The organism is Psychrobacter sp. Sarcosine-02u-2 (assembly GCF_002836335.1).
In the GTDB taxonomy this organism is placed as follows: Bacteria; Pseudomonadota; Gammaproteobacteria; order Pseudomonadales; family Moraxellaceae; genus Psychrobacter; species Psychrobacter faecalis.
Genome location: NZ_PJBX01000172.1, coordinates 1 through 57,671 on the forward strand (window position 1 = coordinate 1; position 57,671 = coordinate 57,671).

The following is a 57,671-nucleotide window of genomic DNA, read 5'->3' on the forward strand; positions in this document are numbered from 1 at the left end:
GAGGTTTATATAAAAAAATATCGCTTGCCTACTCTAATCAATGCTTACTTTACTTATCTGAAGTTGTAATCAATTCTTTCTAGCCCTTTCATATACCGTTATGAAAGGGTTTTTCTTTATTTAAAAATACTCCTTACTCCCTCTGTTTTTCACATCTATAGATTTCAAACCTATCTTTAAAAATTATTTTATTCCAAATAATTTCTCAATTTTCTTCTAATTAATCGCTTAAATAGTAGATTTTTAGTGTATTTCTTATAGCTAAATGATTGATTTAGATATGGTTACTGAGCAGTATTTAAATTAAATATCCCACATATTGTGTTATTCGTAAGGTGTATATACTATATATAGGTCTCCACGATTTGGTTTAAGGAGTAGTGATGTTGAATATTGTTGAATATGACATTGTTTTTCAAGAAGTACCAACAGAGGTTAGCTTAGCGTTGACCGTTGCTGGCTGCCCTTTGATGTGCCGAGGTTGTAGTCGTGCTGACACGTGGAAAAAAGAGAAAGGTACGCCTTTAACTGATGACTTTTTAGCAGGGTTATTGGAAAGCTATAAGGGTCTCGTCAGCTGTGTGCTGTTTATGGGTGGTGAATGGCAACCGTCCGCCTTGTTGTCTGCGCTCAAGCAGGTTCGACACTCCGGATTGAAAACGGCACTGTACACAGGCTTGGATGCCATACCGTCCAGTTTGCAAGCAGAGCTAACTTATCTAAAAACAGGACCATGGATTATGGAGCTTGGAGGTTTAGACACTCCAACCACTAATCAAAGGTTTATCGATTGTACTAACAGTGAAGTATTAAATCATTTGTTTTGGAGGAATTATGAGTAAGTTGAATTCAGAGCAGTTGGGCGATAAATTGTTTTTTATCAAAGATTATATGCAAGCGAATAATGCGGCAGATGGCTCTTATGTAGACGCCAATGCCAACGTGACGGTCAAGAATATCGCCACTTTAGAAAGCGAAATTATGAAAGATTATTTTATTCAGGTTAATCGCAGTCAAGTACAACAGCAGATTCGCGCATGTTTTGATAGTCATTTGGCAGATGAGTATTTGCGCCAAATTGAAGCTCATGAAATTTATGTACATGACGAAACCAGCCTAAAACCTTACTGCGTCTCAGTATCGTTATATCCATTTTTGCTCGATGGCCTAAAGAAGTTGGGAGGTGAGGCAGGTCCGCCGCAGCACTTAGCGTCGTTTTGTGGCTCTTTCATTAACTTGATATTTGCCATTAGCTCACAGTTTGCGGGCGCAGTGGCGACGGTTGAGTTTCTTGCCTATTTCGATTACTTCGCTCGTAAAGACCATGGTAGTGATTATTTAACCACTCATAAATCATTGATTGAAAACTGTTTCCAGCAAGTGGTTTATTCCATTAATCAACCTGCTGCTGCGCGTGGTTATCAAAGCGCGTTTTGGAATATCTCTTTATACGACGAACATTATTTTGATGCCATGTTTGCCAACTTTGTGTTTCCTGATGGTGAAAGACCGTGCTGGGAAACGATTAAACAATTACAAACATATTTTTTAACCTGGTTTAATGAAGAGCGTAAACGTGCAATCTTAACTTTCCCAGTCGTTACCTGCGCCATGCTAACCGAAAACGGTAAATGTAAAGATGAAGAATATGCCGATATGCTAGCGACCGAGTTGGCAGAAAAAAACAGCTTCTTTATTTATCAAAGTGATAATCCGGATTCTTTAGCCTCTTGTTGTCGTCTGCGCAATGAAATCACTGATCACAGTTTCTCTTATACTTTGGGCGCAGGTGGCGTGGCTACCGGCTCAATCAATGTCATTACCCTTAATCTAAATCGTATGATTCAAAATGGACAAGATTTGGCTGCAGAGGTACAAAAAATTCATAAGTATCAGGTCAGTTATCGTAAGCTGATGGAACAATATCAAGCATCTGGTATGTTACCTGTTTATGATGCAGGGTTTATTCAACTAGATAAGCAGTTTTTGACGCTCGGTATCAACGGGATGGCAGAAGCTGCGGAGAGTCAAGGCATAGTAGTCGGTAATAATCAGCAATATCATACTTTCGTTAACGACATCCTAAAAACCATTTATGATGAAAATCGAAAAGCCAGTATTCAGTATGGTTTGAAGTTTAATACTGAGTTTGTACCAGCGGAAAACTTAGGCGTTAAAAATGCCAAATGGGACAAACGAGATGGCTATGAGGTGCAGCGAGAGTGCTATAACTCTTATTTGTATCTGGTAGAGGATGAAACAACCAATACCTTGGATAAGTTTATGCTGCATGGGCGTGAGCTCACGCAGTGGCTCGATGGTGGCTCGGCCTTACATTTGAATTTGGATGAAACTCTCGATAAGCAGCAGTATCGTAAATTATTAGATATTGCCGCAACCACAGGGTGCCAATACTTTTGTATTAACGTGCGTATCACCATTTGCAATGAGTGTCAGCATATTGATAAGCGCACCCTTTATCACTGTGAGGCTTGTGGCTCAAACGATGTCGATCATGCCACGCGTATCATTGGCTATTTAAAGCGGGTATCCGCTTTTAGTGAGGGTCGGCGCTTAGAACATCAATTGCGCCACTATCGCCGTGAACGCCAAAGTGATGTGGCTTAAATCTGCCAATGAGTGATTCTAGGTGATGTGGGCTGTTACTCCGTGCGACTAGATAGCTGGTTAAAGCAGTAGATTTGCTTTTCTTATGATTAAAAAGCCCGTATTAGCGAACTAATACGGGCTTTAACATTCAAGAGAGTATTTAAATAAACAGCGCTAATGCTTAGCTAATAGCTAAACTTTAAGCACCTTCACCAAACTTACCGCTTTGGAAATCAGCAACCGCTTGCATGATTTCTTGCTGACTGTTCATGACAAAAGGACCATATTGCACAATCGGTTCGCCTAGTGGGCGACCAGTGATTAAAATCACTTTGGTATCCTCACTACTATCGGCTGTAATGGTAACGCCATCTGCACTTTCATCATTCTCAAGGATAGCCATAGTCTTAGTTGGCACCGTTTCGCTTGCAATCTCTATGGTACCGCGATAGACAAAAGCAAAAGCATTATGGTCAGCCGGAATCGCCTGACTAAAACTCGTTCCTGCTGGTAGATGGATATCCAAATAAGTCGGCTCAGTGATGTCGCGTGTGACCGCGCCTTCAATACCATGCGATTGACCCGCAATTACCGTGACGTCTACGCCATCTTCCGTGCTATATTTTGGCAAATCGTCACTTTGGAAATCTTTATACCAAGGGTCATTCATTTTATCTTTAGCAGGTAGGTTAAGCCAAAGCTGAAAACCTTCCATTGCGCCGTTTTCTTGTTCAGGCAATTCTGAATGAATCACACCGCTCGCCGCCGTCATCCATTGGACGCCGCCATTTTGTAATAGCCCTTCGTTACCGGTGCTGTCGCGGTGGCGCATACGGCCAGTAATCATATAGGTAATGGTTTCAAAACCACGATGCGGATGATTCGGGAAACCGGCGACATAGTCGTCTGGATTATCGCTTTTAAAGTTGTCTAACATCAAATACGGGTCAAGACGCTCTTGTAGCTGCTGGGTCAGTACCCGTGTCAGCTTAACCCCAGCACCATCTTGGGTATCGACGCCAGCGTAAAGATGTTCAATTTGGCGCGAGTTTTTCACTGTGTCTTTCATATCAGGCGTGACAGTATGATTCATTACCTTATCCTTAAAACTACTTGATTTATCAATATTCATTTAATTATATATAATGATAAACAAATAAATTACAACAGGTAATGTGTAAATATTTTAAACTAAGATACGATATTATTAAATAAATATTAACTTAACCTTCACTAAAACAATCTTCCTGTCTCTATTTCCTCGTCAAAGTCAAAGCCCAGTTGCTCGTCTTTACGCTGTCGCAGCTGCTCGATACGTTGCCGACGCCCTGCTATAAGCCTTAGTACTTCGCGGCGCTGTTCGGTAGTCATCTCATGCCATAGCTGGCGCTCAGGACGGCTACGCAGGCAGCCAAAGCAGTAGCCTTTTTTATTGCTTTGGCAAACACCAATGCATGGATTGGCAATCTCGAACAGTTCAAACTGCTGATTCATGGCGGCTCCATCGCTATTACGTTATTCCTTTAACTTGCCCGATTGCTTGTCTCGTCTCACCGTAAATACTATTATGGCGCAAATAGCGAATAATACTGTGCCATTTTATCGTTACTGTTTTTGTGGCGTCAGTGCTATGCTAAGTTTTGCACCGCCCTATATAGCAATCATAACAAAACCAATCAGTGAGATTCTACGTGAATATTATTTATATCCATGGCTTAGACAGTGATGCCAACTCTACAAAAGGCAAATTATTGGAGGATTATTGCCAAAAGTATCATCCCGATATCAAGGTATTACGACCAGATTTGAACAAGACCCCTGAGCAAGTTTTTAAGCAAATACTCTCGTTAATTGAACGTTTAGACGGTCAAAATAAAAAGGCGCAAGATAAGCCAAATAAATTTTTTCCTACCGTACTGGTCGGTAGCTCCTTAGGCGGTTATTTTTCTACGGTGGTTAGCAATCATACCGGTTGCCCAGCGCTATTATTAAATCCCAGCATCCAGCCCCATATTACTTTGCAGCGGTTTGCCAAAGATTTTGCGCTAAAAAACAATGTTAAAGACGAGGATTTGGGTAAGCAGGTTATTCATTCGACAGCGGGCGGTTGGGATATTACTCAAACAGATTTGCAATGGTTTGCAGCGCACCAACTATCAACCGTTAATTATCCTAATAAAATTGCTGTCCTCATTAAGGAAGGAGATGAGCTGCTTAATCCTGAAATGTCTAAACAGTTTTATCAAACGCAAGGAGCAAGCGTAACGATGCAAACGGGCGGCGATCATCGCTTTAGTGATTTTATTGAGCAATTACCTACGGTGATTGAGATGCTGCAGAGTCTCACACGGATTTAACTAAACGACATTATCTGACGTAAGCAAATGAGTATTGACCTTAAGGCCACTGTTTTTCGTTATAATGGGTTAATAGAATTAATCGCACATGAATAATTAAGGATGCATTTGTGAGTCAATATAATGCGCAATCGTTAGAAGTTTTAGAAGGGCTGGAGCCTGTCCGTCGTCGCCCTGGAATGTACACTGACACCACGCGACCCAATCATTTAGCCCAAGAGGTCATTGATAACTCAGTCGACGAAGCGTTGGCGGGCTATGCAAAGACCATCAAGGTGCAGTTGCATAGTGACGGCTCGCTATCGGTCGAAGATGATGGTCGCGGTATGCCAACCGATATCCACCCTGAATTTGGTCAATCAGGTATTGAGCTGATTTTGACCCGTTTGCATGCGGGTGGTAAGTTTTCGACCTCCAATTATGAGGTGTCGGGCGGTCTGCATGGTGTGGGTATCTCTGTCGTCAACGCACTCTCAACGCGAGTTGAAGTAACGGTTTGGCGCGATAGTACGCAGTTCGAGATGGCGTTTGAGAATGGTGCAGCGGTCACCTCTTTAACCGAAACAGTGAGCCCCAATAAACGTAAGCGTGGCACTAGAGTTAAGTTTTGGGCCGATGGTAGTTTTTTTGATACGCCAAAGTTTAACGTTAAACAGCTAAAACACAATCTGAAAGCCAAAGCGGTATTAGCCGCTGGTCTGACGATTGAGTTTGTCGATGATATCAACAATGAAAAAGTGGTTTGGCAATTTACCGACGGGGTGGTTGAGTATTTAAACGAGCAGCTAGATGGTTTAGAAACCTTACCAGAAGCACCATTTTATTATAATCATGAAGCCAAAGCTGGCGAGCGCGCTGCTATCACCTTTGCCTTGTCTTGGTTGCCGGATGGTGGCACGCCGATTCAAGAAAGCTATGTCAATCTTATCCCAACCGCGCAGGGCGGTACGCATGTTAATGGCTTACGTACCGGTATTTTAGAGGCATTACGTGAGTTTTGCGATATTCATAATTTACTGCCTCGTAATGTTAAATTAACGGCCGAAGATGTCTGGGACGGCGTCAATTATATCTTGTCGCTCAAGTTTTCTGAACCGCAGTTTTCTGGTCAAACCAAAGAGCGGCTTTCTAGTCGTGAAGCGGCAGGCGCGGTGCAAACACTAGCAAAAGATGCTTTTAGCTTGTGGCTCAATCAGCATGCCGAAATGGGCACACAGATTGCAGAATTGGCGATTAATAAAGCGGGTCGCCGCCTAAAATCAGCCAAAAAAGTGGCGCGTAAAAAAATCACTCAAGGGCCAGCATTACCTGGTAAATTAGCGGACTGTCGCGGTGATTTACGGGATGGCGCTGAGCTATTTTTGGTTGAAGGGGATTCGGCAGGTGGTAGTGCCAAGCAAGCACGCGACCGTCACTATCAAGCGATATTGCCATTGCGCGGTAAGATTTTAAATACGTGGGAAGTGTCGTCAGATACGGTATTATCAAGCCAAGAGATTCATGATATTGCCATTGCAATTGGGGTTGATCCGGCGTCAGATGATTTATCTGAGCTGCGCTATGACAAAATATGTATATTGGCTGATGCTGACTCTGATGGTCTCCATATTGCCACGCTTATCTGTGCCTTGTTTGTTAAGCACTTTCCCGCTTTAGTCGATGCCGGTCATTTATTTGTCGCGATGCCGCCGCTGTACCGCGTTGATGTTGGTAAAGAAGTACATTATGCGTTAGACGAATCTGAGCTTGAGCACATATTGGCCAATGTACCAGGCAATAAAAAAGCCCAAATTACGCGCTTTAAAGGGTTAGGTGAAATGAGTGCCGAACAGCTACGCGAGACCACCATGAACCGCGATACCCGCCGTTTGGTACAGTTAGATATGGACGATATGATATTAACCAATAGTGTCATGGATATGCTACTCGCCAAAAAACGCGCGTCTGATCGTAAGTCATGGCTTGAGCATAAAGGTAATTTAGCAGTTATCTGATATCAGCAGTGCGTGATGTATCGATATTACTTTATATAAGTAGATAAAAAACTAAGCTGTCAGATAATAAAAATCTATAAAATTCAATCTAGTAGCAGACGCTTAATGGTATTATAGAGGTATCTTTTACTATCTGGTGCCGTCATGACATCAAAATTTTTTAAGCGTTCTAAAGCGGCTGCTTCTAATCCTACGCGCTCAAAAGTACTACCAAGTTTGAGCAAAAAGCAGTTAGGTGATTTAGTACCAAAACGTGGTAATAAGTTTGCGCCAAAGATTGGCTCGGCATTATTAAAAGCAGCAGGTTGGCGTACCGTTGGCGAGATTCCAAATATCCCGCAGGCGGTGGTTTTGGCGCTGCCGCATACCTCCAACGTTGATGGTATTTATGCCATACCAAGCTTATTTGCTCTAGATTTAAAAATTAGCATCATGGGCAAACATACGCTATTTAAAGTGCCGTTATTTGCACAGCTGTTAAAGTGGATTGGCGTCATCCCTATTGACCGTGGTAATAAAGGCTCAGTACTGCAGGCGAGTATCGATAAATTTAAGACTGGCAAACCGCTATTTTTAGGCTTAGCGCCAGAAGGTACGCGCCAATATACTAAAGACTGGAAGACTGGCTTTTATTATTTGGCATTAGGTGCAGGCGTGCCGATTTTACCCGTAGTGATGGACTATAAAACCAAAGAAATACGCTTTATGTCGCCCGTCTATCCGACCGGTAATATCGACGTCGATTTGCCAAAAATATATGCGCAGTATCGCGGCGTTGTACCGCGATATCCTGAGCGATTATCGCAGCCACTACAGGATATCAATCATTTAGCTGAGTAACGCTTTTATGATTTTTAATAACGATTGCAATCAAAAAGCCTCTGATACTTGAGCTATCAGAGGCTTTTTAATGTTAAACATTTAAGTTTGCTATTAAGTGGTTCTGGTCGGTGATTGGCTACTAAAAATGCGGTTGTCCATTAGAGGCACTGACTCCGCCATCAACGGGCAAATTAACACCGGTAATCATAGCGGCGTCGTCACTGGCTAAAAAAGTAATGGTAGCGGCAATATCTTCTGGTTTCGCCATACGCTTAAGTGGGCAGCGGTCCAAAAACTTATCAGTTTTGCTGTCGTTGTCTTGAATAGCAGGGGTCATCTCGGTTGCTGTCACGCTTGGATTGACAGCGTTGACGCGCACGCCATCGGCGCCGTGGTCTAGCGCGAGAGTACGCGTTAGGTTGCTGATACCGGCTTTGGCCGCATTATAAGCCGCCATATTCCAGTCGCCACCGACGCCAGACAGCGACGAGACATTGATAATATTGCCTTTACTCGCAATCAAATGCGGCATGGCAGCCTGACAGACATAAAAAGTGCCATTTAAATTGACATCAATCGCCAATTTCCAATCTGCAGAAGACAGCTCAGTGATTTTCCCTTGCATGGCTTTGCCGGCATTGTTCACCAAGACATCAATTTTGCCAAATTTATCGACGACTCTTTTCATCATTTCTTGTACTTGAGCCTCTACACTGATATCACAGACGACGGTCAAAAAATTATCAGTATGAATCCAAGTGCGATCTTGTGGGAACGCTTTTGCCGTTTCCTCTAGGGTGGCAGCGGTGCGTCCGACTAACACCACGTTAGCGCCTTCTTGAGCAAAACGAATGGCGGTTGCGCGGCCGATACCTGAACCTGCGCCTGTGACGATGACGGTTTTTTCTTTAAAGCGTTTCATGATGTTCAGTCCTTGTTATCATACGAGTGTTATTATATAAATGAAAATATTAAGCAAGCCAAATGCGATGGCAATTTATAGCCCAGTAAACGCAGTGCAAAGCTGCTAGCTTTTATGTCATCATAACAACTCACTGCGATGAATACGACTAAGTATAATGGCGTTTATGTTGTTCAATTTATCGCTAAAAGTTATGACAAGGTATAAATTGCTATATTTATTTAATAAGAAAAGGTTGCGGCTGTGTCCAATTTGACTACGGTGATATCTGATAAAGGCTATCTTGGCGATGAGTTAGCCTGTTACCGGCAATCTGAAGTATTAGAGATTGAATTGCCTACTGTTCAAGCGCTTGTTATTAGTTATAACGGCCAATATAAGGCGCAAAAATATGACTATCAATTGCCCCCAGGGCAATTGCTGCTATTAAATCTAAGCATTTATTTACCTGAGGATATAGGTGCAGGATATATTGAAAACGTACGTAAAACGGCTATTGAATCGATTTCGGCATGGCGCAACGGCTATTTAACTAGGTACAAAGATAAGATAGATGCGACGACCTATGTTGTGGTTTTTGATATTCAATTTAGAAACATTTATCAGAACACAAGTAAACGTGTAAAAAATAACCTTACTGGCAATGGGTTTATAGACGATTTAAGTTCAGAAATCAATGCAAGCGAACCGCCATTACAGGTGTTTGTCTGGCATGATTGGCAATTGATATTAAGGACGCTGCATACGCCATGCGAGCTATGGCGATTTTTACAATACCGTTTAGAGCAGTGGCAACATACTGATAATAGCCGTATAGATAGTCTTAAGTCTGAAGAGGGGATGATTGCTGATTTCCTAAATGACCCTGCCGTATTTGCGCAAGCTATCGCTATAGACAACGCGCTGATTAAATATAAGATGCAAGATAAACCAAATTCCGCCTTGATTGCGATGGCGCTAGCGCAAAAAAGTCAGAGTACCACCAGCCAAATGTATCAGCAGCATATGGCGCAAGCGGCTATGTTATGGTCGCAAATGATTAGCCAAATGTTAAAGCGGTATAGCGATAATGGGCAAAAAAAGAATAAGCAAGATTTCTCGGCAATAAATCTTGCATATTGGCAGCAGCAAATACTCGATGAGTCTTTATTTTCACGGCATGAGCTGATTCGTACCTTGTATCGCCATCCCAAACAACAACAACCATTACGAGAACAAGGTTATGTCGTCCATCAACATTCCTATGAGTCTTTAGGTCGGCACTATGTGCTGATATTTTATGGACAAGATGCCAAAGGGCAACATAGTAAACAGGCTATTCAACCAAATCTTGCGAAAATCGCTTTGGATGCGGCCACGCGCTTACCGATAGCGGAGCTGCATCACGTGATTGTATTGGGTATAGATTTCGTTAAGGAGGCAAATGACACCTTCATTGATATCGATTTATGGATACAACCAGTTGCTGCCATGAGCCAACGCGAGCGCCAGCTGACCAAACAAATACAGCAGCTGCAACAGCAAAATCTAAACCGATAGTGGGAGCAGAACCAAACATAAAATCCGCTTTGTTCTAGCTATAGTCAAAATATCCTAAAAACGCTAAGGTATTGCTGATATCAATTTTTTGTAGCCTCTGTCTGCGTAGGCACAGCAAGCAAGAAAAATTGATATCAGCAGTGCGTGATGTATCGATATTGCTTATCACTCACTATACCTCGTTAGAAATATTTATAAACGCGTATAAAAAAAGACAGCCTAGGCTGTCTTTTTTGTCTTTAAAATATAATTACTGCTTATTTATTATTGGTATCGTCGTATAAACCGCTACCAGGCAAGATGTTATTGTTAGCAATATCATCATCAGTGATACTACCGTCATTAACGTTGTTGTTTACGTTAGTGTTGGCAGTATTGTTGATGTCAGAAGTATTGATCGTGTCCGTATTCACCCGTGTTGTATCAACGATATCGGTATGAATATCAGGAGTTGACGTTGTCGCAGGCTTAGCCGTTGGCGTATTCTCACGCACTGACGCGGCAACTTTATCTTGCGTAGATGAGTTTGGTGTTAGAGCAGATTTCGCTTTTGCTTCGTCACGTTCTCTGTCCATCTTATCTTGCATTTTACGGAGGAAGCGAGCAGCTGCTTCTTGACCGCCAAGACCAAATGATAGGGCAAATGCAACCGCAACCGCACCTAAAGTTAGACCGAATGCTAAGTTAACGATAGAATCAGCGATACCCATCGCTTTTAGACCCATCGCCAATACTAGGCCCATGATTAAGACACGTACAATGTTTGCTAAGAACTGTGAACCTTGTTCAGAGCGCTCAACGACACCAGCGATGATGTTGGCAAGCCAAAAACCAATGAACAGAATGATTGCGCCTAAAATAATATTGGCACCAAAAGCAATAAACATAGCGATGATGGCTGAGATAGGTTCGAAACCTAATAGATCAGCGGCAGCGATAGCAGCAAATAGCATGGCAAAGAAGATAATCGCATAACTGACAAGATCAGAAACCTTCTTGTCACCCATGGTTTCTTGCAGACCAACTTTCGCAGGCAACTGATTGATTTGAGTATTTTCGATCAAACCTTTGATGATGTTAGCGACCATACGTACCACATAGAAGGTCACGATTAAAATCGCTGCTGCCATAAAGATATTTGGCAACGCTTCCATGATTTTGTTCAGCATGTTAGTTGCAGGGCGCGCAATCACATCGATTTTTAGCGCATTTAAAGCAGCAATAATCGTTGGGATGATAACCACTAAAAACGCTAATGAACCTGCGATATTAGGCAAGCTGTTTTGTTCGCTTAGACCTGCTTTTGATGCAAGCTTCTGTACATCGAAAGTAGAAACTAAGTTGGTGACAATGCCGCGTACGACTTTGGCGATGATATAACCCACCACAAAGACCACACCAGCAATAAGAATATTAGGAATAAAGCTAAAGATTTTATCAACCATATTGGTCAATGGCGCAAATAAACCATCAAGCTCTAACTGACCAAGTACCATGGTCAATACAACCAAAAGGATGAACCAGTAAACCATATCAGCAATGGTGCTGCTCATTGGTTTTACGCCTGCCTTGGCACTTAAACGCTCATCCATCGAGGTTTTTGCTAATGCTGCGTTAATGGCAGTACGCGCAACGGTCGCAATGACCCAACCAATCACACCAACAGCAATCGCGGCGATAAGGTTTGGAATAAAGGTCAAGACTTGATTGACCATATTAGCGAATGGCGCTGAGATAGAATTTAGATTCAGCTGACTTAACGCGCCTGAAATCGCAATGATGAAAATAAACCAAAAGACGATTTTTGAGATAATGCCTTCTAAATCGTAGCTTTTACCGGTTGAAGAATTCATGCGTTGGTTAAGATTTACTTTTGACAACACACCACGTACAAGGGCAGCGATACCCAGTGCCACAAGCCAACCAATGATAAAAATTAAAATAGCGCCGATGATGGAACCAATAGGGCCACCCAGATAACCGTTGAACGATGTATACATTGGATTCATCCTGTCCTCCTTTAATGATCATGCATTCCTTATCAAATAATCTTTGCTCTACAATATAAGCCTGATTATTGGTAACGAACCCATACCTAATTATTAATATTTTTAATTGATATTATTCAAGAAGTGTTTTTTATAAGACTCTAGCCAACATTCTGTGCAGATTGTTAACAAAATCTACGTTCTGTTACTTCTTACCTTAACCAATTTAGCTTAGCTGATGTAATGAGGTATTTAAAGACAGAAAGCTTAACGGCTTACTATAGTTGTGTGATAAGTTGTTAATTTGGCGGCAGATATTAACACAGACTGTACATTTGACCGATAATTTCAAGGGAATCGTAGCTCCTAAAACTAAGATTTGCTATGATAGAAGAATGTGACATCTCGCCACTATCCTTACAATTTGAGAGTATTCTATGAAAAAAATTACTACCTTAAGCATTAGTGCCCTTGCTAGTGCGATGTTATTAGTTACCGGCTGTAATGCTAGTAATGGCAATAAAGAAAGCGCCAGCAAAAGCGTTTCAGTGACTGAAAAAAGCCCAGCCAATGAAAAAGTGGGTTACAGCTTGGGTTATATGATGGCAGAAGGTAATAAAGAAGCGGTCGGCGATCTGAACCTTGATACCTTTGAAAAAGGCTTCCGCGATGGCTATGAAGGTAAAGACTCAGCATTGACCCAAGAGCAAATGCAAGAAGTGTTGATGACTTATCAAAAAGAACAAGAAGAAAAGTTCGTTAAAGAGATGGAAGGCAAAGCTGAAGATAACAAAACCAAAGGTGCGGCATTCTTAGCAGAAAATGGTAAAAAAGAAGGCGTGAAAACCACCGCTTCTGGTTTGCAATATAAAGTATTGACCGCTGGTACTGGCAAATCACCAAAAGCGACTGACGTGGTCGAAGTCAACTACGAAGGTAAATTGATTGATGGTACGGTATTTGACAGCTCTTATGAGCGCGGTGAGCCGATTGAGTTTCCATTAAACCAAGTCATCGCTGGCTGGACAGAAGGCCTACAGTTGATGAAAGAGGGTGGCAAATACGAATTTTATATTCCATCTGATATCGCTTATGGCGAAGCAGGTAATGCTGGTATCGAGCCTAACAGCACGCTTATCTTTACCGTTGAGCTATTAAAAGTAAAATAAGGCGTTATGAGTTTTTTTACCCCTTCAGTTTAAAGCGGTTAAAAACAATAAAAAAGCCCTCATAGTGTATGAGGGCTTTTTGCTGTACGCTAATTCGGCCAGTCGATGATTAATCGCTAATTACTTATAGTGTTTTTAAATTAAAGAGTTTTTTGGAAGACTTTAGAATTGCGACCGTTATTATATTTTTCACGGCGCGCCTCCGGTAGAGCAGCAGCATCAACTTCCGCAAAATCTTGCTCGACAAACCAATGCGCGGTGCGGGTGGTCAGGACGAACAATTTATGCAAACCATGGCTGCGCGCTTGTTGCTCCAAAAACGCCAGCAGGTCAGCACCGCGGTTGCCACTACGATATTCAGGATGAACCGCCACACAAGCGACTTCGGCTGAATCTGCATCCAGTGGATAAAGCGCGGCACAACCCAAAATCATACCATCACGCTCAATGACGCTATAGTGGTCAATTTCTTGTTCTAAGCGCTCGCGCGAGCGGCTGACCAAGATACCTTGTTGTTCTAGCGGGGTTAGTAGTTCAAGCAGTCCAACCACATCGTCGATATCAGCACGGCGAATTTCTTCGTACGGGTCATGGCTAATCAAGGTGCCAGAACCATCACGGGTAAACAGCTCTTCGAGTAACGCGCCATTTTTGGCATAAGAGATGATATGGGTACGATGTACGCCTTGACGGCAGGCATTACTGGCGCAGCTTAAGAAGTAATTAATCTCGCAATTCAAATCACGATCGCGTAAAAAGCGGTCGACTTCATTTGGAATCATCTCACGTAATAAACGGTCGTCATGATTGATGCCGGCTTCTTCGCCTAAGAATATCAGCTTATCAGCACCGAGCGCCACAGCCGCACTAAGCGCCACATCTTCCGCCAATAAATTGAAAACCTCACCAGTCGCTGAATAACCCATCGACCCTAAAATCACAATATGGTCATGTAACAGGTTGTTTTTAATGGCTTCGACATCGATTGAGCGCACCTCACCAGTCATCTGATAATCAACGCCGTCACGAATCCCGTAAGGACGCGCGGTGACAAAGTTACCCGAAACCGCGTCAATGCGCGAGCCATACATGGGTGAGTTTGCTAAGCCCATCGATAGTTGGGCTTCGATTTGCAAACGAATCGCACCAACCGCTTGTAAGATAGCGGGCATAGCAACGCGTGGGGTCACGCGAATATCTTTATGCAAGGGGGAGGTAATCTGGGCGTCTTTCAAGTTTTTTTCGATTTGCGGTCGCGCGCCGTGTACCAGTACCAGTTTGATACCCAAGCTGTGCAATAAAGCAAAGTCGTGAATCAAGGTACTAAAATTGGGATGATTGACCGCCTCACCGCCAAACATAATCACGAAAGTCTTACCGCGATGGGTGTTAATGTAAGGGGCAGAGTTGCGGAACCAGTGTACGTATTCAGGATTAATTTGTGGCATGGCGCTAGTAGTCATAATGGGTGCAATAGTTGTTAGAATAAGAAAAAGAGCATGACAGCAAAAGCGTGTCGCTAATGAATTACCATAGCAAAAAACACCGTTATGAGCTATCTTTTATTTTAGCCACTGTCATGAATCTTGGTAGCAAATAGATGATATACACAACCTCAACACGGGATTGGTGTACCGCCAAACGCTTTTTGTTATGCTAAGCCCTATTGCTTTAGCACCAGCTTACGCAGATAATTGATAAAAATAACCATGTTGTTGACCGACGCTTTATCAACAAATTGTTTTACCGCTATACTGTTTTACCGATACATTAACTAGGGATAATGAATGTCATGAAGAAAAGTAACCATTTTGCAAACCCATTCAGTGCGTGGAGCGGCCACCGCTTATTTCATGTTGTCGCTGGTACGCTCGTTGGCGTGATGGCAGTGACGCAGGCTTCAGCAATGTTGCCAACGCCAGAGCAAGCCGTTGATAATTCAGTGGCAATCCAGTCAAATGCCAATCCAGCCAGCACCTCAACGGCGCAAGCGGTCAATAGCAAAATTACCGCCTCATTGATTAGTGTTGATGCAAATGGTCAAGAAGTGCTGGTGCCAGTCAATGCCAATACGCGCCTGCAGTCAGGGAATGTCTTAGAATATCAAGGCTACTTTACCAATACCAATGCTGATCGCGTACGTAAAATGACCGTCACTATGAGTATTCCTGAGCAAGTAGAATTGCTACGTGCCGTTTCTCCTGACTTCCCTTATGGTAGTGCTGACGGCAACACCTTTGCCCGTATGCCATTACGCGGTAAGGTTGATAATCAATTGCAAGAAATCCCGTTAAAATACTATAAAGCGGTACGTTGGGATTTAGAAGGCGTGGGTTTGAATGATACCGTCGTGGTTAAATATCGTGCACGCGTTAAATAAGTCAATTCTTTAAATTTGCTGCATTAAAAAAGCACCATAGTTTATGCTGTGGTGCTTTTTTTATAAACAACTTACTAACTCAGATTTGGTAAAATGGCTTTTACGAGCTGAATGTACTTTTGAAATTAAAGCGTGGCATATTTACTTGGCAGCTTTTCTACAAGACCTTTTTCTTTCAGGGATTTGTCTTTCATAAGCTGCTTAATGGCGGCAATCTGCGGGGTAGTGGCTTGCATGCCAGCCGTCATTAGCGCGCGTCGTTGACTGGTATCTAGCGAGCTAATATGACCGATATCGGGGATAATGATAATATCAGCGCGCTCACGTTCACGGCGCATTGCTGTTGAACGCTTGGTATTTGATTGACTGGAATCAGTGACAGATGCGGTGGCATTTGCGACAAAACTGCTCTCAAGAAAGCCCCAAAAACTGCTTAATGAATTGATAGTCGGTATCTTATTATTAGCGGAACTATTAGCATTCGCCGCCGTCACATCAACGGCGATGATAATATCGGCACCCAAATCACGGGCGGTGTCGACCGGTACTAAGCTGACCACGCCACCATCGACATATTTTTTACCTACCTTTTCAGGGATACGCGGTGCGATAAAAATATTGGGTACGCTGCACGATGCTTGCACCGCAAGTCCGGCATCGCCGCTGCTAAAAACGGCCTTTTTTAGCGTGTGTTTTTCGGCAGCCACCGCGGCAAAAGATATTGGAAAATTTTCTATAGCGCGTCCGCCAACTTTTGCATTAATAAAGTTTTTAAGCTTAATGCCTTCGATAAAGCCTTGGTTTGATAAGGTGAAGTCTGTCAATTCGCTATCAGAAGTATTTAACGCCATTTGTTCAAGCTGTTTGGCGTTATAACCACTGGCATATAAGCTGCCAATCAGACTGCCAATACTGGTACCGACCACTAGCGTTGGCGTGATACCGTTTTCTTCTAAGGCTTTAATCACGCCAATATGGGCAAAGCCCTTGGCACCGCCGCCGCCTAAGACTAAGGCGACCTTTGGCTGCTTGTTTAAAGGTGCGACGGTTTCAATAACTGGCGGCAAACTTTGGCAAGCACTAATAAACACGCCCAATATGCCAAGCATACTAAATCGCAGCAAGCGTGCTAAATGACGATAGACATTATAATGAGTAGATAAAAACATACGCGAAAATCACCATAGAGCAATAAAGAGGTATACGATAAGCCATTCATCAGTCGCTTACTGAGAAATCAGCTAGACGCCATATCGTTAAATAGCTTAGCATAGGCAAGTCGCTTGTCAGTTATAATCATCATGATTAAATATTTTATAGAGGTTGATGATTATAGCTTTTATAAGACCAAATATACGTTAAATCATAACCATCACTAGGATTATTGATGCCCACATCGGTTAGCCGCACTCCTACCTTGAACTCAGCAGACGCTATCAGGTCTGAGATGCCCGTTTCGGCGCTTGATATGCCGGTGACGGCGCTGGCGGGTGTGGGGCCAAAAGTGGCGGAGCAATTGTCCCAGTTAGGTATTAAGCGCATTTTTGATTTGCTGCTGCATCTACCGCGTGATTATGAAGATCGTAGCCGACTGGTATCGATAGCCGATGTGGCGCATGGACAAGCTGCCTTGATTACAGGACGGGTGGTGCATGTCGATACCAAGCGCAGTGGCATGACGGTGGTGGTCGATGATGAGACTGGTACCCTATCGCTGCGTTTCTTTAAGGTGTATCGCGGCCTTGCGCAAACGATGAGCCTTGGCACGCAGCTGCAATTATTTGGTGAAGTAAAGGTCAGTCGTTACGGTAAGCAGATACATCATCCTGAATATCAAGTGATCAGTAGTAATGAAGCCATCGTCAATACAGGCTTACAGCCGATTTATCCAAGTGTTAAAGGCTTACATCAAAATAAGCTGCGCACCTTGATTAAACTTGCCTTACAAACGGTTCGCACCCAAGGTCTACCCATGACCTTGTTCACGCCTGCTGACTTTGCTGTGGTTGCTGATTTGCCGTTAGCGCCTTTTGAGCCTGCTAAATTGGCAATGGCAGACGATGATTTTCCAGACGATATATTCTCAACCCTTGCGCACCGTGTGCCTGACAATTCAATAAACAATATTGGCAACACAACTGCAGTTAATGACACGGCTAATCAAAACGTTTATAACCTAACGATATTTGAAGCCTTGGTATTGCTGCATACGCCACCGACTTATACCGATGCAGGACGACAATATCAGCTGCTGACGCAACTAAGCGCCCGCACTCATGCTGCCTGTCAGCGTTTAATCATTGAAGAATTAACCGCGCATCAACTTAGTCTGTTATATCGCCGTCAGCAATTGCATCAGCATAAAGCTCCCAAATGTACGATGAATAGCCCGCTTGCCGATCAGTTATTTGCCGCATTGCCGTTTGATTTAACTGGCGCGCAGCAACGCGTCATGAAAGACATCACGGCTGATATGGCGACTTCTATTCCGATGCTCCGACTGGTACAAGGCGATGTGGGCGCAGGCAAAACCTTGGTCGCTGCAGGCGCGGCGGGCTATGCACTCGATAGTGGCTGGCAGGTTGCGGTCATGGCACCAACAGAAATCTTAGCAGAGCAGCATTTGGTCAATTTTAAAAACTGGTTTGAGCCATTGGGTATCGGCGTTGGCTGGCTGGCTGGTAAGCAAACCGCCAAGCAGCGCCGTGAAGCGTTAGCAGCAGTGGCAGAAAATACGGTACAAGTGGTGGTTGGTACGCATGCCTTATTCCAAGAGCAGGTGCAATTTGCCAAATTGGGCTTGGTCATTATTGATGAACAGCACCGCTTTGGCGTTGAGCAGCGAATGGCCTTGACCAATAAGGGCGTGGCCAATAGCACCCCGCATCAGCTGATTATGACGGCAACCCCGATTCCGCGTACGCTCGCCATGAGTGTGTATGGCGATATGGAGACCTCTATCATTGATGAGCTGCCACCGGGGCGTACGCCAATTACCACGGTGACGATTGACCGCAACCGTCGCGACGAAGTGATTGAGCGTATTGCGGTGAATTGTGAAGCGGGTAGACAGGCGTATTGGGTTTGCTCATTGGTAGAAGAATCAAGCGTGCTTGATGCGCAAGCAGCAGAAGCGACTTATGAAGATTTAAATGAGCGCTTAGATATTCGCATTGGCTTGGTTCATGGCAAAATGAAGTCTGCTGACAAGCAAGCCATTATGCAAGAGTTTAAAGCGGGCAACTTAGATTTATTGATTGCCACAACGGTTATCGAAGTTGGGGTTGATGTACCTAATGCCTCACTCATGGTGATTGAGAATGCTGAACGTTTGGGTTTATCGCAACTACATCAGTTGCGCGGGCGGGTTGGGCGTGGTTCGACCAAAAGTTTCTGCGTACTGTTATATCAAAAGCCGTTATCAGAGACGGGTACGGAGCGCTTAAATGTGCTGCGTGACAGCACCGACGGTTTTGTCATTGCGCAAAAAGACCTAGAGCTACGCGGCCCCGGTGAGCTGTTAGGCAAACGTCAAACCGGTAACGTCGGCTATTATTTGGCCGACCTTATCCGCGATGAGCAACTATTTGCCATTGCGCAGCGCCTAGCGAAACATCTTATCTCTGACCCAACACGTAAAGCGGACGTCAGCCAACTTATCCATCGCTGGATGCCAGAAGCCAGTCGCTATACCAATGCTTAATAATTAACGCTTGCTCAGTAACTGAGCCAATTCTCTGTCATCAACCCTCCTAAAAAAGCCATTATTTTGTTAAAAATAATGGCTTTTTCTTATGGGTTTTATAAGCTATTTATTAGTGAAAATAAACACTCTATTTTTACTTTCATCAACTAATATTGACTCGGCTGTTCTCTAAACTTTCTTGATATGACGATTGAGGTATGGCAGTTTACGGCAGTGAAGCGTAACTATACGCTTTATCTCTTTACTAGAATTCTGCTGAAGATGTATTTTTTGGTGAAAATAAACCTCTAAAAACAGCCAGTTTCTAGTTGCTTTACCGATTCTAACAGGACGTTAGGATAGGAGTTTGATTGGCTTAATTTTGCCAGCTTTGTCTGATTAGCTTCGTCATTACTGTGCCATTCATGCTTTTAATTAACGGCCTGAATTTTTTACAAGGATGTATCATGAACAAGACGTTAACCCTCGCTTGCGCTATCGCCGCACCATTATTATTCAGCCAATCCGCTGTTGCCGAGTTTGATTATTTCAAAACCGATGGTAGTTTCAAACGCTTTTCTGTTTCGGCTGGTTGGTTGCACGCTTCTCCGCAAGGCAAAGCCAATCCAATGCAAACTACAACCGCTGCCAAAGATGGTACGGTTGCCGATAATGGCAGTGTAAAAGTAAAAACGGTGCGAGAGGTATTGGTGAAAGATCAAGACCGTTTCGGCTTCATAGATGGCACATTAAAGGGTCTAGGAGCGGAAACGGATTTGTCCGACGTTACGATATTAGGTGACGTTTCTGGTACGACCAAAATTAATGGCTTAGAGAGTTGGACCAGTGCTGGTACGGGTCTTGAGGCCGATGATGTCGATACGTTTGGTCTGTTATTTAACTATTATATGAATGATCATTGGTCGATTGAGGTCAAAGCCGGCATACCGCCCAAAGTCGATATTTTAGGGCAAGGGCAAGTATATGCACCGCTCTCGGGCAAAGTCAGTCCTAGCGGTATTGCAGGCGGATTATTGGGCGATTTTGATATTTCCAAAAATATTCCCATTACTGATTTAACCCAAGGCGGCGGGGTATCTTCAAGCGCTCGCGCGTGGCTGCCAGCAGCTGGGGTGCAATACCAATTTGGCAAATCTGGGGTCAATAAATTTCGCCCTTATGTCGGCGCAGGGGTGATGTATGCTTATTTTAATGATATCGAGCTAAATGACGGTATTCGTAACGATTTAGAAATGGCTGGTCATCAAATCCAAAATATTAAGGATGGGAAAGCGGGCGCTGCATTAGAAAATGTAAAATCGGGTCAGGGCATGAGCGTAGATGTTGAAGCAGACAGCGCCTTTGCACCTATCGTGACGCTTGGCGCGACTTATGACTTTAATGACAAATGGTTTGGCGTTGGCTCTGTATCCTATGCAAAACTCGATAGTGATACGACCATCACCGTTCAAAACGATAGTGGTGAAGAGTTGATTCGAGCGAAAACCAACCTTGAGATCGATCCGTATATTACCTATCTTGGCGTTGGCTATCGTTTTTAATACACCATAGAGAAACATTAAGTTAGTAGCATCTTGATAAATATAGCGCACATTCTTAGGGGTGTGCGTTGTGCTTTTTAAAAGTTAAAAAAGAAGTTTGATTTAGACAAATTTATCAAGCAGTCGTTTTACTTAGTTATAGTCAAGGAATTTTAGAATCGCTACAAGGCGACCGACCGCAGATAGTACATTGAGTACATCTAGGGCGGGTAACACCGTAGCGGTTTAAAAGTGCTCTGACTATATCATTTTTATTCGCTTCGCTTTGCCAGTTTTACGCCCATCCTATTATTAACAGAAGCAGACTTACGAAGCTAAAACACGATATATAAAAATAAGATGATGACTTAATATATGCTATCCTCAATAAATTTATGGACTATTGTAATCATAAATAGCCCCTTTTTTAGCTATAATTTTTCTAACTTTATACTCTTTCTAATTGCCTGTATTGACAGAGAGTTATCATGAGCGATGTTGAAGACAACCAGCGACCAGTTGAACCAGAGCTACCACCTTACCGCCAAGCGGATGCACGTGCGCCCAAATCATCATCGAAATATCCTTGGTGGTTATTGCCAGTATTAGCCGTAGTCCTTGTGATTGGGGTTTTGGTCGGTAAGTATTGGGGCGGCGATAAAGATGCGAGTGTTGATTCACCAGCGGCTAACAAGGCACAAAGCGCAAACGCTGACCTAAAGGAGAGCAGCAATCAGCAGGCAGTGCTTTCGGTCGAAACGGTGATGCCAAGCCAAGACAGTATTGGCAATACCTTAAGCGCTGACGGCACCATCAGTGCCAAAGATGTCGCCAATGTCAGCCCTAAAGTAAATGGTGTGGCTATCGAGCAGGTGTTGGTTGAAGAAGGCGATCGGGTCAAAGCGGGGCAAGTCCTGGCGATATTTGATACCGATGCCATGCAGCAGCAAGTCTTGCAGGCGGAGGCCGATGTTGCCGAAGCCGAAGCAACGCTTGCCAATGCAACTGCCGATGCCGCTCGCGTCCTACCGCTGATTGAGATTGATGCCATCAGTAGGCAAGAAGCGGATCGCTATCGTACCTCAAAGCTACAAGCAGAAGCGGCATTGCAAGCCTCTAAAGCCCGTCTTAGCACCCAGCGCTTGAGCGTGAAAAATGCCAATGTGGTCGCACCAGTAAGCGGTGTCATCAGTGAAAAAATGGCGGAAGTCGGTATGGTTGCTGGTGGTGAGCCATTATTTACCATTATTAAAGGCGGTATTTTAGAGTGGCGTGCTGATATCGATCCTAAACTTCTTGGTGAAGTCAGTGTTGGCACGCCAGTGCGCGTCAGCTTACCAGCCGGCGATTCAGTTATGGGTAAGGTTAATCGTATTGCGCCAACGGCTGATGATAATCGCCAAATCACCATTTATGCAAGCCTTGCTGCAAACTCAAAAGTACGCGCGGGCATGTACCAAACGGGCGAGTTTTTATTGGGTAGCACCAATGCGCAAACGGTGCCCAATAGCGCTATCGTCAGCAATGACGGCTATGATTACGTGATGCTAGTGACCAACGTTAAAAGTCAAGACGGTCAAAACATTGGCCGTATCAAGCAACAACGCGTAACTTTGGGTGAGCGCTTTAGTGACAATGTGGCACTAACGGAGCCACTATCAGCAGACAGCCGACTGGTAAAGCAGGGCGGTAGCTTTTTAAACGACGGCGACTTGGTACGTGTGGTTGATGGCCTAAATACCGCCAATGATAAATCAGGCAGCCAAACTGGTAAAGCTTCAAACACTGCAAGTACGGGCACAGCCACGCAGGCGCGCTCATGAGTTTAAATGTCTCCGCTTACTCGATTAGAAATCCTTTGGTTGCCATCTTGCTGTTTGTGCTGCTGACCTTGGGCGGCATCTACGGTTTTATGCAAATGAAGGTGCAGCAATTCCCTGATATTGACCTGCCAGCGGTGGTAGTGACGGTGACCTTGCCGGGAGCCGCGCCATCGCAGCTCGAAAACGACATTGCCAAAAAGATAGAAAATAAGCTCACCAGTATTGAGGGCGTTAAGCATATTCGTACTACCCTACAAACGGGTGCCGCGACCATGGTCACCGAGTTTGTCCTAGAAAAAGACATACAAGAAGCGGTTGACGATGTACGTTCGGCGGTTGGTGAAGTACGTGGCGATTTGCCAGCCGCGGCTAATGACCCCATCATTACCAAAGTCTCAACGGCCGGATTTCCCGTCGTCACTTACTCGGTTGCCTCTGACAATATGAACGTCGAGGACTTATCTTGGTTCGTCGATGATACGGTCACTAAGCGTTTATCTGATATACCGGGGGTCAGTACCGTCAGCCGTATCGGTGGTTTGCAGCGTGAAATTACCGTGGCCGCCGACCCGATTGTGTTGAGCGGTTTGAAATATCCTATCGCCCAGTTATCAGAACAAATCACCGGTATTCAACAAGACAGCTCAGGCGGTGAAGCGGAAGTAGGCAAAACCACCCAGACCATTCGGGTACTTGGTGCGGTTGAACGTGCCAGTGATTTGAACAACTTACAAGTCGCGGTACCGACAGGTGGTACGCAAGCGCTTGGACGTGTGGCGCAAATTACCGATGGCGCTGCTGACCCAAGATCGATTGCTAAGCTTGATGGGCAAACAGTGGTGGCATTTAATATCACCCGTTCGCGCGGTGCCAGTGAGGTTGAAGTGATGGAGCTGGTTGACGCCGAGCTTGCCAAGCTGTCAGCCGATGTCGGCAATATCGATATTGAAAAAGTCTATGATCGTGCTACGCCAATCGCCGAGGATTATCAAGCGTCGTTACGCATGCTAATAGAAGGCGGATTACTTGCTGTCGTCGTGGTGTTCTTATTTTTACGCAATATCCGTGCGACTTTTGTGGCGGCTGTGGCGTTGCCGTTGTCCGTCATTCCTACTTTTCTAGGTATGTACTTATTCGGCTTTAGTCTTAATATTATCTCGTTATTGGCGCTGTCATTGGTCATCGGGGTCTTGGTCGATGATGCGATTGTAGAAGTTGAAAACATTATCCGCCATTTGCGCATGGGCAAGACGCCTTATGAAGCGGCGATGGAAGCAGCTGATGAGATTGGTTTAGCCGTTGTCGCGACCACATTTACCCTAATTGCAGTATTTTTACCGACAGCTTTTATGGGCGGGATTGTCGGGCAGTTTTTCCGGCAATTTGGTTGGACTGCCGCCTTATCGATATTTGCGTCGTTAATGGTCGCGCGCCTAATCACCCCGATGATGGCTGCTTATATACTGCGCCCAGAAAAAAAGCACGTTGAAAAACAAAGCGCGCTCATGGATTGGTATCTAAAAGTGGTCTCATGGACGCTGCATCACCGCTGGCTGACGATGGGGGCGACATTACTCTTGTTTGTAGCATCACTTGCTTTGGTAAAATTACTACCAACGTCCTTTATTCCTGATAATGATATTGACCAGACGCGGGTTGAGATTGAGCTGACCCCAGATGTGGCGCTAGAAGATACCGAACGTGTGGCTGCTCTAGCCAGTGAGCGTATATTGGCCATGCCTGAAGTGAGCCATATTTTTACCTCGGTAGGAGAAGCGCAAGCGGCAATGGAGGCCAGCTCAGGCGGCAAAGCTGAAAATATCGCAGGCTTAGATATTGTACTGGCTCCGCGCGCAGAGCGTGCCTCTAAGCAAGAGATTGAACGGCAAATAAGCAGCATGCTCTCAGAAGTACCGGGCGCACGCTTTACGGTTGGTTTATCGAGTGGCGGTGAGACCGGTTATAATTTTTCTTTGACCAGTACCGACCCGCGCTTGCTCGAGCAAACTGCGCAGCAAATAATGACAGAGATTCGCGCGTTACCTAGTGCTGGTGCTGTCACTAGTGATCGCAGTCTACCGCGCCAAGAGCTGACGGTGACACCAGACAGACTGGCGATGGCCGATAAAGGCGTGACCACGCAAGATATCGCCACTACCTTACGTGTGGCGACTGTTGGTGATTATGAGCAGCGATTATCTAAGCTCAATCTCGATACACGCCAGATTCCTATCGTGGTGCGCCTGCCAGATGTTGCCAAACAAAATGTCAGTCAATTAGAAGGCTTATATGTGCCGAGTGCCTTACCACCGGGACAAGGTGTACGGGTAGGTGAGGTTGCGTCATTAAACTTTGGTACGGGACCTGCGCAAATCAGCCGCCTCGATCGTGAGCGGGCGATTAGTATCACCGTGCAGCCTGCCAATGGCGAGCTTGGCGACTTGGTGCAAGCGGTAAAGGCCATACCCAGTATGCAGCAGCTGCCGGCCTCTATTACTATTATCGATCAAGGACAAGCCGAAAACATGGCTGAGCTATTTAGCGGCTTTGTGATTGCGATGTCGGTCGGTGTGGTCTGTATCTTAGGCGTGCTGATTTTATTATTTGGGCGGATATTGCAGCCATTTACCATTTTGATGGCTCTGCCGCTGTCTATCGGTGGCGCTTTTGTCGGCTTAGTGATTACCAAAAGTAGTCTGTCGATGCCATCGATGATTGGTTTTATCATGCTGATGGGCATCGCCACCAAAAACTCTATCTTATTAGTCGATTACGCATTGATTGCTCAGCGCCGAGGTTTGGCGCGTTTTGATGCCATTATCGATTCTTGTCGTAAGCGTGCGCGGCCAATTATTATGACCACCATTGCGATGGGCGCTGGCATGTTGCCATTGGTCTTTGGTTGGGGCGATGCCGATCCTACCTTCCGTCGTCCGATGGCTGCCGCGGTACTGGGTGGTTTGGTCACCTCAACCCTATTAAGCCTCGTAGTCATTCCCGTGGTTTATACCTTGATGGACGACTTATCAGGATGGTTTGGCAAATGGTTGATACCGCATGGTAAAGAGAAGGAAAGCGTCGTTATTGAAAAATAATTTGTGCTGGTAAAGCTTTTGGGTCAATTACAGAGGAAGTGGTTGATCTAGGGTTTTGCACCCTGTTAATCATTAGGTCTAGGATTACTATCGACTTTTTAGAATATTGCCTAAACTTAAGGCATAGCCCAATTTAAAGCCATGCTGACTACAACATATCTAAAAACCTAACCGCAAGCATGGCTGTTAATATAAAAATTAGAGCGCTCACGCATAATGCCTGCTAGAGAAGTTTTTTATCATCCATAATTAACTACCTTACATTCTTTTATATGAATGTAACACGTTAATTATTTTCTAATGCAAAAAAATCACTCAAAATATCATTATTCATAAAATCTTCTGCCACGCTCCTAGTTACCAAATTCTATTCCATAACCTTGTCTTATCAACGTGAATTTAACTCATCTTAAATTTAAATAGTATCATTTTTATTCATGATTGCGTTCGGGTATGATTTATCTCATACACAAATTTGGTTTTATCTCACACAATGAGAATAGGGTAGCGGATTATCATGAGTAAACAATTTACATATTCCATCTCGAGCATTCGTTTCGATGAAAACTATCATCCGGCAGATAGCACACGTCTGACCACGAACTTTGCCAATTTGGCGCGCGGTGAGCAGCGTGAAGAAAATCTGCGTAAAACACTAAGAATGATCAATAATCGTTTTAACGCTTTGGCGCATTGGGATAACCCAACCGCCGACCGTTACTCTGTTGAAGTTGATATTATTTCAGCAGATTTAGATATCGAAGGTAATGGCGATACTTTTCCGGTCATCGAAACGCTAAAAACCACGATCGTCGACCATAAAGACAATACCCGTATCGACGGTATGATTGGTAATAGTTTTTCCTCTTATGTACGCGATTATGACTTTAGCGTCGTCCTATTAGACCATTTTGATAAAAACCCTACATTGCCACCGCCAGCAGATTTTGGTAATTTGCATGGCAAACTGTTTCAGTATTTATTGAATTCAGAAGCCTATCAAGCTGAGTTTAATAAACAACCGGTCATTTGCCTAAGTGTATCGACCAGTAAAACCTATCATCGTACGATTAACCAGCATCCGGTGTTAGGGGTTGAATACCGACAAGACGAATATTCTTTAACTGACGATTATTTTCATAAAATGGGCTTAAAGGTGCGCTACTTTATGCCGGCTGGTAGTGTCGCGCCTTTAGCGTTTTATTTTGCCGGTGACTTGCTAAGAGATTACACTGACCTTGAGCTGATTAGTGCGATTGCAACTATGGAAACTTTCCAAAAGATTTATCGCCCTGAAATCTATAATGCCAACTCGACGGCAGGACAGATATATCAGCCCAGTTTAAAATATCAAGATTATTCCTTAACGCAAATCGTCTATGACCGCGAAGAGCGTAGCCAAATGGCGGTGAAGCAAGGTAAGTTTACGCAAGAACACTTTATCAAGCCTTACCAAGCTATTCTTGAAGAATGGGCAGCAAGCTATGATGTTAATGAGCGCACGTCGGAAGCGTGTGCAGATAAAGAATACGCCGCCTAACTATTTTCAACCTAGATGCGTGTAACCTAAATACATTCAATCTAACCGAAATGAGAATACCAATACATAAGAAGATAAATGTTATGACACTATTATTACCGACACAAAAGTTATTACCGACATCAACTGCGGGCAGCTTGCCAAAACCGTCTTGGCTTGCTGAACCGGAAAAAATTTGGTCACCTTGGGCTTTAGAGGGCGAGCAACTGCTCGAAGCCAAACAAGATGCGCTACGGGTGTCATTACAAGAGCAATTGCAGGCAGGGATTGATATCGTCAGTGATGGCGAGCAAACGCGTCAGCATTTTGTCACTACCTTTATCGAACATCTTGATGGCGTCGATTTCGAAAAGCGTGAAACGGTTAAAATCCGCAATCGCTATGAGGCCAGTGTGCCTTCGGTGGTTGGGGCGGTGAGCCGTCAAAAACCGGTGTTTGTCGACGATGCAAAGTTTTTACGCTCGCAAACCGATCAGCCAATCAAATGGGCGCTTCCTGGCCCGATGACGATGATTGATACTTTATATGATGGTCATTATAAAAGCCGTGAAAAATTGGCTTGGGAATTTGCTAAAATTCTCAATCAAGAAGCGAAAGACTTAGAAGCGGCTGGTGTCGATATTATCCAATTTGATGAGCCGGCGTTTAATGTGTTTTTCGATGACGTCAACGACTGGGGTATCGCCACTTTAGAGCGTGCTATCGAAGGGTTAAAGTGTGAGACGGCGGTGCATATTTGCTACGGCTACGGTATCAAAGCCAATACCGATTGGAAAAAAACCTTAGGGTCAGAGTGGCGTCAATATGAGCAAGCCTTTCCAAAATTGCAGCAGTCAAATATCGATATTGTCTCGCTGGAGTGTCAAAACTCACACGTACCGATGGATTTGATTGAACTGATTCGCGGTAAAAAGGTGATGGTTGGCGCCATTGATGTGGCAACCAATAGCATTGAAACCCCAGAAGAAGTGGCAGATACGTTACGCAAAGCGCTGCAGTTTGTCGATGCAGATAAGCTTTATCCTTCGACCAACTGCGGCATGGCACCGCTATCTCGCCAAGTGGCACGCGGTAAATTGCAAGCCTTGAGCGCGGGTGCAGCTATTGTACGCAAAGAGCTTAGCGTTTAGCATTTCTTAACAAAGATTGCCTTGTTTAAACCCATGAGTGACCTCAGTTATCAATGTACTTAAAGATTAATGTACTTAAAGATTAATGTACTTAAAGATTAATGTACTTAAAGATTAATGTACTTAAAGATTAATGTACTTAAAGATTAAAATTCAGGAGTTAAGTCATGATTGAAGCAACTGATTTTAGAGATGCCATGTCTCTATTACCGACAGCGGTCAATGTGATCACCACAAAAGGCAACTCTGGCTGTCATGGGTTTACCGCTTCTGCGGTCTGTAGCGTGACCGATACACCGCCAACCTTGCTTGTCTGCATGAATCAGAGCTCGCGCTCACACGAACATTTTCTTGAAAACAAAACGCTAAGTGTCAACGTGTTGGGCACCCAGCATGAACCCATATCCAATGCTTTTGCCTCCAAATTATGCTCAGAAGAGCGCTTTTGTCACGGCGCTTGGACGACATTAACCACCGGGGCACCTGTTTTAGAGGATGCGCTGGTCAGTTTTGATTGTGAAATTGATGACATTCAACAAGTCGGCACACACAGTATTTTTATGTGCCGAGTGGTCGCCATCAAACAAGGCGAGAGTGATGAAAGTTTGGTGTATTTCAATCGCTCGTACCATCAAGTTGGTCAAACAGAAATTGTTTAATCTACCTTTAAAGCCCTTGTTATTTAACTAAAAATATAGCTAACCGAGAAGTAACTATCCTGTGGAAATACTCATTTTTTTAATAATAGGCGCGCTAGCAGGATTTGCTGCGGGGCTTTTTGGTGTAGGCGGTGGCACGATTATCGTGCCCTTATTGTTTATCGTTTTTACCCAAATGGATTACAGCCCTGACAGCATTATGCATTTGGCATTAGGGACATCATTGGCGACTATTATTGTCACCTCTATCAGCTCGCTTATGGCACACAATAAAAAAGGCGCTGTCATGTGGCCGGTGTTTAAAAATCTGGCACCAGGTTTAGCGCTAGGTTGTTTCTTAGGCGCGGGAATCGCAGGGCAGATATCTGGGTTGTATCTTCAGCTGATTGTTGGGTTTTTTTTACTGTGGGTTGCTTATAAGATGTTTTTTGCCGGTAAAAAACCTGTTGCTAATCATTCTAGTGGCGCTAATGATGTCAGTAGCGCCAACTACGCCAATCCAGTACTACCCTCAAAACCTAAGCAATTAGCAGCAGGCGGGGTTATTGGTGTCGCTTCTGCTATCTTTGGTATTGGCGGTGGCAGCTTAACCGTGCCTTATCTCACGCGTTATAATGTGGTGATGCAAAAAGCGGTTGGGACTTCAGCGGCGTGCGGGTTGCCGATTGCTATAGCCGGTGCATTAGGGTTTATGTTTTTTGGCATGCAGCAGCAAGTCGATGTGCCTAATACCATTGGCTTTGTACATATTTATGCCTTTTTAGGCATTAGTATTATGAGCTTTTTTACCGCAAAATTAGGCGCGAAAGTCGCTCATATACTATCGCCAGAACTATTAAAAAAATGCTTTGCGGTATTATTAACGGTGGTGGGATTTTATTTTCTGTATAAAGGGCTGGTTTAATTATTCATGTTTGTATAATAGGGCGTGTTTTCATTTAGAATGAGGATGCGCCCTATTATTTTTGCTAATTAGGTTCAACAAAGATAATTATGTTCAATAAACTTAAAGCATTGATTCTACTTTTATCTTTTCTCACAGTCATTGCCTGTTCGAATGATAATTCGGTTTTAGCTCGTGATGAAAAGGTTACCACAGCTAGCAATCACGAGCGCGATGTACAGGAGATGTATCGTAATATTGATACATTAAAAAGAGAGCTGCCAAGCGTAATTGATGAAGTCACTACGTTAGAAAAGATTGATTTTGATGGAAAAACGGTTACTTTCGGCTATCGGCTAGATATATCTGATTATAATGCTTCTAAAAGAAAAGAGATTGAAACGGCAATGCGCGATGAACATACTAAGTTAGCCTGTGCAGAAGCAGAAGTTATGCAAGGGATAAATAAGGGATTTGATTATCAGTATAGTTATTACGATTTAGATGATAGTAAGGTGGCTAGTTTTGAGGTCACAAAAGACATTTGCGACAACCTAAATAAAGCTGACTCTGAAATTGAAATAGGAACCTAATCAATTGTGGGTTACTTTGCTGCTGCATATAATATTTATACTGAGATATATCCAAATTATTGAAATTTTTTATGTCCATTATAAAAAAAAGCTTTGCTATCTATATGGTACTAGACAGCAAAGCATTTAGTGTTATACAATATTAAGATAAAAAAGCTTTTAGAATCAAATACTTATCTTACTCGACCGTGACTGATTTTGCGAGATTACGTGGTTGATCGACATCCGTACCACGCATCACTGCTACATGATAAGACAGCAGTTGCACAGGTACGCTATAAACGATAGGGGCAAGCGTCTCGCAAACCTCGGGGACATAAACCACGTGCATTCTATCTTCTGCGACCATCTTGCTTTCTTCACTAGCAAATACAAACAGCTCACCGTGACGCGCATGTACCTCTTGCATGTTGGCTTTTAGCTTATCAAACATACTGTCTTTTGGCGCGAGCACCACGATTGGCATGTCTTTATCGACCAACGCCAATGGACCGTGCTTTAGCTCACCGGCGGCGTAGCCTTCTGCGTGAATATAAGAGATTTCTTTTAGCTTCAATGCGCCCTCTAAGGCGATGGGGAACTGTAAACCGCGACCTAAGAATAAGCAGCTTTTCTTATATTCAAAGTATTCGCTCATGACTTTGATAGGAGCATCGAGTTGTAAGCTGGCATGTAGTTGCCCGCGTAGCTCTTGTAATTTGCCCAGCAAGGTGGTTAATTTTTCACCTGTCATACGCGCTTGTACAACACCCACTTTTAATACCAGTAACATCAACGCGGCAAGCTGAGTGGTAAAGGCTTTGGTAGAAGCGACGCCAATCTCAGGGCCGGCAAGCGTTGGTAAAAAGATATCGGTTTCACGCACCAAAGATGAGGTCGGTACATTACATAAAGCCAAGCTGACGAGGCCTGCTGGCGTGTGCTTTTGAATATCACGAAGTGCCGATAAGGTATCCGCCGTTTCGCCCGATTGCGAGATGCAAATGACCAAGGTGTCATCGACGACCACTGGATTGCGGTAGCGGAATTCACTAGCAACCTCAACCGAACACGGCACACGGGTTAGGCTTTCAAACCAATATTTCGCGACCAAACCTGAATGATAGCTGGTGCCACAAGCGATGACTTGAACGTTCTTGATACCTTTTAACTGCGCTTCATGACGCTGTAAAAAGTCGTCGCGCAGCTTAGATGGCGCATCGAAATCTATTGCCATCTCAATCGTACGGGCGACCGCATCCGGCTGCTCGTAGATTTCTTTGAGCATATAATGCTTAAATTCACCTTTATCAGCATTATGCTGGGCGGCATCAATCTCATGTATCTGGCGTTTTACTTTTACGCCATCTGCATAAACTTCAATACTATTACGGGTTAATTTGGCGATATCGCCTTCTTCTAGATACATAAAGCGATTGGTCACGGGCAAAAGCGCCAATTGATCAGAAGCAATAAAGTTCTCACCGATACCTACACCGATGACCAAAGGCGAACCTAGACGCACGGTAATCAGCTCGTCTGGGCAATCGATATGCACAATGCCAAGGGCAAACGCGCCATGTAATAACGGAATAACTGCGCGTACTGCTTCTAGTAAATCAGGCGTATTTTTGTAGATATCATTGATTAAATGGGCGACGACTTCGGTATCAGTTTGCGAGGTAAACTCGTAGCCTTTAGCAATCAGCTCTTCTTTTAGCTCAGCATAGTTCTCAACGATACCATTATGGACCACGGCAATTTTACCAGATACGTGCGGATGAGCGTTGCGCTGCGCAGGTTCGCCATGCGTGGCCCAGCGCGTATGTGCAATACCGATATGACCATCGAAAAATTCAGGATTGACGGCGACGGCATCGACCAACGCTTGTACTTTGCCCACTTGGCGCTCACGGTGGAGCTCGCCATTACGGATAACAGTCAGACCAGCAGAGTCATAACCACGGTATTCTAGGCGTTTAAGGCCTTCAAGTAAGATATTGGCAATATTCCGCTCAGCAACTGCTCCAACGATTCCACACATAATTATTCCTTAAATTTTATGTTTTCATACCATGTGATTTTGAAAGTTGCCAACACATGGATAATCATTAATCTGTAAATATAAATAAGCAGCACCACAAATTATTGTCGTACTGCTTTAGTGGTTTTACCATCATTTTATCGAGTCAACTATGAGCGCCGCCTTTATTTTTTGGTTGGACGCTGAAAGTCATTTTTTTGGGTTTGGCGCGCACGGCCAAAGGCTAAGGCGCTATCATCGACGTCTTTGGTAATCACTGAGCCTGCCGCAACCGTAGCGGTATCACCAATGGTAACTGGCGCAACCAAGCTGGCATTAGAGCCAATAAACGCATTGTCTTCGATGATGGTTTGCGATTTATTGACGCCGTCGTAATTACAGGTAATCACGCCCGCACCGATATTGACATTTGTTCCAACCGTCGCATCACCCACATAACTTAAATGATTGACCTTGCTACCTTGACCGATAGTCGATTTTTTAATCTCGACAAAATTGCCTACTTTACTGTTATTAGACAAAATAGTATCAGGGCGCAAATGGGCGAAAGGTCCAATATCGACGCCGTTACCAATGTGCGCACTGTCAATCACGCAGTACGGCTTTAGGTGACAGGCATTGCCAATGTGCGCATTTTTAATCACACAGCCAGCTTCGATATAAACGTTGTCACCTAAGACACAATCACCCTCAAACACAACGCCCACATCGACGAATACATCTTGGCCTGCGCTCAAGCTACCACGAATATCGACGCGAGTAGGGTCTGCAAACTGCACGCCCGCTTCTTGCAAGTCAGCAACCAACTTACCTTGCCAGGTGCGCTCTAAGCTGGCAAGCTGTTGGCGGTTATTGACGCCTTCAATCTCAAAGCTATGTTCAGGCTCAATGGCGACAATATTAATCCCTTCAGCGACGGCCATTTTAACGATATCGGTTAGGTAGTATTCTTGCTGCGCATTGTCGTTAGACAGCTTTGGCAGATATTTATGCAATAATGCATTATCAACGCAGTAAATACCGCTATTAATCTCTTGGATTTTTTGTTCATCGGCGTTGGCATCTTTTTGCTCAACGATGGCTTCAATATTGCCGTCTTTATCACGTTTGATACGACCAAGACCAAATGGATTTTCTACCGTCAAGGTCAACATCGACATACCGTCAGTATTGGCAGATTTTAAAGCTGTTAACGTCTGGCAGCTGACCAATGGCACATCACCATATAAAATCAGACTTTGACCTTCTTTTGGTAATTCAGATAGGGTGACTTTTACTGCATGGCCTGTGCCTAATTGTTCAGTCTGTGCAACCCACGTAATCGGCAAATGCGCATATTGCTCATTAATGTCTGCTTGCACTTGCTCGCCGCCAAAACCATGGACGATGATGGTGTCATCAACGGTCAATTGATGACAAGTATCAAGCACATGACCGAGTAACGACTTGCCAGCCAGTGTCTGTAGCACTTTTGGCTTGGCTGATTGCATACGCGTGCCTTTACCAGCCGCGAGGATAATTACTGAAAGAGGAGCTGTCATAGTATTCCTAAAAAAGAGCCTACAAATGTAACAAAATATACTTCTGAATTATAACGCAAATTACGATTTAACCAAAACGCTATGTCGTGACATCTTTGTAAACTGATTATGACATTAGCTGTCTATAGATATAAATTAAACAGCAGGCGTTCAGAAAATCTAACCGTTAAATCGGTGAGCGATATAAAAGGCGATAAAGCAAAAGTATTTATGGTAAAAACGTTTATTTGAGGCTTAAAGGATAAGCTTAAGATTAAAAGGTAAAAGAGAAGATAAAGGTATAAATAATTACCCAAACGGCTGCTGCCATCACTCCCGCAATAATATCATCGAGCATAATACCGAGGCCGCCTGCGACTTTTTTATCTGCCCAACCAATCGGCGGCGGCTTAATAATGTCAAAAAAGCGAAATAGTATAAAGGCGATAATAATCGCTACGATAGTAGGTATTTGGATGATATTTTGCCAAAAGCTGCCGTTAGCGATACCCATATAAGACAACGGCAGTAGGGTAAGCCACATACCAGCCCACTCATCCCAAACAATGTGCGGATTATCGTGACCACCCATCAGCTCTGAGGTACGACCGCATATCGCATTACCAAGCAGACAAGCTAAAATAGTAATCATCAAAAACGGCACAAAACCTAGGCTTAATAATGGTATCGCAACGATTAAAGCACCAACCGTGCCCCAAGTGCCGGGTGCACGGCGCGGCAGACCACTACCTAGACCGATACCAAGCCAATAAACCAAACGATCAAGCGCACTGGCATTGGCGGGTAGAGGCGGGCAATCATTGGCTTGTCGGATATCAGGCTTAGATAGGTTGTGATCAATCATGGGTTAACCTGCAAAATGTTGGTAACCCGTCAGATTGGGCCAAGTAGGAAATGGGGCGGGATGCGTCGCTGTAACTGGCTGTCCTTGATAAAAAATCTCTGGTTGTACGTTTTTAGCAGTATCTGCCTTGTTTACGGCGATGACTTCACCGATACAGGTCACAGGCGTGTTGCTATTATTATTAATCGGTGGCTCGATATGGGCAGGCAAGGTAAAAGCCAGCTCATAATCATCGCCGCCCGCCAACTGACATAATGAGCGTTCAGATAGACCAACGCTTGATAATGCTTTACTGGTAGGCAGCTGCTCAAGGTGAATGCGCATACCAACGGCACTTTGCTCACAGATATGCCCAAGGTCTTGATACAGACCATCAGAGATATCTATCATCGAAGTTGCGCCAATTTTCGCCACTGCTGCTCCTAAGGCAATACGTGGCGTTGGCATATGCAGCCGATGGGCAAGCTCAATACCGATAGCAGTATTAGGATGCTGTAGCGCATAAGCGGCATCACCAAGCGTTCCCGAAACATAAATTTTATCGCCGACTTGCGCGCCTGAGCGGTAAACAGCTGGCGTGGCCGCAGCAAGCAAACCTTGCGCGCTGACACTAAGCACTAAGCTATCACTGCGCGTGGTATCACCGCCAATAAGCGTGACACCAAATAGCTGGCAGGCGTGAAATAAACCTTTGGCAAATTCAGTCAGCCATTGCTCATTCGCCAAATGCTCAGGTAAGGCCAAGGCCAATAGAATACTATGCGGCGTTGCGCCCATCGCAGCAATGTCTGAGACATTCACTGCGACCGCTTTATAGCCGATTTGAAAGGCTAATTCGTTTACGTCATTCCAATCAGCGCTAAAGTGCCGCCCTTGAACGAGGGTATCAATACAGCTAACCAAGTGTGCACCTGCAGGCAAGCTCATTACCGCCGCATCATCACCAATGCCTTTTTCGATATTGTGTGCTTCGGCAGTGCTGGACAATGACGGTGCAGCTTGTATTTGCGCAAATATACGCTCAATCAGCTCAAATTCGTTCATGGCTAGTCTTTATTGTTTTCATCAGGAGTAATAAGATTTGAATCATGTAAGCCTACGTCAGCTGCGTCACTATTTTCATCATTGCTAACACCATTAGTAGCCCCATTTTTTTCTAAAGAGTTTTCTTCTAAAGCGCTTTCTTCTGCAGATTTGTCATTAACGATATTATTTGGCGTTTCATTTTTTGCGGCGTCGTTTTTCTTATTGATCTTATAGTCCATAATATTTGCTAGAGCTTTACTCGCGCTATTGCGTTTAACACTGGCATTATTGGCACTGATACGCGGTTTGTTTGAGGCGGTAGACGTACTATCGACATCAGATTCAGCAGTGCTTTCGCTAGCTTCTTCAACAGCAGTAGATTGAGCTTCAGCCTGCTTAGTATTTGCTTGTATCGCCGCTTTTTGTGAGGTGCGTAGATTGGCTTTGCTGTCGGCTTCGACTTCAAGCGCGCGCATTTCAATTGCCATTTTATCAAGGACGGCATTAATCAATTTATGCGCGTCAGTAGCGCCGAAATGATTGTTTAGCTTCATCGCTTCATCAAGCACGACTTTGTAGGGAATTTCTAAGCGGTTTTGTAGCTCATACGCCCCAATCAATAAAATGGCATGTTCGACGGTATCGAGTTTGTCGATGTCACGATCAAGGTGCTGACTGATTAGCGCATCGAGAGCGTCAATCTGCTCTGGAATATCGCGCATCATTTCATGATAGTAGCCGATATGAACGGTATGCATGGCATTGGTCGCGCGCGTACGGGCAGCGATATCATGCGGCGCATTGTCCTTCCAGCCCAGCTTGCCATCGATATCAAAACGGCGATCGGTAACCAACCACTCATATAGGCCTTGCATCGCAAAGCGACGAGCCTTACGCACAGCAGTGTGGCTAGTCTTATAAGTCGTTTCACTCATATCAAAGGTTTGCTCACCCGCGCTGCTGCTCGCGATACGAGTAGCTTCAGCTTGTGCATCATTGGCTTGGGCAGTTTTTGCAGCGCTAATGGCGCGCTTGAGTTGGTCAGTCATAGGGGGTCAATACCTAAATTTTAAATAACTATTATTTTAAACAACTATCTTGGCGCAAATAACAAGCTTGGCAAAGACAGCAAGTTGTAAGAAATAGTATAAAAGTTGTTAAATAGTAGACGACTGGCAGGCTGTGACAGTCAGATATTAAAACGGTGCTTTATAGAACTGTTTATAGTGCTTTGTACTATCATATTGGCGCTGCGGTCTATATCAAAAGTGACATCAGTCGCAGCGCCAATTAAATAACGAATAAAGCTTTATAAAATGAAGATTTAATTATGCGTCATCATTATTATCATAGTCATCAGCAATGTCTAACTGTGATAGAACCGCTAGCATCTCAAGCACAACCATCGCTGCTTCTGAGCCTTTATTACCGGCTTTGGTACCAGAACGCTCAATCGCTTGCTCGATGCTGTCAGTGGTCAATACACCGTTGGCAACAGGGATATTATAATCAATTGCAACGCTGCTTAAACCTTTGGCAGATTCGCTAGCGACAAAGTCAAAATGCGGTGTGCTACCACGGATAATCGCGCCTAACGCAATGATAGCGTCAAAGCGATCAGACTCAGCGGCGCGCTGAGCAACGAGTGGCAACTCAAAAGCACCCGGCACGCGAATCACAGTAATGTTGCTACCCAATACGCCATGACGCAGTAGCGCATCGATTGCGCCATCTACCAATGATTCAACGACAAAACCGTTAAAACGACCGACGACGATACCAATGCGCGCATCTTCATTTTGATGTAAATTGCCATCGATATGGGTAATATCATTGCGCTGCTGTTGTAAATTTGACATAAGAAAATCCTTTGAGTAAGTAGCGTTTAAAACAAAATTTTTATGTAAAATCTCGATTGTTTTCAATAGTTAACTGACAAAAATAAATAAGTAGCGCTATGATACCATTTTTTGCACAGGCATTGATATTTTAGCAATCTTAAAGACGCATCTGTATGCCTTGTGCGGCCATATATGCTTTGGCCTCTTGCACGGTATATTCGCCAAAGTGAAAAATGCTGGCCGCAAGCACGGCATCGACGCCGCCTTCTAATACGCCTTCGGCCAAATGTTGCAAGTTACCAACGCCGCCCGAAGCAATAACTGGCACATTAACACGGCTGGTAATTTGCTGCATTAGAGCCAGATCATAGCCTTTTTTGGTGCCATCACCGTCCATCGAGGTGACCAGTAACTCGCCAGCGCCAAGCTCCGCCATTTTACTTGCCCAAGCAACCGCATCAATGCCCGTTGGTTTACGCCCACCGTGGGTGAAAATCTCCCAACGCGGCACAATAACACCATCAACCGTGATATCTTCGACGCGTTTGGCATCGATAGCCACGACGATACATTGATTACCAAATTTCTGTGCCGCCTCCCCAACGAACTCAGGGGTAAATACTGCCGCAGAGTTAATCGCTACTTTATCCGCGCCGGCATTGAGCAAATTACGTATATCAGCGATTTTACGCACACCGCCACCAACCGTTAACGGGACAAACACGGTTTCAGCCATACGCTCAACGGTATGATAAGTGGTATCACGCTCATCATTGGTTGCCGTAATGTCTAAAAAAGTAATCTCATCAGCGCCTTGCTCGTTATAGCGCTTAGCGACTTCAACAGGGTCGCCGGCGTCTTTGATATCGACAAATTGCACGCCTTTGACCACACGGCCATTATCCACATCTAAACAAGGAATGATACGCTTTGCTAACATAGGGTCTTTCACCTTATAATCAATTTATCCGTAAGCGCTAGTCTAGCAAAATCGCCGCCATATCAGGCAGCTTTTCGCAAGATTATTATGCTTTTTACCAAAGTTTGCCCATGCGCGGTACAATCACTGTCATTACCGTCGATATTTACCCTATTTACCTTCTTTTAATTGCCATAAGTGAGATGTCATGTCCGTCTATACCCAGTTAACCGATGACCAGTTTGCCGCTTTTTGCCAGCGTTTTGGCGTGTCATTTGCGCGTGCCATTCCGATTACCCAAGGTATCAAAAACTCTAACTGGTTTATTCAGACGACTGATGATGTAGATGGCGCGCACTCTTATGTATTTACTTTATTTGAAGAGCGTCCACCAGAAGACATCGAAAAAATGGCGGTTATCCTTAATCAACTGGATGGTAAATTGCCAGTCGCTGCGCCGTTAGCATTGCTTGATTTAGGCGTTGATAGCGCAGAAAAATGCTATGTCATCCATTATGCTAATAAAGCAATTACCCTCGTGCCTTGTCTGGCTGGCGCGCATCCACAGCAAACCACGCAAGCGATGTGTCACGAAATTGGCGCCGCTTTAGCCATGCTGCATGAGACCTTACAAGCACTGCAACCTGCGGAAGAATATGGCGTGCCTTTATACCCATGGGCGGAAGTGCGCGACCGTGAAATGCAGTTTATGCCGGGTGACGAAGCCAAATTGATGAGCGATATTTGGCGCGCTTACTCAGATTTGCCGCTTGCAACGTTGCCAAAAGGCTTATGTCATTTAGACATGTTCGCTGATAATACTTTATGGGACTTATCGTTAAATAATAGCCAAAAAGGCGCAGAGCGTTTAACGGGATTGCTAGACTTTACCGAAGTCAGCGTTGAGCATTATGTGATGGATATTGCGATTACCATTAATGATTTTTGTACCACCTGGGGCGATGCCGAGCAGGGCGAAACTGTCAATTTTGACCGCAGTAAAATGGCGGCATTTTTGCAAGGCTATGAGTCCAAACGTCAGCTTGGCGAAGATGAAAAACGCGCTTTACCAGTGATGCTCGCCAAGGCGGCGGTGATTTTTTGGCTATTACGTTTAAACGTTATCCACTATAACCGTACCGAAGGTCGGACTGGTGATAATATCATGGTTAAAAATCCTGACCTGATGAAACGCTTAGCTGCTTATCATTGGTCACATGTTGAAAAAGCGCAAAATACGGTCTTTGTATTGTTAGATAATGAATCGGCGATGCAAAAAAACACTCAGATAATCGGTATTTTTAGCAATATCACCCAAGCTGAGCAAGCACGTGATAAATTAAGTAATAGCAGTGATTTTGCAATCAAAGAATATACGCTCGACCAATTGGCATAGATTGTTATTATTCGACCATTCCTGTATCAAAACCATAAAGGCAAATCCCATGACCGATCAAGTTGATAACTGGCACAAACTGGCGCGCTACGATACCAATATGCAAGGCGAGCTGCATGCCAATCTGCTGCGTAATAACGGTATTACGGTGTCACTGCAACCGCTGAGTGCCATGCCCGGTATGAATTCTGGGATTGTGCTGTGGATACAAGATACGGATTTGGCGCATGCGCAGCGTATTTTGGCGAATATTGACACCGATGGCGCAACGCCTTATGAGATGTTTGATGAAGTATCAGAAGCTACTCTAAACCCTACTTTAAATTCTGCAAAAAAAAACAATGGCGGTGAAGTATAAATGTGTCAACTCTTAGGAATGAACTGTAATACCCCAACCGATATTGGTTTTAGCTTTGCAGGGTTTCGCCGTCGCGGCGGCATGACCGACAGTCATGAAGATGGCTTTGGTATTGCGTTTTTTGAGCGTAGTGAATGCGCCAATAATGATAAAACAGCCAACGCTTCGACTGGTTTGCGACTGTTTCATGACAATCATCCGAGCCATCTATCGCCCGTGGCTGATTTGGTGAATAATTATCCGATTAAAGCCATGAACGTCATCGCCCATATTCGTAAAGCGACCCAAGGACAGAATTGTTTGGCCAATACCCATCCTTTCGTCCGCGAAGTGTGGGGCGAGCAGTGGGTATTTGCCCATAACGGGCAGATGAATAGCGAATTTATTAAACGCTGTCAGCGCCTGCAAGACAATGGCAATGCCTCACATTGCCAGCCAGTCGGTAATACCGATTCTGAAATGGCATTTTGCTATTTGGTCAATCGCCTAAAAAGCAGCTTTAAAACCCGCCCCGATGATCAAACGCTGTTTAATTTTTTAACCACCCAATGTCGCTACCTTTCTGCCAACGGTTTGTTCAATTGCCTAATCTCAAACGGTCGGTGGCAGCTGGCTTATGCTGGTAGCTTATTGTTTTATCTCACGCGCAAAGCACCGTTTGGCGAAGCAAAATTAGCAGATGATGATTTGGCGATTAACTTTGGTGATGTGACTACCGACACCGATAAGGTTACGATTCTAGTTACTGTGCCATTGACTGAAAATGAAAAATGGCAACAGTTGGCGGTCAATGAATGCTTAATATTCCAAGATGGCGATGTCATTTATAAAGACAGTCCAAGTCAGCGTAAGTTTTTAACCGTTGAGGAAGGCATTGCGGTAGCACGCGCGGTTGGAGCGAGTGTTTAGGATTGGCAAGTATTTAACGTTGATTAAATATCAGTTAGATATAAGCGCCGCAACAGCGCTTAAATTTCTCACCCGAGCCACAAATACACGGCTGTTTTTGCGTGACAGTCATAGAAACAGTCGGGTCGAGGAAATACCAACGCGCATCGTTGTTCGCTTTGTCTGTTACTTTTACAAAGGCAGACAACTCATGATGCGCCTGTATGCTGTCATCTTTATTATCAGAGATATTAAAGTAAGCCTTAAACTCAACTTGCGCATGGCGTTTACCTAGCTTTGGCGTATGCGTAATGATTTCCAATCCTGCCCAGTCCGTCTCTTTTGCCCAATTCTCAATAGCCTGAATATCTAGTAAATTTTGCTGCGCAGGCAAAGTGGTTTTAACGATATATTCTGGTTTAACTAAGACAAAAGCGCTATAACGCGACCGCATTAGACGCTCAGCAGAGTCTGGCTTTACGCCGTCAATTTTATCAGCTTCGTTATTTAAAAGCCCGTCATGATAAGGCTGACAGCAATCTTGATAAAGTAGCGGTGCGCCAATAGCTTCTGAGACTGGATTGATTTGGCAAGGGCAGATTAGTAGGGAAATTGACATTATTTACTCGAGTTGTTGGTCATTTTTTTTAACAGTTTTATAAATTTCAATTGAGCCAGTTTTTTATCAATTCTGGCCATAGACCAAGTTTAAGCTTTGCCCAAGGCGCGGGGTCACGCAGCTGCTGCCAAAACTCAGCAAATGGCGGCGCAAAATATACCAAGAGCGCAAGGATGACGTACAGGAGCAGATACCACCATTTATCTTTATGCTGATAAAACTTCATCGCTGTACCCGATGAGCGCTTCATTTTCATATTGGACAAATTCACACTATATAGCTCATCCAATGCCAAATGTACCATGGCGCCGCCGAATAAAAACAAGCCATAAAACCAACTGACAGTTAGCGGTAAGGCTAAAATATCGTAGCTGACGTAGGTCATCCCAAGCCCCATTATCGCCATATAGGGCACCGAATGTATGACGCCACGATGTACGGTCATTTTGGTAAAAATAGAGAATACCACATAACGCATAAAACCGTAGCCCGCCAGCCATAAAGCTATCAGCGCCAGTAAACTCAGCTCACTGCGCCAATGCATGACCAGACCAAAGGCAAAAATAAACGAGGTAATATTAAACCCAAGCTTAATCGGCGTCGAGTTATCAGAATCCAAATCAGGCAGCAGCCCACCGATAGTGCCGAGTGCCACGCACATCAAAAACCCTGAATCATCAATCAAGCCTGCTTTATAAACCGCAAGACTCATCGTACCACTTGCCATGAATGCAACATTTAAGTGGGTGTTAAAATTTGCCATAAAAACTCATCAATAAATAGCGCGCGAAATCTGTATTTCGAGCGGCTTGTCTAGCCGTAAAAAAGCGCTCCATGATACCATAGCCACGCCAGTCGTCTAATAGAGATAGTCAATATGACCGCCACCGATTTACCTACTAAGCCTTATCGAAATACTACTTCTGATGCATCTATTAATAAACCATCTGCATGCGCCAGCACGCTTGATGACAGCTTTGCTGCCATTGACTGGCAAGCGCCATGGCTGTGTCATTTACATCAATTGGCCTACCTAAGCAAAAGCATTACCCAACTCAGTGTGTTACAGACTGACACCGCGAATGTCGATAAAGTTGAAAATACACCTGATATTATTGCAAAGGTATTGAATACCGCATTACAGCAACAGGCAGAAAACCTAAAACAACCATTACCGCAAACCAAACCTGCGCTAAGCAATCAAGCCGAAACCTTACAATTCGTCTCGCAGAAGGCGCTACCAGAAGGCGAAGCGTACGAGCGTTTTATCGGCACCACCGGCAATATCCCGACCCGTGATAATTTGCATGATTTATTTAACGGTAGTATTTGGCTCACCTTTCCCAAAACCAAAGCCCTGCTGAATTATTATCATATGCTTGAGATTAAGGAGCAAGGTATTGGCGCCAGTCGCGGCCGTGTCCGCGATACCATTACCGTTTTTGATGAAAATGGCGCGATATTGGTCACCGCTGAGTCTAGTATCGGTAAGGCATTGGTTGATTTTGATTGGCAGGAAAGTTTGGTTGCACCGCGTGACAAATGGGACGAACCAAAGCAACTTAATAAACAAGCTCAAGCAGCAGTTTATATTTTTGGTCATGCACTGTTAGAGAAGCTACTGTACCCACGCAAGGCATTGTGCGCCCATAGTATCGTAATTTCTGTCACACAAGATTTTTTTACCTTGTCGCTATCTGAGCGTATCAATCATTTGGATCAAAAAGTGGCCGATTATATGGACGCGTTATTATCAGGGCCAGATGTGTCCCCGCGCAAACTGTCGCCATTGCCAATTTTGGGTGTGCCACACTATTGGGCAGAAAATGCCAATTCGAGCTTTTATGATGATAGTCACGTCTTTCGGAGCGGTCGTCGTAGTCAAGGTTAAAAGATACGGGCACACCTTGTCCGGTAAACGTTGAATTTTAACTGCTAAAGCATTGTCGTGGTTACGATTGTGCCACGATTCAACACCATCTAGTCGTTAACAAAGCGCTCCTTATTTGTTATGGTAAAAGGACGTTACTGTTAAACGCTAAACAGATGCATATATCTTTTGTTAATGGCGATTTTGTTCACCTCACCGTTATCAATAAACATTTATTAAAAAAAGCACCGTTAACTATTGTACTTAGCACTTGTTAAAAACGAGCGCTTATTAAAAAATAGGTGTCGCCATTCGATTTAAGCACATTCATTTAAATTAAGAAGAAATAAGCCACCAGTTATCAGCATAAATTGCCATGCATTTACAGTCGTATGAATGGCATAAGGATTTATGCTTAGGATCTATAACAACGATAAGGAAGCTACCATGAGTGATATTTTTAATGTAAAAGACACGATTGAAGTCGCTGGCAAGGAGCACGCTTATTATAGCTTGCCCAAGCTGACTGACACTTACGAGAACATCAGCAAACTGCCATTTTGCATGAAAATCGTCTTAGAAAACCTACTGCGTAATGAAGATGACGGTCAATCTGTCGGCAAAAACCATATCGAAGCCGTTGCCAATTGGGACGCTGGGGCAGAAGCGTCAAAAGAAATTGCCTTTATGCCAGCGCGTGTGGTCTTGCAAGATTTCACTGGTGTACCATCAGTGGTTGATTTGGCAGCGATGCGTGATGCGGTCGTTGAGCTTGGCGGTCGTGCTGAGCAGATTAATCCCTTTATTCCAAGTGAGTTGGTGGTTGACCACTCTGTACAGGTCGACGCTTATGGCCGCGAAGATGCGCTAGATTTAAACGAAAAGATTGAGTTTAAGCGTAATAACGAGCGTTATGAGTTTTTACATTGGGGCAAGAACGCCTTTAAAAACTTTGTCGTTGTGCCACCAGCAACCGGTATTGTGCATCAGGTTAACTTAGAATATTTAGCGCGTGTAGTAATGGCTGCTGAAGTAGACGGAGAGCTGACCGCGTATCCAGATACGGTATTTGGTACAGACAGTCACACCACCATGATTAATGGTATTGGCGTACTCGGTTGGGGTGTTGGTGGTATCGAAGCGGAAGCGGCGATGCTTGGTCAGCCATCCTCAATGCTCATTCCACAAGTGGTGGGTTTTGAGCTCAAAGGCAAATTGACCGAAGGCGTGACCGCAACGGATTTGGTACTACGCGTGGTTGAGATGTTACGTGCTCACGGTGTGGTTGGTAAATTTGTCGAATTTTATGGCGAAGGTTTACACAGTATGCCACTCGCTGACCGTGCAACCATTGCCAACATGTCACCGGAATACGGCGCAACCTGTGGTATTTTCCCGATTGACCAAATGGCGATTGATTATCTGCGTCTGTCAGGTCGTGAAGAAAGCCAGATTGAGCTGGTTGAAAAATATGCCAAGGCGCAAGGTTTATGGCATGATGCCGATACGCCGGCTGCGACGTATTCAAGTAAGCTTGAGCTGGACTTATCATCGGTGAAACCAGCCCTTGCCGGTCCGAACTTGCCGCAGCAGCGTATCAATTTGTCTGATATGCATGAGAAGTTTGGCGAAACGCTAGAGAAAATGACCAAAGACCGTAAGTCAGAAATCGATGGTAAAGTGCGCTTTGACCAAGAAGGTGCGCAACAAGAGCAAGCCGATAGACTGTATGCCAAGCCTAATGTCTTCTCTGACGTTAATATCGATGATAAGAGTCACAAACTGCGTGATGGTTCGGTGGTTATCGCCGCGATTACCTCTTGTACCAACACCTCAAACCCGGCGGTGATGATTGGCGCTGGTTTGGTGGCGAAAAAAGCCGCTGCCAAAGGTTTAAAAGCCAAGCCTTGGGTAAAAACCTCATTGGCACCAGGCTCAAAAGTCGTTACCGATTATCTTGAAAAAACCAAGCTAATGGATGAGCTAGAGAAAACAGGCTTCTATTTGGTTGGTTATGGTTGTACCACCTGTATCGGTAACTCAGGTCCGCTCTTAGAGTCGATTGAACAAGGTATCAAAGAAAACGACTTGGTTGCCGCTGCGGTGTTATCGGGTAACCGTAACTTTGAAGGGCGTATTCACTCGCACGTCAAGGCCAGTTACTTGGCGTCGCCACCGCTGGTGGTTGCTTATGCGCTGGCAGGGACGGTTGATATTGACTTGACCACCCATCCGCTAGGACAAGACCAAGACGGTAACGATGTCTACCTAAAGGATATTTGGCCAACGTCCGATGAAATTAATGAACTGATTGCCAATAATATCGACGCCGATATGTTCCGTAAAAACTACGGCGAAGTGTTTGACGGCAGTGCTGCATGGAACGCCATTAGCTCAGCCGATAGTCAGCTGTATCCATGGAGCGAAAAGTCTACTTATATCAAAAATCCACCGTTCTTTGATGGCATGACCATGGAGCCAGAAGGTATCCCTGATATCGAAGGCGCGCGTATCTTGGGTCTATTTGGCGATTCAATAACCACTGACCATATCTCGCCAGCTGGTAATATCGATGCTAATTCTCCTGCGGGTAAGTACTTGCAAGAGCGTGGTGTGATGCCAGCCGACTTTAATAGTTATGGCTCACGCCGTGGTAACGATGCGGTCATGACCCGCGGTACTTTTGCCAATATCCGTATCAAAAACCAGATGATGGGCGGTAAAGAAGGCGGCTACACTTACTACTTTAAAGGCGACAACGCCACGCTTCAAGACGGCGAAGAAATGGCCATCTATGACGCGGCGATGAAGTATAAAGAAGATAAACGTCCACTTGTGGTACTTGGCGGTGCAGAGTATGGTTCTGGTTCTAGCCGTGACTGGGCCGCGAAGGGTACGATTTTGCTCGGCGTAAAAGCGGTATTGACCAGCTCGTTTGAGCGTATTCACCGCTCAAACTTAGTCGGTATGGGCGTATTGCCATTAACCTTTAAAGATGATGAAAACGCCGATACTTATCACCTAGACGGTTCTGAAGTGCTAAGTATCACAGGCCTTAATAATGGCGAAAGTAAAACCGCAACAGTGACGGCGACCCGTGCTGATGGTTCAACTGAAACCTTTGAGGTAAACGTCATGCTACAGACGCCAAAAGAGCGCGAATACGTGCGTCATGGCGGCGTATTGCACTATGTACTACGTCAATTGGCAGCTGAGAGTAAAAACGCTGCGTAATATTTAATTAAAGTGAGAATAAGAAAAGCCCGGTCGAGATGACTGGGCTTTTTTATGTGCAATACTTTTTAATTCGTCAATTTTACCTTTAACCCCTCTCAGTCAACAGCCTAATTCCCAAGCCAATAAACACCACACCACTAATTTTATTTAAAATAGATTCGATAGTTGGATTCTCTCGCAGCTTTTCACTGAATTTTGACGCCAATAATGCCAAACATAAACACCATATAAAACCAGTCGCCGCAAAGGTCAATCCTAAAATGATGAACGACACCATGCTATTGGCATAATTAGGATTGATAAATTGCGGGAAGAACGCCAAAAAGAATAGTGCGACTTTTGGATTAAAGGTATTGGTAAGCACGCCCTGTTTATAGATTTGTCCATAATCTAAAAAACTAGTACGAGTAGGATGATCATGGCTGGATAAATTATTGGCCATTAAAGCATCTGGTTTTGTTAGCAGCATCTTTAGGCCTAAATAGCATAGGTAGCTGGCACCAATATATTTAACGACCATAAATGCAGTAGGGGAGTTGGCTAATAAGACGGATAAGCCCAGCGCCGCCAATAACGTATGCACTAAAATTCCTGAGATAATACCAAGCACGGAATAAAACCCCGCCGTTTGCCCCTGTGAAATACTGCGGGTGACGATATACATGCTATCGCTGCCAGGGGTCAGGTTTAACAAGATGGCTGCCATGACAAACCCTAGGTAATTCTCAATACCGAACATCGCCAACGTGCCTTTTAGATAATAGGAGAGGCTCTTAGTATAGGTTTGTGCGCGGCGAAATGTCTAGTTTTTCAAGTTCTATTCTTTCAGACTTAAAGTGCTATTAATAAAAAATGGTATCAATAAAAGGTGTTGCCAATAAAAAACGCTAGGCGAAAAAAAGCCCAATCACGATATAGTGTGACTGGGCTTTTTGACAAAGTTTAATAAGTAGATTGTTCCTTACTTATTTTAGTTTATTTGGCCTTTTAGCGAACGTTATCACCAAGAGTAACGATAGGCTTGTCTAAACGATGGTTGGCTGCTGCACTTCTTGCGCCCATAATAGCAGCGATAAAAGTTAAGATAGTGCTGATTAACCAAAATAGACCACTATATAAAGCTGCTTTACGAGCAACCTCTTCCGCTTGTTGTAATTTTTGTTCAGCGGCTGCTTTTGCTTCAGCGATATTTTGCTCAGTTTTTATTTTATATTCGTTAAATGACTGCTGAACCTCGGTACGAACTTCGATAGCTTGCGCTTCTGTTAGACCTTCTTGTTGCAAACGGGTGATGAGCTCAGGACCTTTTAAGGTCTGCTCGATTGCTGCCATACGCTGTTTTGCATAGTCATCAATATTGCGCCACGTGTCGATATCGGTAAAGTCCATATTGGCTACTTGTGTCTTAGTACCATTGACCAAATCTTTAACCACACGACTGGTTGCTGCGACTTGCTGTTCGCTTAAGTTTTGCGTATTTTTTGCTACCATTGCTTGGATATCTTCTTCACTGATATCTCCTGAAACGCGCTGATAAATCTCCTGCGCTTTTTGCTGTACGCCGTCGTTTTGTGCGGCTTGACCAGCAGCGGCTGCACCGACGGTCGCTGTTGTGGCAGCCGTTTTAGCGACCGTACCCACGGTAGAACCTACCGCATTACCAGCTGTGGTTAAAATCCCAGTTGCGCTACTTAATGTAAAAAAAGTAGTAAACAGTACAATCAAAGCGGCGGTTAGCATACCCGTTAAGGTAGCATCTCTTGGATCTACATCGGTACCATCACCAAATAAGGCTTCTGGCGCTGAGAATTTAATTGCAAAGTGACCTGCTACAAAAGCACTGACCAAAGCGGTAATAACCGCATATATACCGCCCGCGATACTGGTACCTTTTAAATCAAACGGTAAAAATGAGCTTAGCACTAAAGCCAAGGCAACCATTGCCATCACGATAATCACTCCCATGACCAAACCGGCAAGTACGCCGCGCCAGGAGGGGCGTCTTTGAGGAGTATAAGTAGTTAACATAACCATTCCTTTTTTAAAATTTCCTAATTTTGTATGGATATTTATAGTTTTCACTCTATGCTTAGAGCAGTTGTACACGTACTGAAGTTCACAACCATTGATTGATATTTATCGTTTATTGTTTTTTGCCATCAATTAAAGGTTGTGAACATAATATAAGCATAAGGAATAGAAAGACTTATTAATAATACTGTTAAGTAGAAAAGCATGAGGAATGTGTATTAGAATGTTAAAATAAGTGACAAAATCAACGAAATGTAAGTGGAAGTAAGAAAGAATTAATCAATTAATATTTGTCTCGTAATGATTTTTTAAAATAGGCGACAAAAAATACAGACAAAAAAAGCCCAGTCACCATATGATGACTGGGCTTTTTTATTGTGCGCTTATTAGTCTAACCTGAATGCTTAGAAGATGCTAAGCAAAAGTGCTGATAAGTGACGCCGAATAGTGGCGTCCCCAGGGGGATTCGAACCCCCGTTACCGCCGTGAAAGGGCGGTGTCCTAGGCCTCTAGACGATGGGGACGCATAGAGTGTCATAACCACTATTTTACAATAGCATTACAACGGTACTTCACAATATCAGAGTGCTTATCTATTAATAGAGCAAGCCTTGCCTAGGTGCTGATATCGTCCTACTAGCGAGTATTTATCAAAGTTTCAGTAAACTGAACGTTGCGATAAATAGTATGGTGGAGCTAAACGGAGTCGAACCGTTGACCCCTTGCATGCCATGCAAGTGCTCTACCAACTGAGCTATAGCCCCTCGCTAAGAGTGTGCGTATTTTAGGTAAGACCAGCAGTCTTGTCAACCGCTATTTTAAAAATAATGCATAAATTTGCAAAAAAAGTTAGTAAAAGTATTTAAATGGCTAATTATGGGCATTTAAGTACGGAGATTGACGTAAAAAAGGGTCAGTATTAGCCTGACCCTTTTTTATTAATTATCCATTCTACTCTTAATTAAACAGTACAAGGTTATTTAGCAGCCAAACTATTCAGCCGCCAAGAAGTCTGGCAACTCTGCCGCTTGTTTCTCAAGTTTTTTCAGTTTCTTTTTACCTAGACCGCCCAGTACATCAACCGCATGGCGTAAACGGGTCAGGGTCATATCAGCGCCGATAATCGCCATCGAGTTCATGACGGGCGTCGATGAGGTGCTACCAGCGATAGCGATAAAGAACGGCGCCATAAAATCACGCATCTTAATATCAAGATGCGCGGCAAGACCTTTTAGGGTGGCATAGATGTTTTCTTCCGTCCACGTCGGCAAGGTTTCTAGCTGCCAAAGCGCCAGTTGTAGCATCTCGGTAATTTGCTCAGGCGTCAGCGATTTATGGGTAAAGCTTTCAGCGGTGATAGCAGGCAGGTTTTGAAAATAAAAGCCGCCCCAGTTAACCGCATCAGACAGCAGTTCAATACGTGGTTGAATTGCGGCGGCAATCGCGGTTAGTTTATCGCTGTTGCTTGCCCAGTCGAGGATTTTGTTTTTAAGCTCTTCAGGGGTAAGCGCACGTAGCCATTCCGCATTTAGCCAGTTGAGTTTTTCGATATCGAAAATAGGACCGCCAAGCGACACACGCTGAATGTCAAAGCTGGCAATCATTTCCTCTAAGGTGAATTTCTCAGCTTCGTCAGGCATTGAGTAGCCCATACGACCAAGGTAGTTGAGCAGCGCTTCTGGTAACACGCCGGCATCACGATAGTAAGTGATAGAGGTTGGGTTTTTACGTTTTGACAGTTTTGATTTATCTGGATTACGTAGCAGTGGCATATGGCAAAGAACGGGCATCTCCCAACCAAAATACTCATAAAGCAGCTGATGCTTGGGTGCAGAGTTGAGCCACTCTTCACCGCGCATAACATGACTGATTTCCATCAAATGGTCGTCGACGACGTTGGCTAAATGATAGGTTGGCATGCCATCAGTTTTTAGCAGCACCTGCATATCGACTTGCGTCCAAGGAATCTCAACCGTACCGCGTAGCATGTCATGTATCTGGCAGACGCCTTCGGTTGGCACGCGCATACGAATAACGTGCGGTTTGCCTTCAGCGACCAATTGCGCGGTTTTCTCAGGAGCAAGGTGTGCGCAGCGACCGTCATAGCGCGGCGTTTCGCCATTGGCCATTTGCTCAGCGCGCATAGCATCAAGCTCTTCAGGGGTACAAAAACATCGAAACGCATGATCGCTTGCTATCAGCTGCTCGGCATGTTTTTTATAAATATCGCTACGCTCGCTTTGACGATACGGTGCGTGTGGCCCGCCGATATCTGGTCCTTCCGCCCAGTCAAGACCGACCCAACGCAGCGCATCCAAAATCATTTGTTCAGATTGCTCGGTTGAGCGCGTTTGATCGGTGTCCTCAATACGCAAAATAAACTCGCCGCCATGGGCTTTGGCAAAGGCTAAATTAAATAGGGCGATATAAGCGGTGCCGACATGCGGAAAACCAGTTGGAGATGGCGCAATACGCGTACGAATAGGGCGCTTGCTATCAAGGTTGGCTTGGGATGATGTTTGGGTCATAAAAATCTCAGAATATGCTGGTGAATGAATAAAATGGCGAGAAAAGTTAAAGCTCAAGGCGAATAGGGAAATTGAGTCAAAATACGGGTGAAACAGTCGCCGTCCCGGTAGAAAAATAGCGTAAAATATAGCCCTAGTATAACAGAGAGCTGAGATATTTTTAACGAAAAGCCTCTCTAGCGCTTGACTCGCCGTATATCCTTGCGATAATAATGCTAGGTGAGTCATAACTTGTTTATTTTCATCTGATTTTTTACTATTACTGGCCAAAAAGGTCATCATCTACTGAGTCGTTTGTGTCCATATCGAATCCAAAGTCAAAAAACACGTTAAATTCTAAAGAAAACCCTTCTTCAGTCATTGATAGTTCTGAGTCAGAGGTCAATTCGTCTATTGTTGAGAATGATTCTGCTCATCAGTTTTCTCAAAAGCCCGTCATAGAGCAAGCAGGTGCTGATGAATTAAGTTTTGTCCATGACGCCGTGCTACTACAAGAAACGGTGGCGGCGGTATTGGGTGTCAAATCGCTGCCCAAACAAACAGATGACAGCCGTCAAAACAGCTTACAAAAAAGTGGTATTTATGTTGATGCAACTTTTGGGCGCGGTGGGCATAGCCGCCTGCTATTAAGCCAGCTTGCCGATGATGCAACCTTAATTGTGTTTGATAAAGACCCGACGGCGATTAGCGTTGCGCAAGAATTGGCAAAATCTGATAGCCGCGTCAAAGTGGTGCATGATAGCTTTGCAACCTTGACCGATAGTTTAGCTAGTATGGGAATCACAAAAGTGGACGGTCTGATGGCGGATTTGGGTATTTCCTCGCCGCAAATCGATGACGGTAGCCGCGGTTTTAGTTTTATGCGCGATGGCGCGGTCGATATGCGCATGGATACCAGTCGCGGACAGTCGGTTGCCGAGTGGCTCGAGACAGTCGATGATGAAACCTTGGCCGATGTGCTTTATGAGTTTGGCGAAGAGCGTCACAGCCGCCGTATTGCCCGTGCGATTAAGCAGATGGACAGTTATGAGTCGACGCTTGCGCTGGCAGAAGTGATCAAAGCGGCGCATCCAAATTGGCAGCGCGGTAAGCACCCTGCAACGCAAAGTTTTCAGGCCATGCGCATTTTTATCAATAATGAGCTTGGCGATGTAGATGACTTTTTAGAACAAAGCATTCCGATTTTAAAGTCGGGCGGTCAGCTGGCAGTGATTAGTTTTCACTCGTTAGAAGATCGCCGTATCAAGCAGTTCTTGCAGCGCCATAGCAAAGGTCAGTATCCAGAAGATGAAAACTTGCCGATGCCGCCCAAGCGTCCGCGTTATTTTAGTAAACCAAAACGCGTCGGTCCTAGTAAAGCAGAAATCAGTCAAAACCCGCGCGCGCGTAGTGCGTGGCTGCGCATGGCGACTCGTAGCGATACGGATTATAAAGCAGATGATAATTCTTAAGCTAAGTCTTAAAACTTGCTATTCAGTTATGTGGGTAAAATATAACTGAATGTTTTAATGATTACGCGGCTGTTAAAAAGCTGTAAACATTCTCTGCTAGGCTCAGCAGTTACTTTTTGCTTGGTTATGTGTTTATTGATAGTTATTTTTATTGATGGTGCTGATGGCTCATGAGGGTGTGTTCACTCGCAAATCTTAGCGCTTTTTTTATTTTGAAGTTCACTTTTTTGAGATCGTCATGACAATATCTGACAAACCTGTAAACCGCCGCGCCGCAATGCCTCCTAATACTGATGTTGGCGAATTATTCGTGCGCCGATTTAACGTGGTCAGTATATACGTGGTCATATTAGTGTTACTGGCGGCGGCTATTATATGGAGCGGCATCAAGACGGCAGAGGGCGTGCAGCAATATCATCAGGATTATAAAACCTTGCAAGATATGAAAAAACAAGAGCGCAAGCTACAAGTTGAGCACCAACGTCTATTGATTGAACAGCAAACCTTTAGTGCAACCCCGCAAATTGCCAGTCGCGCCGTTGCTGAATTGGGTATGTTTTCGCCAACCCTTAAAGACAAGCTGATTATTCAGCCGGGTGCGGCAGTTGCCGTCGCGCCAGTGCTCGAGGACGATGGCACAGATGCTGCCGCTGCCAATGAAACAGATTTTTTTGAGGCGGATGCTAACGCTGCGGAGGCAGGACGATGACTGACAAAAAGCCCACTGCCAAAAACGATAAAGCGGCCAAAAATAACAGCAAAAAACCCGCCAGCGGCAAAGTCACTAAGCCGCTACGCCGTGCCAGTGTTGCCAAATCTGGACAAACAGGCGGCAAAGCTGACAATAAAGCGGCCGATAACCGCAAAGCTAAGCTATTTAGTCGCCTAAAAAAGAACGAAGAGCAGGGCGCTTATACCAGTGTAAAAACCCAAAAAAGCAAAAGAGCCTTTTTGGGTAAAGCCTCCGGGGCATCGTCACGCGGCGGTGTTGAACAGGATAAAAACCGCTTTCGTACCATTTGGGCAATATCGTTAGTCATTTTAGGCTTATTAATTGGCCGTGCTTATTATTTACAAGTCGCCAATGCGCAGTTTTATCAAGATAAAGGCAATGAGCTGATTACCAGCGTGCGTACGCAAAAATCCTATCGCGGCATGATTACCGATCGTAATGATTTGCCTTTAGCCGTCAGTGCGCCGCTTGCGACCGTGTCGTTTAGCCCGCATGATTATGCGCGCGAATATTACGAGCTGAAACGTATTATCTTGACCAATCCTGAAAGTCCTCAGCTTGTCGCGCGTATGCAAAAGCGTTTAGATAATATGGATTTAACCACGCTTGCAGCAGCGGCCAATATCTCAGTTACTGAGCTGAAAAAAGTCACGGCTATCGATGACAGTATTGACGTCACCGATGAAGAAGCGGTGAAAGCGGCGCTGCCATCGGGTGCAGGCTCGCATTATCTGCCACTCCTTAACAAAGTCACGCCTGAGATTGCCCAAAGTGTCAGCTCGCTTGATTTCCCAGGTGTCTATGAGAAAAACTTCTTTCAGCGCTATTATCCGCAGCCGCAACCAAACTCGCAGTTGTTAGGGTTCATGGGGCAAAACGCCAATGACCCTGAAGGCGGTTATGAAGGCCGTGCTGGTATTGAGCGTCAGTATGAAACGGCGCTGGCGGGTGAAGATGGTAAGGTTTTGGTACTAAAAGACGCCAAGCAAAATAGCTTAAAAGAAATCAAGCAAGTCGAGCCAGAAGTACCGGGTAAAGATGTCGCCTTAACGATTGATTCGCGCTTACAGTACTTGCTTTATAAAGAGTTAGAAAAAGCCGGTCGCCTGCAAAAAGCGCGCTGGTCGACCGGTATGATTGTTGATGTGCAAACGGGCGAAGTGCTAGCGCTATCGACGTGGCCATCCTTTAACTCTAATAATCTGAACGAGATGACGGGCGAAAACCAGCGTAACCGTGCGCTGCTCGACGTCTTTGAGCCGGGTTCGGTTATGAAGCCATTTACCGTGGCGACCGCATTGGATTCCGGTAAATATACCACCACGTCTTTGATTGATACCAATCCGGGCTCTATTCGCGTGCGTGGTTATACCATTCGTGACCACAATAATTTGGGACGCATTACGCTTGCGACATTACTACAAAAATCTAGTAACGTCGCCTCAACCAAGATTGCGTTATCCTTGCCGCCTGATGCCATTACCAATATGCAAAGACAGTTTGGCTTTGGGGCAAAAACTCCGCTGCAATTCCCAGGGGAAGGTAGTGGCCTTGTGGTCACGCCAAAAGAAAAAGAAACGTCAAGACGGGCAACGGTCAGTTATGGTTATGGCCTACAAGTCACCTTAGCGCAGGTCGCGCAGGCGTATTCGGCGCTTGCCGCTGGTGGGGTGATGCACCCACTAACCTTAATTAAAGACGACAAAAAACAGCCCAGCAAACGTATCATGGCGCACGAACAAGCCATGTCTATCGTACAGATGCTAGAAAGTGTCACCGAGCCGGGCGGTACCGCCAAAGCCGCGGCTATTGATGGCTATCGTGTGGCCGGTAAAACAGGTACCTCACGCCGTATCAACCCAAAAGGCGGCTACTATAGCGACCAGTACCGTAACGTCTTTGCCGGTATGGCGCCCGCGTCCAATCCTAAGCTGGTCGGGGTGATGCTTATCGAAGACCCACGCGGTCAGATTTATGCTGGCTTAACGGTAGCGCCTGTCTTTCATAATGTTATGAAAGAGGCGCTGCGTTTATATAATGTGCCGTTAGATAAGCCATTAAAAACCGAAGAGCCGTAGCTAAAAAGTAAGTTCCATGGTTAAGTTTTATGACTAATTTCCATGACCAAGTTTCATGACTAAGCTCCATGTTTCAGCTGTTAACTATTTGATGCGTTTTAACCGTTTAGGATTTGCCAATGTCTCTGTCTACCTCGCCAAAAAGCAATACCGCAGTCACCTTACAACAGCTGATTGAAACCAGTGGCAACGATAGAGATAGGCAAAGCCATAGCTTAACGCAAGCATTAACAACGCTGGTAAGCGCATCTAGCAGTCAACTACCGAAAGCAAAAACTTCGATTGCTCATATTCCTTTTGAGCAGTTCCGTCTAGACAGCCGTCAATTGGCAGCAAACGATGTCTTTGTGTTATTAAAAAGTCAGACACCAAATTGCCAAAAAAGTCGCGACTACTTATGTCAAGCCGCTGAGCAGGCGGCGTTTATCCTGTCGGAAATTGACCCAATCGCTTTGCTGTCTACCGCTAATGTGCCGCCACACGCCAATATTACCTTCACAAACGATAGTGATCGCTCTAAAGCGCAGCAGCAATTAGCAGCACTGCCTTGTCCAGTAGTATACGTACCCAATATTCGTGATTTTTTAGGTGACTTGATTCAAGCGCGCTTACAGCATCAGAAGCCTGTGACCTTACCGACGGTCGTTGCGGTGACTGGTACCAATGGCAAAACCACCATCAGCCAATTGGTGGCGCAGTTGACGCAGCTGACGGGTATGAGTAGTGCCGTAATGGGCACGGCAGGTAACGGTAGGCTTGGCGCGTTGGTGCAAGCCAGCCATACCACCGGCGATGCCTTAGCGGTGCAGCAGTTTTTATATCAAATGGGTTTGGAGAAGGCGCAATTATTGGCCTTAGAAGCGAGCTCACACGGTCTCGATCAGCAGCGTTTACAAGGTATGCCAGTGTCGGTGGCGATTTATACCAATTTGAGCCGTGATCACCTCGATTATCATGCGGATATGGCAGAATATGCGGCGGCAAAAGCCAAGCTGTTTGATAAAGCGCATTTCCCCGAGTTAACCCACGCCATTATCAATATCGATGACGAGCATGCCCAGATTATGCTTGATAGGGCGCATGTCAGTGGTTTGACCGTTTGGAGCTATAGTTTAGACCCAGCAAAATCTGCGACCTTTGTTGCCGCTGATATCAAGCCAAGCTTGCAAGGGGTTGAGATTGCACTGCGTACGGATTTTGGGCCTGAAAAAACTAATATTATAAAACTCGTTAGCCCATTATTGGGGCGTTTTAATGTGGCCAATTTACTTGCCGCTATCGCCGCTGCTGTGGCTTTAGGAATTAGCCTTGAGCGTATTGCTAATGTTATCCCGCAGCTACAAGGGGCGGTAGGGCGCATGCAGCGTGTGCCTTCCAATGATGGCTGTTTTATCGTCGATTATGCCCATACGCCTGATGCTTTAAGTCAGGTGTTAGCCAGTTTAAAAACTCATTGTAAAGGTCAGCTGTGGGCAGTATTTGGTTGCGGCGGTGATCGCGATGCGGGCAAGCGCCCATTGATGGCGCAAGCGGGATTGGCGGGCGCTGATAAAGTGGT

Annotated in this window: 44 protein-coding genes and 2 tRNA genes (1 of these 46 running past the window's edge); 26 read left to right on the forward strand and 20 right to left on the reverse strand. The window is 44.6% G+C overall.

Features of this window, described 5'->3' with window-relative positions:
- The first annotated feature begins 383 nt into the window (after positions 1 to 383).
- Positions 384 to 842 (forward strand): anaerobic ribonucleoside-triphosphate reductase activating protein, encoded by a 459-nt coding sequence (gene nrdG / locus CXF58_RS10095; protein WP_102077422.1) that lies wholly within the window; start codon positions 384 to 386, stop codon positions 840 to 842.
- Positions 835 to 2,628, forward strand: coding sequence for an anaerobic ribonucleoside-triphosphate reductase (nrdD, locus tag CXF58_RS10100; RefSeq protein ID WP_102077423.1), 1,794 nt, complete (start codon positions 835 to 837; stop codon positions 2,626 to 2,628). Before nrdG ends, nrdD begins: the two co-directional genes overlap by 8 nt.
- Positions 2,629 to 2,809: 181 nt before the next feature.
- On the opposite strand, the gene CXF58_RS10105 is transcribed toward nrdD, so the two are convergent.
- Both CXF58_RS10105 and CXF58_RS10110 read right to left on the reverse strand, forming a co-directional pair.
- Entirely contained in the window at positions 2,810 to 3,703 is an 894-nt protein-coding gene (locus tag CXF58_RS10105; RefSeq protein WP_180952572.1) for a pirin family protein, read from the reverse strand.
- A 140-nt stretch (positions 3,704 to 3,843) separates the two neighbouring features.
- On the reverse strand, positions 3,844 to 4,104 hold the full coding sequence (locus CXF58_RS10110) for a DUF1289 domain-containing protein (protein ID WP_102077424.1): 261 nt from the start codon (positions 4,102 to 4,104) through the stop codon (positions 3,844 to 3,846).
- Positions 4,105 to 4,301: 197 nt separating this feature from the next.
- Here CXF58_RS10110 and CXF58_RS10115 point away from each other — a divergent pair, with 197 nt between their 5' ends.
- The 3 genes from CXF58_RS10115 to CXF58_RS10125 all read left to right on the forward strand — a co-directional run bounded on the left by CXF58_RS10115 (position 4,302) and on the right by CXF58_RS10125 (position 7,801).
- Positions 4,302 to 4,967, forward strand: coding sequence for a YqiA/YcfP family alpha/beta fold hydrolase (locus tag CXF58_RS10115; RefSeq protein ID WP_102077425.1), 666 nt, complete (start codon positions 4,302 to 4,304; stop codon positions 4,965 to 4,967).
- A gap of 110 nt (positions 4,968 to 5,077) precedes the next feature.
- Positions 5,078 to 6,961, forward strand: a complete 1,884-nt coding sequence (parE, locus tag CXF58_RS10120) for a DNA topoisomerase IV subunit B (RefSeq protein WP_102077426.1) — start codon at positions 5,078 to 5,080, stop codon at positions 6,959 to 6,961.
- Positions 6,962 to 7,105: 144 nt separating this feature from the next.
- A complete protein-coding gene (locus tag CXF58_RS10125; protein WP_102077427.1) occupies positions 7,106 to 7,801 on the forward strand; it encodes a lysophospholipid acyltransferase family protein in 696 nt (231 codons plus the stop codon).
- Positions 7,802 to 7,922: 121 nt separating this feature from the next.
- Here CXF58_RS10125 and CXF58_RS10130 read toward each other — a convergent pair whose 3' ends face one another.
- Positions 7,923 to 8,705 (reverse strand): meso-2,3-butanediol dehydrogenase, encoded by a 783-nt coding sequence (locus CXF58_RS10130; RefSeq protein WP_102077428.1) that lies wholly within the window; start codon positions 8,703 to 8,705, stop codon positions 7,923 to 7,925.
- 243 nt (positions 8,706 to 8,948) lie between these two features.
- Here CXF58_RS10130 and CXF58_RS10135 point away from each other — a divergent pair, with 243 nt between their 5' ends.
- A complete protein-coding gene (locus CXF58_RS10135) occupies positions 8,949 to 10,244 on the forward strand; it encodes a hypothetical protein (RefSeq protein ID WP_102077429.1) in 1,296 nt (431 codons plus the stop codon).
- 257 nt (positions 10,245 to 10,501) lie between these two features.
- Here the strand turns inward: CXF58_RS10135 and CXF58_RS10140 are convergent, their stop codons facing one another.
- Positions 10,502 to 12,253: a mechanosensitive ion channel gene (locus tag CXF58_RS10140; protein ID WP_068406132.1), complete on the reverse strand. Its 1,752-nt coding sequence runs from the start codon at positions 12,251 to 12,253 to the stop codon at positions 10,502 to 10,504.
- Between the two features lie 416 nt (positions 12,254 to 12,669).
- On the opposite strand from CXF58_RS10140, the gene CXF58_RS10145 reads away from it, so the two are divergent.
- On the forward strand, positions 12,670 to 13,401 hold the full coding sequence (locus CXF58_RS10145) for a BamJ family beta-barrel-assembly machinery protein (protein WP_102077430.1): 732 nt from the start codon (positions 12,670 to 12,672) through the stop codon (positions 13,399 to 13,401).
- Between the two features lie 140 nt (positions 13,402 to 13,541).
- Here CXF58_RS10145 and argA read toward each other — a convergent pair whose 3' ends face one another.
- The gene (gene argA / locus CXF58_RS10150; RefSeq protein ID WP_068406126.1) at positions 13,542 to 14,864 is read right to left on the reverse strand and encodes an amino-acid N-acetyltransferase; all 1,323 of its coding nucleotides are present in this window, start codon (positions 14,862 to 14,864) and stop codon (positions 13,542 to 13,544) included.
- Positions 14,865 to 15,193: 329 nt separating this feature from the next.
- Between argA and CXF58_RS10155 the strand changes: the two genes are divergently transcribed.
- A complete protein-coding gene (locus CXF58_RS10155) occupies positions 15,194 to 15,781 on the forward strand; it encodes a hypothetical protein (protein ID WP_068406123.1) in 588 nt (195 codons plus the stop codon).
- A gap of 125 nt (positions 15,782 to 15,906) precedes the next feature.
- Here the strand turns inward: CXF58_RS10155 and CXF58_RS10160 are convergent, their stop codons facing one another.
- On the reverse strand, positions 15,907 to 16,950 hold the full coding sequence (locus CXF58_RS10160) for a patatin-like phospholipase family protein (protein WP_102077431.1): 1,044 nt from the start codon (positions 16,948 to 16,950) through the stop codon (positions 15,907 to 15,909).
- Between the two features lie 218 nt (positions 16,951 to 17,168).
- Here CXF58_RS10160 and recG point away from each other — a divergent pair, with 218 nt between their 5' ends.
- From recG to CXF58_RS10205, 9 genes are all read left to right on the forward strand, one after another.
- Positions 17,169 to 19,484, forward strand: a complete 2,316-nt coding sequence (gene recG, locus CXF58_RS10165) for an ATP-dependent DNA helicase RecG (protein WP_102077432.1) — start codon at positions 17,169 to 17,171, stop codon at positions 19,482 to 19,484.
- Positions 19,485 to 19,933: 449 nt separating this feature from the next.
- Complete coding sequence (locus tag CXF58_RS10170) at positions 19,934 to 21,028, forward strand: OmpW/AlkL family protein (protein ID WP_102077433.1); 1,095 nt, start codon at positions 19,934 to 19,936, stop codon at positions 21,026 to 21,028.
- 467 nt (positions 21,029 to 21,495) lie between these two features.
- Complete coding sequence (locus tag CXF58_RS10175; protein ID WP_102077434.1) at positions 21,496 to 22,830, forward strand: efflux RND transporter periplasmic adaptor subunit; 1,335 nt, start codon at positions 21,496 to 21,498, stop codon at positions 22,828 to 22,830.
- The gene (locus CXF58_RS10180; RefSeq protein ID WP_102077435.1) at positions 22,827 to 25,925 is read left to right on the forward strand and encodes an efflux RND transporter permease subunit; all 3,099 of its coding nucleotides are present in this window, start codon (positions 22,827 to 22,829) and stop codon (positions 25,923 to 25,925) included. The genes CXF58_RS10175 and CXF58_RS10180 overlap by 4 nt, the downstream gene beginning before the upstream one ends.
- A gap of 517 nt (positions 25,926 to 26,442) precedes the next feature.
- Positions 26,443 to 27,465 (forward strand): DUF1852 domain-containing protein, encoded by a 1,023-nt coding sequence (locus CXF58_RS10185; RefSeq protein WP_102077436.1) that lies wholly within the window; start codon positions 26,443 to 26,445, stop codon positions 27,463 to 27,465.
- Positions 27,466 to 27,548: 83 nt separating this feature from the next.
- The gene (locus tag CXF58_RS10190) at positions 27,549 to 28,595 is read left to right on the forward strand and encodes a methionine synthase (RefSeq protein WP_102077437.1); all 1,047 of its coding nucleotides are present in this window, start codon (positions 27,549 to 27,551) and stop codon (positions 28,593 to 28,595) included.
- Between the two features lie 167 nt (positions 28,596 to 28,762).
- Positions 28,763 to 29,254, forward strand: a complete 492-nt coding sequence (locus CXF58_RS10195; protein ID WP_102077438.1) for a flavin reductase — start codon at positions 28,763 to 28,765, stop codon at positions 29,252 to 29,254.
- A gap of 61 nt (positions 29,255 to 29,315) precedes the next feature.
- Positions 29,316 to 30,158: a sulfite exporter TauE/SafE family protein gene (locus CXF58_RS10200; protein ID WP_102077439.1), complete on the forward strand. Its 843-nt coding sequence runs from the start codon at positions 29,316 to 29,318 to the stop codon at positions 30,156 to 30,158.
- A gap of 89 nt (positions 30,159 to 30,247) precedes the next feature.
- A complete protein-coding gene (locus tag CXF58_RS10205) occupies positions 30,248 to 30,730 on the forward strand; it encodes a hypothetical protein (RefSeq protein WP_102077440.1) in 483 nt (160 codons plus the stop codon).
- Between the two features lie 178 nt (positions 30,731 to 30,908).
- Here CXF58_RS10205 and glmS read toward each other — a convergent pair whose 3' ends face one another.
- The 7 genes from glmS to hisF form a co-directional block, all read right to left on the reverse strand.
- Positions 30,909 to 32,753 carry a glutamine--fructose-6-phosphate transaminase (isomerizing) gene (gene glmS, locus CXF58_RS10210; RefSeq protein ID WP_102077441.1) on the reverse strand — a complete coding sequence of 615 codons (1,845 nt, stop codon included), beginning with the start codon at positions 32,751 to 32,753 and terminating at the stop codon, positions 30,909 to 30,911.
- A gap of 164 nt (positions 32,754 to 32,917) precedes the next feature.
- Entirely contained in the window at positions 32,918 to 34,294 is a 1,377-nt protein-coding gene (gene glmU, locus CXF58_RS10215; RefSeq protein WP_102077442.1) for a bifunctional UDP-N-acetylglucosamine diphosphorylase/glucosamine-1-phosphate N-acetyltransferase GlmU, read from the reverse strand.
- 253 nt (positions 34,295 to 34,547) lie between these two features.
- The gene (locus CXF58_RS10220) at positions 34,548 to 35,138 is read right to left on the reverse strand and encodes a phosphatidylglycerophosphatase A family protein (RefSeq protein WP_102077443.1); all 591 of its coding nucleotides are present in this window, start codon (positions 35,136 to 35,138) and stop codon (positions 34,548 to 34,550) included.
- 3 nt (positions 35,139 to 35,141) lie between these two features.
- Positions 35,142 to 36,182, reverse strand: coding sequence for a thiamine-phosphate kinase (gene thiL / locus CXF58_RS10225; RefSeq protein WP_102077444.1), 1,041 nt, complete (start codon positions 36,180 to 36,182; stop codon positions 35,142 to 35,144).
- 2 nt (positions 36,183 to 36,184) lie between these two features.
- Positions 36,185 to 37,213, reverse strand: coding sequence for a transcription antitermination factor NusB (gene nusB / locus CXF58_RS10230; RefSeq protein WP_102077445.1), 1,029 nt, complete (start codon positions 37,211 to 37,213; stop codon positions 36,185 to 36,187).
- 279 nt (positions 37,214 to 37,492) lie between these two features.
- Complete coding sequence (gene ribE, locus CXF58_RS10235; protein WP_102077446.1) at positions 37,493 to 38,023, reverse strand: 6,7-dimethyl-8-ribityllumazine synthase; 531 nt, start codon at positions 38,021 to 38,023, stop codon at positions 37,493 to 37,495.
- A gap of 139 nt (positions 38,024 to 38,162) precedes the next feature.
- Entirely contained in the window at positions 38,163 to 38,945 is a 783-nt protein-coding gene (gene hisF / locus CXF58_RS10240; protein ID WP_102077447.1) for an imidazole glycerol phosphate synthase subunit HisF, read from the reverse strand.
- A gap of 187 nt (positions 38,946 to 39,132) precedes the next feature.
- On the opposite strand from hisF, the gene CXF58_RS10245 reads away from it, so the two are divergent.
- Genes CXF58_RS10245 through CXF58_RS10255 form a run of 3 tightly spaced genes read left to right on the forward strand, consistent with a single transcriptional unit; the run spans position 39,133 to position 41,587 of the window.
- Positions 39,133 to 40,320, forward strand: a complete 1,188-nt coding sequence (locus CXF58_RS10245; RefSeq protein WP_102077448.1) for a homoserine kinase — start codon at positions 39,133 to 39,135, stop codon at positions 40,318 to 40,320.
- Between the two features lie 49 nt (positions 40,321 to 40,369).
- Positions 40,370 to 40,678: a hypothetical protein gene (locus CXF58_RS10250; protein ID WP_226928832.1), complete on the forward strand. Its 309-nt coding sequence runs from the start codon at positions 40,370 to 40,372 to the stop codon at positions 40,676 to 40,678.
- Complete coding sequence (locus CXF58_RS10255) at positions 40,679 to 41,587, forward strand: class II glutamine amidotransferase (RefSeq protein WP_102077449.1); 909 nt, start codon at positions 40,679 to 40,681, stop codon at positions 41,585 to 41,587.
- A 34-nt stretch (positions 41,588 to 41,621) separates the two neighbouring features.
- On the opposite strand, the gene CXF58_RS10260 is transcribed toward CXF58_RS10255, so the two are convergent.
- Positions 41,622 to 42,185 carry a YchJ family protein gene (locus CXF58_RS10260; protein WP_102077450.1) on the reverse strand — a complete coding sequence of 188 codons (564 nt, stop codon included), beginning with the start codon at positions 42,183 to 42,185 and terminating at the stop codon, positions 41,622 to 41,624.
- Positions 42,186 to 42,231: 46 nt separating this feature from the next.
- Positions 42,232 to 42,948: a metal-dependent hydrolase gene (locus CXF58_RS10265; RefSeq protein WP_102077451.1), complete on the reverse strand. Its 717-nt coding sequence runs from the start codon at positions 42,946 to 42,948 to the stop codon at positions 42,232 to 42,234.
- Between the two features lie 114 nt (positions 42,949 to 43,062).
- Between CXF58_RS10265 and CXF58_RS10270 the strand changes: the two genes are divergently transcribed.
- Positions 43,063 to 44,076, forward strand: coding sequence for a DUF3025 domain-containing protein (locus CXF58_RS10270; protein ID WP_102077452.1), 1,014 nt, complete (start codon positions 43,063 to 43,065; stop codon positions 44,074 to 44,076).
- Positions 44,077 to 44,502: 426 nt separating this feature from the next.
- Positions 44,503 to 47,289: an aconitate hydratase AcnA gene (gene acnA / locus CXF58_RS10275; RefSeq protein ID WP_102077453.1), complete on the forward strand. Its 2,787-nt coding sequence runs from the start codon at positions 44,503 to 44,505 to the stop codon at positions 47,287 to 47,289.
- Between the two features lie 88 nt (positions 47,290 to 47,377).
- On the opposite strand, the gene CXF58_RS10280 is transcribed toward acnA, so the two are convergent.
- The 5 genes from CXF58_RS10280 to gltX form a co-directional block, all read right to left on the reverse strand.
- Positions 47,378 to 48,031, reverse strand: coding sequence for a LysE family translocator (locus CXF58_RS10280; protein WP_102077454.1), 654 nt, complete (start codon positions 48,029 to 48,031; stop codon positions 47,378 to 47,380).
- A gap of 248 nt (positions 48,032 to 48,279) precedes the next feature.
- Positions 48,280 to 49,320 (reverse strand): hypothetical protein, encoded by a 1,041-nt coding sequence (locus CXF58_RS10285; protein WP_102077455.1) that lies wholly within the window; start codon positions 49,318 to 49,320, stop codon positions 48,280 to 48,282.
- A gap of 451 nt (positions 49,321 to 49,771) precedes the next feature.
- Positions 49,772 to 49,847 (reverse strand) — tRNA-Glu (locus CXF58_RS10290).
- A 164-nt stretch (positions 49,848 to 50,011) separates the two neighbouring features.
- Positions 50,012 to 50,087 (reverse strand) — tRNA-Ala (locus CXF58_RS10295).
- A gap of 228 nt (positions 50,088 to 50,315) precedes the next feature.
- Entirely contained in the window at positions 50,316 to 51,851 is a 1,536-nt protein-coding gene (gltX, locus tag CXF58_RS10300) for a glutamate--tRNA ligase (RefSeq protein WP_102077473.1), read from the reverse strand.
- 437 nt (positions 51,852 to 52,288) lie between these two features.
- Between gltX and rsmH the strand changes: the two genes are divergently transcribed.
- The 4 genes from rsmH to CXF58_RS10320 form a co-directional block, all read left to right on the forward strand.
- A complete protein-coding gene (gene rsmH, locus CXF58_RS10305) occupies positions 52,289 to 53,302 on the forward strand; it encodes a 16S rRNA (cytosine(1402)-N(4))-methyltransferase RsmH (RefSeq protein WP_227678678.1) in 1,014 nt (337 codons plus the stop codon).
- Between the two features lie 238 nt (positions 53,303 to 53,540).
- Positions 53,541 to 54,011, forward strand: coding sequence for a cell division protein FtsL (locus CXF58_RS10310; RefSeq protein WP_102077456.1), 471 nt, complete (start codon positions 53,541 to 53,543; stop codon positions 54,009 to 54,011).
- Positions 54,008 to 56,113, forward strand: coding sequence for a peptidoglycan D,D-transpeptidase FtsI family protein (locus CXF58_RS10315; protein WP_102077457.1), 2,106 nt, complete (start codon positions 54,008 to 54,010; stop codon positions 56,111 to 56,113). Before CXF58_RS10310 ends, CXF58_RS10315 begins: the two co-directional genes overlap by 4 nt.
- A 119-nt stretch (positions 56,114 to 56,232) precedes the next feature.
- Positions 56,233 to 57,671: the 5' portion of a UDP-N-acetylmuramoyl-L-alanyl-D-glutamate--2,6-diaminopimelate ligase gene (locus tag CXF58_RS10320; RefSeq protein WP_102077458.1), read on the forward strand. The gene runs 271 nt beyond the window's last position; the window shows 1,439 of its 1,710 coding nt (coding positions 1-1,439); the start codon lies at positions 56,233 to 56,235; its stop codon lies beyond the right edge, outside the window.

Bases quoted from the DNA above. Each gene is read 5' to 3' on its own strand.
- nrdG (WP_102077422.1), top strand. From the start codon at position 384: ATGTTGAATATTGTTGAATATGACATTGTTTTTCAAGAAGTACCAACA.
- nrdD (WP_102077423.1), top strand. From the start codon at position 835: ATGAGTAAGTTGAATTCAGAGCAGTTGGGCGATAAATTGTTTTTTATC.
- CXF58_RS10105 (WP_180952572.1), bottom strand. From the start codon at position 3,703: ATGAATCATACTGTCACGCCTGATATGAAAGACACAGTGAAAAACTCG.
- CXF58_RS10110 (WP_102077424.1), bottom strand. From the start codon at position 4,104: ATGAATCAGCAGTTTGAACTGTTCGAGATTGCCAATCCATGCATTGGT.
- CXF58_RS10125 (WP_102077427.1), top strand. From the start codon at position 7,106: ATGACATCAAAATTTTTTAAGCGTTCTAAAGCGGCTGCTTCTAATCCT.
- CXF58_RS10130 (WP_102077428.1), bottom strand. From the start codon at position 8,705: ATGAAACGCTTTAAAGAAAAAACCGTCATCGTCACAGGCGCAGGTTCA.
- CXF58_RS10140 (WP_068406132.1), bottom strand. From the start codon at position 12,253: ATGAATCCAATGTATACATCGTTCAACGGTTATCTGGGTGGCCCTATT.
- CXF58_RS10145 (WP_102077430.1), top strand. From the start codon at position 12,670: ATGAAAAAAATTACTACCTTAAGCATTAGTGCCCTTGCTAGTGCGATG.
- argA (WP_068406126.1), bottom strand. From the start codon at position 14,864: ATGACTACTAGCGCCATGCCACAAATTAATCCTGAATACGTACACTGG.
- CXF58_RS10155 (WP_068406123.1), top strand. From the start codon at position 15,194: ATGAAGAAAAGTAACCATTTTGCAAACCCATTCAGTGCGTGGAGCGGC.
- CXF58_RS10160 (WP_102077431.1), bottom strand. From the start codon at position 16,950: ATGTTTTTATCTACTCATTATAATGTCTATCGTCATTTAGCACGCTTG.
- recG (WP_102077432.1), top strand. From the start codon at position 17,169: ATGCCCACATCGGTTAGCCGCACTCCTACCTTGAACTCAGCAGACGCT.
- CXF58_RS10170 (WP_102077433.1), top strand. From the start codon at position 19,934: ATGAACAAGACGTTAACCCTCGCTTGCGCTATCGCCGCACCATTATTA.
- CXF58_RS10175 (WP_102077434.1), top strand. From the start codon at position 21,496: ATGAGCGATGTTGAAGACAACCAGCGACCAGTTGAACCAGAGCTACCA.
- CXF58_RS10180 (WP_102077435.1), top strand. From the start codon at position 22,827: ATGAGTTTAAATGTCTCCGCTTACTCGATTAGAAATCCTTTGGTTGCC.
- CXF58_RS10185 (WP_102077436.1), top strand. From the start codon at position 26,443: ATGAGTAAACAATTTACATATTCCATCTCGAGCATTCGTTTCGATGAA.
- CXF58_RS10190 (WP_102077437.1), top strand. From the start codon at position 27,549: ATGACACTATTATTACCGACACAAAAGTTATTACCGACATCAACTGCG.
- CXF58_RS10195 (WP_102077438.1), top strand. From the start codon at position 28,763: ATGATTGAAGCAACTGATTTTAGAGATGCCATGTCTCTATTACCGACA.
- CXF58_RS10205 (WP_102077440.1), top strand. From the start codon at position 30,248: ATGTTCAATAAACTTAAAGCATTGATTCTACTTTTATCTTTTCTCACA.
- glmS (WP_102077441.1), bottom strand. From the start codon at position 32,753: ATGTGTGGAATCGTTGGAGCAGTTGCTGAGCGGAATATTGCCAATATC.
- glmU (WP_102077442.1), bottom strand. From the start codon at position 34,294: ATGACAGCTCCTCTTTCAGTAATTATCCTCGCGGCTGGTAAAGGCACG.
- CXF58_RS10220 (WP_102077443.1), bottom strand. From the start codon at position 35,138: ATGATTGATCACAACCTATCTAAGCCTGATATCCGACAAGCCAATGAT.
- thiL (WP_102077444.1), bottom strand. From the start codon at position 36,182: ATGAACGAATTTGAGCTGATTGAGCGTATATTTGCGCAAATACAAGCT.
- nusB (WP_102077445.1), bottom strand. From the start codon at position 37,213: ATGACTGACCAACTCAAGCGCGCCATTAGCGCTGCAAAAACTGCCCAA.
- ribE (WP_102077446.1), bottom strand. From the start codon at position 38,023: ATGTCAAATTTACAACAGCAGCGCAATGATATTACCCATATCGATGGC.
- hisF (WP_102077447.1), bottom strand. From the start codon at position 38,945: ATGTTAGCAAAGCGTATCATTCCTTGTTTAGATGTGGATAATGGCCGT.
- CXF58_RS10245 (WP_102077448.1), top strand. From the start codon at position 39,133: ATGTCCGTCTATACCCAGTTAACCGATGACCAGTTTGCCGCTTTTTGC.
- CXF58_RS10250 (WP_226928832.1), top strand. From the start codon at position 40,370: ATGACCGATCAAGTTGATAACTGGCACAAACTGGCGCGCTACGATACC.
- CXF58_RS10255 (WP_102077449.1), top strand. From the start codon at position 40,679: ATGTGTCAACTCTTAGGAATGAACTGTAATACCCCAACCGATATTGGT.
- CXF58_RS10260 (WP_102077450.1), bottom strand. From the start codon at position 42,185: ATGTCAATTTCCCTACTAATCTGCCCTTGCCAAATCAATCCAGTCTCA.
- CXF58_RS10265 (WP_102077451.1), bottom strand. From the start codon at position 42,948: ATGGCAAATTTTAACACCCACTTAAATGTTGCATTCATGGCAAGTGGT.
- CXF58_RS10270 (WP_102077452.1), top strand. From the start codon at position 43,063: ATGACCGCCACCGATTTACCTACTAAGCCTTATCGAAATACTACTTCT.
- acnA (WP_102077453.1), top strand. From the start codon at position 44,503: ATGAGTGATATTTTTAATGTAAAAGACACGATTGAAGTCGCTGGCAAG.
- CXF58_RS10280 (WP_102077454.1), bottom strand. From the start codon at position 48,031: ATGTTCGGTATTGAGAATTACCTAGGGTTTGTCATGGCAGCCATCTTG.
- CXF58_RS10285 (WP_102077455.1), bottom strand. From the start codon at position 49,320: ATGTTAACTACTTATACTCCTCAAAGACGCCCCTCCTGGCGCGGCGTA.
- gltX (WP_102077473.1), bottom strand. From the start codon at position 51,851: ATGACCCAAACATCATCCCAAGCCAACCTTGATAGCAAGCGCCCTATT.
- CXF58_RS10310 (WP_102077456.1), top strand. From the start codon at position 53,541: ATGACAATATCTGACAAACCTGTAAACCGCCGCGCCGCAATGCCTCCT.
- CXF58_RS10315 (WP_102077457.1), top strand. From the start codon at position 54,008: ATGACTGACAAAAAGCCCACTGCCAAAAACGATAAAGCGGCCAAAAAT.